Annotated in this window: 37 protein-coding genes; 20 read left to right on the forward strand and 17 right to left on the reverse strand. The window is 72.8% G+C overall.

Translation table 11 applies throughout. The annotated features are described in order from the left end of the window. Positions 1-71: 71 nt before the first annotated feature. The 5 genes from H9652_RS10085 to H9652_RS10105 form a co-directional block, all read right to left on the reverse strand. Positions 72-845, reverse strand: a complete 774-nt coding sequence (locus H9652_RS10085; protein ID WP_191796114.1) for a GNAT family N-acetyltransferase — start codon at positions 843-845, stop codon at positions 72-74. Between the two features lie 187 nt (positions 846-1,032). Continuing rightward, positions 1,033-1,617 (reverse strand): dienelactone hydrolase family protein, encoded by a 585-nt coding sequence (locus H9652_RS10090; protein ID WP_191796115.1) that lies wholly within the window; start codon positions 1,615-1,617, stop codon positions 1,033-1,035. Between the two features lie 118 nt (positions 1,618-1,735). After that, positions 1,736-2,833 carry a cell division protein ZapE gene (zapE, locus tag H9652_RS10095; protein WP_318244090.1) on the reverse strand — a complete coding sequence of 366 codons (1,098 nt, stop codon included), beginning with the start codon at positions 2,831-2,833 and terminating at the stop codon, positions 1,736-1,738. A gap of 179 nt (positions 2,834-3,012) precedes the next feature. Continuing rightward, positions 3,013-3,393, reverse strand: a complete 381-nt coding sequence (locus tag H9652_RS10100) for an SHOCT domain-containing protein (RefSeq protein ID WP_138822082.1) — start codon at positions 3,391-3,393, stop codon at positions 3,013-3,015. A gap of 129 nt (positions 3,394-3,522) precedes the next feature. Continuing rightward, positions 3,523-4,554, reverse strand: coding sequence for a LacI family DNA-binding transcriptional regulator (locus H9652_RS10105; protein WP_225228027.1), 1,032 nt, complete (start codon positions 4,552-4,554; stop codon positions 3,523-3,525). Positions 4,555-4,789: 235 nt separating this feature from the next. Between H9652_RS10105 and H9652_RS10110 the strand changes: the two genes are divergently transcribed. The 7 genes from H9652_RS10110 to H9652_RS10140 all read left to right on the forward strand — a co-directional run bounded on the left by H9652_RS10110 (position 4,790) and on the right by H9652_RS10140 (position 17,469). Continuing rightward, complete coding sequence (locus H9652_RS10110) at positions 4,790-5,728, forward strand: carbohydrate ABC transporter permease (protein ID WP_191796116.1); 939 nt, start codon at positions 4,790-4,792, stop codon at positions 5,726-5,728. A 3-nt stretch (positions 5,729-5,731) separates the two neighbouring features. Beyond that, complete coding sequence (locus H9652_RS10115; RefSeq protein WP_191796117.1) at positions 5,732-6,658, forward strand: carbohydrate ABC transporter permease; 927 nt, start codon at positions 5,732-5,734, stop codon at positions 6,656-6,658. Positions 6,659-6,745: 87 nt separating this feature from the next. Further along, a complete protein-coding gene (locus H9652_RS10120) occupies positions 6,746-8,086 on the forward strand; it encodes an ABC transporter substrate-binding protein (protein WP_191796118.1) in 1,341 nt (446 codons plus the stop codon). A 90-nt stretch (positions 8,087-8,176) separates the two neighbouring features. Further along, the gene (locus H9652_RS10125; protein ID WP_191796119.1) at positions 8,177-10,231 is read left to right on the forward strand and encodes a beta-galactosidase; all 2,055 of its coding nucleotides are present in this window, start codon (positions 8,177-8,179) and stop codon (positions 10,229-10,231) included. A 180-nt stretch (positions 10,232-10,411) separates the two neighbouring features. Next, positions 10,412-13,924, forward strand: coding sequence for an Ig-like domain-containing protein (locus H9652_RS10130; protein WP_191796120.1), 3,513 nt, complete (start codon positions 10,412-10,414; stop codon positions 13,922-13,924). Positions 13,925-14,223: 299 nt separating this feature from the next. Further along, complete coding sequence (locus tag H9652_RS10135; protein WP_191796121.1) at positions 14,224-16,389, forward strand: SpoIIE family protein phosphatase; 2,166 nt, start codon at positions 14,224-14,226, stop codon at positions 16,387-16,389. A 66-nt stretch (positions 16,390-16,455) separates the two neighbouring features. Continuing rightward, positions 16,456-17,469, forward strand: coding sequence for a sigma-70 family RNA polymerase sigma factor (locus H9652_RS10140; RefSeq protein WP_191796122.1), 1,014 nt, complete (start codon positions 16,456-16,458; stop codon positions 17,467-17,469). An 83-nt stretch (positions 17,470-17,552) separates the two neighbouring features. Here the strand turns inward: H9652_RS10140 and H9652_RS10145 are convergent, their stop codons facing one another. The 4 genes from H9652_RS10145 to H9652_RS10160 all read right to left on the reverse strand — a co-directional run bounded on the left by H9652_RS10145 (position 17,553) and on the right by H9652_RS10160 (position 19,480). Continuing rightward, the gene (locus H9652_RS10145; RefSeq protein WP_191796123.1) at positions 17,553-18,035 is read right to left on the reverse strand and encodes a DUF1269 domain-containing protein; all 483 of its coding nucleotides are present in this window, start codon (positions 18,033-18,035) and stop codon (positions 17,553-17,555) included. A gap of 75 nt (positions 18,036-18,110) precedes the next feature. Continuing rightward, positions 18,111-18,461: an SHOCT domain-containing protein gene (locus H9652_RS10150; RefSeq protein ID WP_191796124.1), complete on the reverse strand. Its 351-nt coding sequence runs from the start codon at positions 18,459-18,461 to the stop codon at positions 18,111-18,113. 82 nt (positions 18,462-18,543) lie between these two features. After that, positions 18,544-18,978, reverse strand: coding sequence for a DUF6325 family protein (locus tag H9652_RS10155; protein WP_191796125.1), 435 nt, complete (start codon positions 18,976-18,978; stop codon positions 18,544-18,546). Positions 18,979-19,060: 82 nt separating this feature from the next. Then, positions 19,061-19,480, reverse strand: a complete 420-nt coding sequence (locus tag H9652_RS10160) for a DUF7144 family membrane protein (RefSeq protein WP_191796126.1) — start codon at positions 19,478-19,480, stop codon at positions 19,061-19,063. A gap of 150 nt (positions 19,481-19,630) precedes the next feature. Between H9652_RS10160 and H9652_RS10165 the strand changes: the two genes are divergently transcribed. The 8 genes from H9652_RS10165 (at position 19,631) to H9652_RS20295 (ending at position 28,352) form a co-directional block, all read left to right on the forward strand. Continuing rightward, positions 19,631-20,857 carry a cation:proton antiporter gene (locus H9652_RS10165; RefSeq protein ID WP_191796127.1) on the forward strand — a complete coding sequence of 409 codons (1,227 nt, stop codon included), beginning with the start codon at positions 19,631-19,633 and terminating at the stop codon, positions 20,855-20,857. 100 nt (positions 20,858-20,957) lie between these two features. Continuing rightward, the gene (locus tag H9652_RS10170) at positions 20,958-22,256 is read left to right on the forward strand and encodes an AI-2E family transporter (RefSeq protein ID WP_225228028.1); all 1,299 of its coding nucleotides are present in this window, start codon (positions 20,958-20,960) and stop codon (positions 22,254-22,256) included. An 86-nt stretch (positions 22,257-22,342) separates the two neighbouring features. After that, positions 22,343-22,873, forward strand: coding sequence for a GNAT family N-acetyltransferase (locus H9652_RS10175; protein ID WP_191796128.1), 531 nt, complete (start codon positions 22,343-22,345; stop codon positions 22,871-22,873). A gap of 89 nt (positions 22,874-22,962) precedes the next feature. Next, entirely contained in the window at positions 22,963-23,394 is a 432-nt protein-coding gene (locus tag H9652_RS10180) for a universal stress protein (protein WP_191796129.1), read from the forward strand. 76 nt (positions 23,395-23,470) lie between these two features. After that, complete coding sequence (locus H9652_RS10185; protein ID WP_191796130.1) at positions 23,471-24,520, forward strand: alpha/beta hydrolase; 1,050 nt, start codon at positions 23,471-23,473, stop codon at positions 24,518-24,520. 138 nt (positions 24,521-24,658) lie between these two features. Next, complete coding sequence (locus H9652_RS10190; RefSeq protein ID WP_191796131.1) at positions 24,659-25,351, forward strand: hypothetical protein; 693 nt, start codon at positions 24,659-24,661, stop codon at positions 25,349-25,351. Positions 25,352-25,536: 185 nt separating this feature from the next. Then, positions 25,537-27,690: a sensor histidine kinase gene (locus tag H9652_RS20290; protein WP_191796132.1), complete on the forward strand. Its 2,154-nt coding sequence runs from the start codon at positions 25,537-25,539 to the stop codon at positions 27,688-27,690. Further along, positions 27,687-28,352, forward strand: coding sequence for a response regulator transcription factor (locus tag H9652_RS20295; protein WP_318244091.1), 666 nt, complete (start codon positions 27,687-27,689; stop codon positions 28,350-28,352). Before H9652_RS20290 ends, H9652_RS20295 begins: the two co-directional genes overlap by 4 nt. Positions 28,353-28,508: 156 nt before the next feature. Here H9652_RS20295 and H9652_RS10205 read toward each other — a convergent pair whose 3' ends face one another. Further along, complete coding sequence (locus tag H9652_RS10205) at positions 28,509-29,564, reverse strand: 2,3-butanediol dehydrogenase (RefSeq protein ID WP_191796133.1); 1,056 nt, start codon at positions 29,562-29,564, stop codon at positions 28,509-28,511. A gap of 269 nt (positions 29,565-29,833) precedes the next feature. On the opposite strand from H9652_RS10205, the gene H9652_RS10210 reads away from it, so the two are divergent. Further along, entirely contained in the window at positions 29,834-30,889 is a 1,056-nt protein-coding gene (locus H9652_RS10210) for a 5'-3' exonuclease (RefSeq protein WP_191796134.1), read from the forward strand. 59 nt (positions 30,890-30,948) lie between these two features. On the opposite strand, the gene H9652_RS10215 is transcribed toward H9652_RS10210, so the two are convergent. Continuing rightward, positions 30,949-31,086, reverse strand: coding sequence for a hypothetical protein (locus H9652_RS10215; RefSeq protein ID WP_191796135.1), 138 nt, complete (start codon positions 31,084-31,086; stop codon positions 30,949-30,951). A gap of 179 nt (positions 31,087-31,265) precedes the next feature. Between H9652_RS10215 and H9652_RS10220 the strand changes: the two genes are divergently transcribed. Next, the gene (locus H9652_RS10220; RefSeq protein ID WP_191796136.1) at positions 31,266-32,192 is read left to right on the forward strand and encodes a carbohydrate kinase family protein; all 927 of its coding nucleotides are present in this window, start codon (positions 31,266-31,268) and stop codon (positions 32,190-32,192) included. A gap of 86 nt (positions 32,193-32,278) precedes the next feature. Here the strand turns inward: H9652_RS10220 and H9652_RS10225 are convergent, their stop codons facing one another. The 6 genes from H9652_RS10225 to H9652_RS10250 form a co-directional block, all read right to left on the reverse strand. Further along, positions 32,279-33,019, reverse strand: a complete 741-nt coding sequence (locus H9652_RS10225) for an ABC transporter ATP-binding protein (protein WP_191796137.1) — start codon at positions 33,017-33,019, stop codon at positions 32,279-32,281. After that, on the reverse strand, positions 33,016-33,921 hold the full coding sequence (locus H9652_RS20300) for an ABC transporter permease (RefSeq protein ID WP_318244092.1): 906 nt from the start codon (positions 33,919-33,921) through the stop codon (positions 33,016-33,018). The genes H9652_RS10225 and H9652_RS20300 overlap by 4 nt, the downstream gene beginning before the upstream one ends. After that, positions 33,918-34,925 (reverse strand): ABC transporter substrate-binding protein, encoded by a 1,008-nt coding sequence (locus H9652_RS10235; protein WP_191796138.1) that lies wholly within the window; start codon positions 34,923-34,925, stop codon positions 33,918-33,920. The genes H9652_RS20300 and H9652_RS10235 overlap by 4 nt, the downstream gene beginning before the upstream one ends. Next, positions 34,922-35,428, reverse strand: coding sequence for a 4Fe-4S dicluster domain-containing protein (locus H9652_RS10240; protein ID WP_191796139.1), 507 nt, complete (start codon positions 35,426-35,428; stop codon positions 34,922-34,924). Before H9652_RS10240 ends, H9652_RS10235 begins: the two co-directional genes overlap by 4 nt. Continuing rightward, positions 35,425-37,278, reverse strand: coding sequence for an FAD-dependent oxidoreductase (locus H9652_RS10245; RefSeq protein ID WP_191796140.1), 1,854 nt, complete (start codon positions 37,276-37,278; stop codon positions 35,425-35,427). The genes H9652_RS10240 and H9652_RS10245 overlap by 4 nt, the downstream gene beginning before the upstream one ends. A gap of 327 nt (positions 37,279-37,605) precedes the next feature. Beyond that, positions 37,606-38,118: an RrF2 family transcriptional regulator gene (locus tag H9652_RS10250; RefSeq protein ID WP_191796141.1), complete on the reverse strand. Its 513-nt coding sequence runs from the start codon at positions 38,116-38,118 to the stop codon at positions 37,606-37,608. A 116-nt stretch (positions 38,119-38,234) separates the two neighbouring features. On the opposite strand from H9652_RS10250, the gene H9652_RS10255 reads away from it, so the two are divergent. The 3 genes from H9652_RS10255 to H9652_RS10265 all read left to right on the forward strand — a co-directional run bounded on the left by H9652_RS10255 (position 38,235) and on the right by H9652_RS10265 (position 40,920). Continuing rightward, positions 38,235-38,540, forward strand: a complete 306-nt coding sequence (locus H9652_RS10255) for a hypothetical protein (protein ID WP_191796142.1) — start codon at positions 38,235-38,237, stop codon at positions 38,538-38,540. 119 nt (positions 38,541-38,659) lie between these two features. Then, complete coding sequence (locus H9652_RS10260; protein ID WP_191796143.1) at positions 38,660-39,619, forward strand: zinc-binding dehydrogenase; 960 nt, start codon at positions 38,660-38,662, stop codon at positions 39,617-39,619. After that, complete coding sequence (locus H9652_RS10265; protein WP_191796144.1) at positions 39,616-40,920, forward strand: alpha/beta fold hydrolase; 1,305 nt, start codon at positions 39,616-39,618, stop codon at positions 40,918-40,920. The genes H9652_RS10260 and H9652_RS10265 overlap by 4 nt, the downstream gene beginning before the upstream one ends. The last annotated feature ends 178 nt before the right edge of the window (positions 40,921-41,098 follow it).

Genomic DNA, 41,098 nt, shown 5'->3' on the forward strand with positions numbered 1-41,098 from the left:
GCCGCCCCCCACGTCCGGCCGTGCTGGTCGCGGGTCCCAGGCTACCGGTGGAGCACCGAAGGACCCGAGGGTCAGAGGGTCGAGCCGGGCGAGACGACCTCCCACGTCCCGAGCTGCGTGAACCCGGCGCGGGCGGCGAGGGCGCGGGACGCGGCGTTGTCGACCTGGCAGCGGTACTGCGGCTCGTAGCCCTGCGACAGCGCGTAGCGGCTGATCGCCCGGACGACCCGACGGGCGTGACCCTTCCCCCGTGCGTCGGGGAGCGTCAGGACACCCGTGTCCGCCAGGCGGGAGTCCCCCCAGGGGTACATGCTCGCGGCGGCCACGAGCCGCTCGCCCTCGAACGCACCGAGCACGGCCCAGTGGTCCAGCTCGACGTACGCGTCGTCGAGGTCCTGCTCGGGGGCGCTCGCCTCGAACACGGAGAAGGCCGCGGCGTCCTGGGCGCTCAGCCGCCGCACGGTGGGCACGTCGTCCTCGGCGAGCAGGGCGGCCGTGGTGTGCTCCGTGAGGTGGAAGACGCAGTCGGCCTCGTGGAGCGCGACGCCAGCCTCCTGCAGCGCCCGACGCACCGACGCCTCGGTGACTGCCCGCGGCCCGGCCAGCTCCAGGAGACCCGCGACCTGCGGGGTCACCGCGACGAGGACGGCTCCGGGCCCGTCGGTGGGGGCGGCCGGGTCGGCAGGGCCGCCCGAGGCGACCGCGCCACGGGTCGTCAGCACCGTGACGCGACGGTCCTCGGGCAGACCCGGGTTGCTCACGACCGTGAGCGACGCGTCCCGGTGCAGGACATCACCGCCCACGAGCGGCGCGCGCCAGAAGTCGGTGATCGTCTGGGAGAACATGGGCGGGCTCCTCGGAGGTCGCGGGCAGCGACCTGCTGCGCGTTCCGCACGGTACAGGTGCCCCGGAGCGCGCTCACTCCCTTTTCACCGGCCCCCCGAGCGCCCTTCGTCCCGCGGCGGGCGAGCCGGTCGATCTGCGAGCCGCGCAACGAGACCAGGGCGTGCTCGGTCCCGGAGAGGCCCGCCCTCAGCCCCCGATCCCGTCCAGGAACCGGATGACCCGCTCGGTGAGCAGGCGCGCCGCGTGCTCGTCGTACGAGGGCAGGCTCGCGTCGGCGAACAGGTGCGCGTCCCCGGGGTAGAGGAACAGCTCGGCCTCACCGGGGGCGGCCTCGACCAGGGCCCGGGCGGCGTCGAGGTCGCCCTCGTCGACGAAGATCGGGTCCGCGTCCATGCCGTGGATCTGCACGGGGACCCCGAGCGGCCAGCCGTCGCCGAACTCCGACGTCGGGATGCACGAGTAGAAGAGCAGCGCGCCCCGCGCACCCTCGCGGGTCTGCGCGAGCATCTGCGCGGGCACCACCCCGAGCGAGAACCCCGCGAAGACCAGCTCCTCGGGCAGCCCGTCCGCGACCGTGGCGCCGCGGGACAGGATCGTGTCGAACCCGATCTGCTCGACGTACCCCATGCCGCTCTCGATGTCGGGGAACGTCCTGCCCTCGTACAGGTCCGGCAGGTGCACGACGTGCCCGGCCTCGCGCAGGGTCTCCGCGAACGCGCGGACCCCGGGCGTCAGCCCGAGCGAGTGGTGGAAGAGCAGTACCTCGGCCATGGGGGCTCCTTCGCGTCACGGGCGCCGGGGGGCGGCGCCGCCCTCCCGATCATCGCGCAGACCACACGCGCGCGCCGGGCGCGGGGGCACCGCGGGGCCCGCGCCGGGCGGCGCTGCCTCAGCGCACGACCGGCACCGGCCCCAGCCGGCGCAGCCGCGCGAGGCGGCGCGCCGGGCGCGCGACGTCGCGCGCGACGCCCTCCTCGCCGTGCCGGCGCAGCGTCTCGTCAGGGTCCTGGTGGGCCAGGACGTGCAGCGGCACGTCGCGGTCGCACAGGACGTCGACGAGGTTCGCGAACCGCTGCCCCGTGTCGGGGGCCTGCGCGCCCAGGGCCGGGACGCCGTCGAGCACCACGGACCCGAAGCGGTCGGCGAGGTGCAGGACGTCCGCGACCGCGGTGCGCCCCGCGCACCAGTGCTCGAACCCGAGCCACACCACGGCGTCCCGGACGGCGAGGACCGGGTGCTCGCGCGACCCGATGCGCACGGTCGTCGCCTCGGCGGGCTCGGGGCGCGCGAGGCCGGCGGCCGCGAGCCGCGCGTCCGTCGCGGGCCACACGAACGCACCGCCACGGAACCCGCGCACGTCCTCGCTGGGCGAGCGCCGGTGGTCGCGGTCGCCGCCGATCTCGACGACGTCGAGGCGCGCGGTCAGCAGGTCGATCGTCGGGACGAACAGGTGGTGGTAGGCCGGGCTCGGCATGAGGCCCGACGGCGGGTAGTTCGACGTCAGGACCACGTGCACCCCACGCTCGTCGAGGGCCCGGACGGCACGGGCCACGAGCATCGCGTCGCCCGCGTCGTGCACGTGGAACTCGTCGAAGCACACGAGCCGGGCCTCGCCGAGGATCGCGTCGAGCGCCGCGTCGATCGACCCGCGGTGGAAACGCTCGCCGTGCAGGCGGCGCAGGAAGTCGTGGAAGTGGACACGAACCGTCGTGGTGGTGGGGCCCACGAGCGGGGCGACCGCAGCGAGGAACACGTCCATGAGCCAGGTCTTGCCGCGCCCCACGGGGCCCCAGAGGTACAGGCCGCTCAGGTCGGGCGCCGGGCCGGCGAGCCGTCCCGCCAGGACGTCGAGGGCCAGGGCCGCGGGCTCCTGGCCGGGATCGACCGAGAATCCGCGCCGGGCGGCGTCCAGCCCGACGGCGTCGCGCACCACGGTCGGCGGGTCCGCCGGGGCGTCGATCAGGCCCCTCGGGCGTGCCTCGTCCACGCGTCCGAGGGTACGCGACGCCCGAGCCGCGAGGGCCGAGCCCGCTCGACCTCAGCAGGGGCCCAGGTGTGTGCCCGGGCCCCTGCTGACGACCGATCCGTGCGCGCCGCCCGCCGGCTCACGGGGTGAGCCGACGGGAGCGGCGAGCTCTGCCGTCGGGCCGTGGAGAAGGACCAGGCTCAGGCGAGCGCCTTGGCCTTGAGCGACGCGAACTCGTCGGGCGTGATGGTGCCCGCGTCGAGGAGAGCCTTGGCCGAGGCGATCTGGTCGGTCGCGGACTGCCCGCCCGTCGCGACCTCCCGGATGTAGGAGTCGGCCTGCGCCTTGGCCGCGCTGGCCGCCGCGAGGTGCCGCTCCGTCATGCCCCTGCCGCGGGCGATGATGTAGATCAGCGCCGTGAGGAACGGGATGAAGACCAGACCCACGATCCACAGCGCCTTCCACCAACCGCTGAGCGTGTGGTCGCGGAACAGGTCGGTCAGGATCTGGAAGAGCACCATCAGGTACGCGATGAAGACGAACCACCAGATCAGAAGCCAGAAGAAGTCCCAGAATTCCATGGTGAAGCCCCGTTCGACGATCTCCGGCGCTCGCGAGCGCGAGGCGCTGAGGTCAGGTTAGTGACGGGCGTCACGATGCGCGCGGCGAAACGGGCGGGTTCCGGGGGAAGCGCCCCTGATGCGCGATCCTCACACGCGCGGCGGGGCGGTGCTGCTGCGGACCGTCAAGGTCGTGGGGACGAGCGTCGTGCCGGGCTCGGGGGCGCCGTCGTCAGAGCGGACCTGCCGCAGGACCCCGTCGACGCACCGGCGCCCGACCTGCGTGAAGTCCTGGTGGACCGTGGTCAGGGGCGGGCTGTAGGAGCCCGCGTCGGGCACGTCGTCGAACCCGACGACACTCACGTCCCCCGGCACGTCGCGGCCCCTCTCGCGCAGCGCCCGCAGGATGCCGAGCGCCATCTGGTCGTTCGCGGCGAAGACGGCCGTGCACCCCGGCTCGTCCGCGAGCAGGAGCCCGGCCCGGTAGCCGGACTCGGCGCTCCAGTCGCCCCGGATGAGCGGGGGCGTGTCCCGTCCGGCGTCCGCGAGCGCCCCCTGCCAGGCGTCCACGCGTCGCTGCGACGCGAACGAGTCCTCGGGGCCGGCGACGTGCCACACGGTGCGGTGCCCCAGGCCCAGGAGGTGGTCGACGGCGCTGCGCGCCCCGGCCGCCTGGTCGGTGTCGACCACGACGTACTCGGAGCCCGCGTCGGAGTCGACGACCACGACCGGGATGCCCGGCGGGAGGGCGATGTGCGAGCGGCCCAGGAGGTGCACCTCCATGACGATGATGACGGCGTCGACCGCCAGCTCCCCGAGCCGCGAGAACGCCCCCTCGACACCGCCGGGGGTGGGGACCGCGACCGGGATGAGGGTGATCGCGTACCCCTCCTCGGCAGCCGCGACCGAGATCGCGTCGAGCGTGCGCATGTTGCCGGTCGTCGAGAGGGTGAACATGATGACGCCGATGGTCCGGAACTCGCCCCACTTGAGGGCGCGGGCGGCGCCGTTGGGCCGGTAGCCGAGCTGCTTCATGGCGTCGAGGACCTGCTGACGTGTCTCCTCCACGACGCCCGCGTGACCGTTCGAGACGCGCGAGACGGTCTGCGCGGAGACTCCCGCGAGCTTCGCGACGTCGGCCATCGAGGCGCGGCGTACCCGCTTCGGGGTGTTCGTCGTCATCGGGCTGCTTCCTCCAGAGATCCGCACCCTCCGGCCCGACGCTCGCCCGAAGCTTCTCCGCCTGCGGACTTGACGCGCCCGCAGAACGGGTGTGACGATCAGGCTAGTCGATGTTTACGCAAACATCCATCGAGGTTCGTTCGGATGTTTGCGTAAACCTCCTCGGAACAGAGTTGATCCGCACCAGGACGTCGAACAACAACGTTCGACCCGCCGAGACCAGCAAGGACTCGTCATGACAGTGATGTCACCACCGACGGCCACACCCACCGGTGCGCCCGCCGGCGCCCGACCACCCCGCCCCCGCCGCACCGGGCGGTCGTGGAAGGGCTGGGGCTTCATCGGCCCCTTCATGCTCGTCTTCGCGCTGGTGTTCCTCGCGCCGATCGCCTACTCGATCTACCTGAGCCTGTTCCGCAAGCAGATGATCGGCGGGAACTCGTTCGTCGGGCTCGAGAACTACCAGCAGGCGTTCTCCGACCCGCAGTTCTGGTCGGCCGTGGGACGCGTCGCCCTGTTCCTCGTCGTCCAGGTCCCGATCATGCTCGTCATCGCACTGATCGTGGCCCTCGCGGTCGACTCCGGACGGCTCTACGGGAGCAACTTCTTCCGTATCTCGATCTTCCTGCCCTACGCCGTGCCCGCCGTCGTCGCGACGCTCATGTGGGGGTTCATGTACGGCACGCGGTTCGGGCTGGTCGGCAACATCAACGACGCGTTCGGCATCGACCTGCCCAACCCGCTGTCGCCCGACCTCGTCCTCGCGTCGATCGGCAACATCGTCACGTGGGAGTTCGTGGGCTACAACATGCTCATCTTCTACGCCGCGCTGCGCGTCATCCCTCGCGACCTGTACGAGGCCGCCGAGCTCGACGGCGCGAGCCAGCTCCGCGTCATCACCGCGATCAAGATCCCCGCGATCCGCGGCTCGCTCGTCGTCGCGACGATCTTCTCGATCATCGGCAGCTTCCAGCTCTTCAACGAGCCGAGCATCCTCAAGAGCCTCGCGCCCAACGCGATCACGACCTACTTCACCCCGAACCTCTACGCCTACAACCTGTCGTTCTCCGGGCAGCAGTTCAACTACTCCGCGACCGTCGCGATCATCATGGGCGTCCTCACCATGATCGTGGCGTACGTCGTCCAGCTGCGTGGCATGAAGAAGGAGAGCTGAACGATGTCCGCCTCCCCCGTGACCCTTCGCCCCGCGAGCCGTCGCTCGCCCTCCGCGCTCCGGCCCGACCGGCGCGGCAGCGTCGAGAAGCCGCGCCGCAACGTCCTGCTGACCGTCCTCGTCGGGATCGTGCTGGTCTACAGCCTCGTCCCGCTCGTCTGGCTCGTCATCAACGCGACCAAGACCCAGTCGAGCCTCCTGAGCTCGTTCGGCCTCTGGTTCAGCGGCGACTTCAGCCTGTTCAGCAACATCGCCGACACCCTCACCTACGACGACGGCATCTTCGTCCGCTGGCTCGGGAACACCCTGCTGTACGTGGTGCTCGGCGCGGGCGGGGCGACCTTCCTCGCCGTGCTCGGCGGCTACGCGCTCGCCAAGTTCGACTTCCCCGGCAAGCGCGCGATCTTCGCCGTCGTGATCGGCGCCGTGGCCGTCCCGGGCACCGCCCTCGCGGTCCCGACGTTCCTGCTGTTCAGCCAGATGGGGCTGACCAACACCCCGTGGTCGGTCATCATCCCCTCGCTCATCTCGCCCTTCGGGCTCTACCTGATGTGGACCTTCGCGGCCGACGCGATCCCCACCGAGATGCTCGAGGCCGCCCGCATGGACGGAGCCGGGGAGTACCGGACGTTCTTCAGCGTCTCCCTGCCCCTGCTCGGCCCCGGCATCGTCACCGTGCTGCTCTTCACCATGGTCGCGACCTGGAACAACTACTTCCTGCCCCTGATCATGCTCAAGGACCCGAGCTGGTACCCCCTGACGCTCGGCCTGAACGCCTGGAACGCGCAGGCCGCCACCGCAGGTGGTGAGGCGATCTTCCACCTGGTCATCACTGGCGCGCTCCTGACGATCCTGCCGCTCATCGTGGCCTTCCTCTTCCTCCAGCGCTTCTGGCAGACCGGCCTGGCCGCCGGCAGCGTCAAGGCCTGACGAGCCCGGCACGAACACCCCGCACCACCCGGCCCCGGGTCCCCGGGACGGCCCCTTCGTCTCACGACGACGTGAAAGGAACACCTCATGAAGACCCCCTCCGGGCGCGCGGCGCTGCGCGCCACCGCCCTCACCGCGACCCTGGCGCTCGCCCTCACCGCCTGCAGCTCGGGCGACTCGGGCGGCGGCTCGACCGACGCCTCGCCCGACGCGGTCAAGGCAGCCCTCGAGGAGGGCGGCAAGATCACGGTGTGGGCCTGGGAGCCCACGCTCGAGGCGGTCGTCGACGGCTTCGAGGACAAGTACCCCAACGTCGACGTCGAGCTCGTCAACGCGGGGACGGGCAACGACCAGTACACCGCCCTCCAGAACGCCGTCTCGGCCGGCTCGGGCGTGCCCGACGTCGCCCAGATCGAGTACTACGCCCTGCCGCAGTTCGCCCTGTCGGAGGCCGTGGCCGACCTGAGCGCGTACGGCGCCTCCGACCTCGACGGGACGTTCACGCCCGGCCCGTGGTCCGCCGTGCACTCCGGCGACGGGATCTACGGCCTCCCCATGGACTCGGGCCCCATGGCCCTGTTCTACAACAAGGAGATCTTCGACAAGCACGGCGTCGCGGTCCCCACGACGTGGGACGAGTACCTCGCTGCAGCCCGCACCCTGCACGCCGCGGACCCGAACCTCTACATCGCCAACGACACGGGTGACGCCGGCTTCACGACCAGCCTGATCTGGCAGGCCGGCGGCCAGCCGTACCAGGTCGACGGCTCGGACGTCACGATCGACTTCACGGACGAGGGCTCGACGGCGTTCGCCACCACGTGGGACCAGCTGGTCTCCGAGGACCTCGTCGCGCCCATCAGCTCGTGGAGCGACGAGTGGTACCAGGGCCTCGGCAACGGGACCATCGCGACCCTCGCGATCGGCGCCTGGATGCCCGCCAACCTCGAGTCGGGCGTGCCCGACGGCGCGGGCAAGTGGGCGGTCGCCCCCCTGCCGCAGTGGAAGGCCGGCGAGGACGCGAGCTCCGAGAACGGTGGCAGCTCGCTCGCCGTCCCGGCCGCGAGCAAGCAGCAGGCTCTCGCCTACGCGTTCCTCGACTACGCGAACGTCGGTGAGGGCGTGCAGACGCGCGTCGACGGCGGCGCGTTCCCCGCGACGTCGGCCGAGCTGGCCTCGGACGAGTTCCTCGGCACCGAGTTCCCGTACTTCGGCGGCCAGAAGGTCAACGAGGTCTTCGCGGAGTCCGCGGAGAACGTGCGCGAGGGCTGGTCGTACCTGCCGTTCCAGGTCTACGCGAACAGCATCTTCAACGACACGGTCGGCAAGGCGTACGTCTCGGACGAGACCATCGCGGGCGGCCTCGCGGCCTGGCAGGACGCGTCGGTCAAGTACGGCAACGAGCAGGGCTTCTCGGTCAACAAGTAGTCCCGCACGGGTGCCGGCCGACCATCCGGCCGGCACCCGCCCCCGGGGCGGCGCTGCCCGCCCCCACGCACCAGAACGAAGGAAGTCACCATGTCATCGACCCCCACGCCGCACCGTTGGTTGCGGTGGCCCGAGGACCGCGCGACGCCGCGCCTCGGCTTCGGAGCGGACTACAACCCGGAGCAGTGGCCCCGCGAGGTGTGGGCCGAGGACGTGCGGCTCATGCGGGCCGCAGGGGTCAACATCGTCTCGGTCGCGATCTTCTCGTGGGCCCGGCTCCAGCCGACGGCCGACTCCTGGGACTTCGCCTGGCTCGACGAGATCATGGACCTGCTGCACGCGAACGGCATCGCGGTGGACCTCGCGACCGCGACCGCCTCCCCTCCCCCGTGGCTCACGACCGCCCACCCCGAGATCCTGCCCGTGACCGCGACGGGCGAGACCCTGTGGCCGGGCGCACGCCAGCACTGGCGCCCCACCTCCCCCGTGTTCCGCGAGCACGCGCTGCGGCTCGTGCGCACCATGGCCGAGCGCTACGGCGACCACCCGGCGCTGGCCGCGTGGCACGTGTCGAACGAGCTGGGCTGCCACAACGTCTACGACTACAGCGACGACGCGGCCGACGCCTTCCGCCGGTGGCTGCGCGACCGCTACAGCACGCTCGACGAGCTGAACCACGCGTGGGGCACGGCGTTCTGGTCGCAGCGATACAGCGCGTGGGACCAGGTCCTGCCGCCGCGCCTCGCGGCCTCACACCCCAACCCCACGCAGCAGCTCGACTTCAAGCGCTTCTCGTCCGACGCGCTCAGGTCGTACCTGCGCGCCGAGCGCGACGTCCTGCGCGACCTGACCCCGGACGTCCCCGTGACCACGAACTTCATGGTCATGGGCGAGACCAAGGGCATGGACTACGTCGGCTGGGCCGACGAGATCGACTTCGTGTCCAACGACCACTACGTCCTGCCGGGTGTCCAGGCGCACGACGAGCTGTCGTTCTCCGCGAACCTGACGGGCCACATCGCGGGCGGTCTGCCCTGGTTCCTCATGGAGCACTCGACGAGCGCCGTGAACTGGCAGCCGATCAACGTCGCCAAGAAGCCGGGCGAGCTGGTCCGGGACTCCCTGACCCACGTCGCGCACGGCGCCGACGCGGTCTGCTTCTTCCAGTGGCGCCAGTCCCGCGCGGGCGCCGAGAAGTACCACTCGGGCATGGTCCCGCACGCCGGTGAGGACAGCCAGGTGCACCGCACGGTGCGCGAGCTCGGGGCGACGCTGGGCGCGCTCGCGGAGATCGCGGGCTCGGAGCAGGTCCCCGCGCGTGCCGCGATCCTGTTCGACTGGGAGTCCTGGTGGACGAGCGAGCTCGACTCGCACCCCAACAACTCCCTGCGGTACCGCCAGGAGGCCCTCGACTGGTACTCGGCGTTCCTCGCCGCGGGAGTGCGCGCCGACGTCGTCCCGGCCCGTGCGGACCTCTCCGGGTACGACGTCGTCGTCGCCCCCGTGCTGCACGTCGTCCCCGGCGCGCTCGCCGAGCGGCTCCAGGCGTTCGTCGAGGGTGGCGGTCACCTGGTCACGACGTACTTCTCGGGGATCGTCGACGAGCACGACCACATCCACCTGGGCGGCTACCCCGGCGCGTTCACGGACCTCCTGGGCATCCGGGTCGAGGAGTTCGCGCCGCTGCTCGAGGGCGAGACGGTCCTGCTCGACGACGGCAACGAGGGTTCGCTGTGGTCGGAGCCGATCACGGTCACCGACCCGTCGGTCGAGGTCCTCGCCTGGTACAAGACCGGCGAGCACGGTGGGCACCCCGCCATCACGCGCCGGCCCGTCGGGTCGGGCTCGGCGACCTACGTCTCGACGCGCCTCGGCACGGGCCTCGAACCGCTCGTGCGCTCGCTCCTCGACGACGCGCACGTCCCGGGCGACCTGCCCGCCACGGTCCGCGGCAAGGTCGAGCTCGCGGTCCGCGGGACCGACGAGCACGAGTTCTGGTTCCTCATCAACCGCACGGCCGAGCAGGTGGACGTCGACGGCGTCACGGGGGACGTTCTCGTCGGCCGACGCTCGGGCGGAGCACCGGACGCGACGGTCGTCCTGCCGCCCCGCGGCGTCGCGGTCCTGCGCCGGCCGAAGGGCTGACGACAGGTACCCCGTCCGGTCCGGGACCGCCCACCCGACGAGAACCGCACCCCGCACCACAGAACCAGCACCACCGTCACTCCCGCGTCCACGGACCGGCACCTGCCCGCGCGGCACGTGCCGGCCCGTGGCGTGCACGTCGCCAGATCCGCAGAGTAGCGAGAGAGAGGCAGTTCAAGGATGAACGCAGGAGCATCGAGAAGGTGGGTCGCGGCACTGAGCGTCGCCGCCGTGACCCTGAGCTGTGGTGCGCTGAGCGCCGTGGCTCAGGCCGCGCCGTCGGGCGGTGCGCTCGCCGCGAGCGCGGCCATTGCCACTGCCGGTGGACCCGGCGTGACCGTGCGGCCCGACCCGAGCTACGCCGGCAAGGCGTTCGAGGGCTGGGGGACGAGCCTGGTCTGGTTCGCGAACGCCACGGGCGACTACCCCGACGAGGTGCGCGACAGGCTCGCGGACATGGTGTTCGGCGACGAGGGCCTCAACCTCAACATCGCGCGCTACAACGTGGGCGGCGGGCACGCGCCCGACGTCACGGACTACCTGCGCGCGGGCGGCGCGGTCGAAGGCTGGTGGAACGCGCCCGAGGGCACCACCCGGACCGACGTCGACTGGTGGGACCCCGAGGACCCGGCCGACTGGAACGAGGACGCCGACGCGACCCAGCGCTGGTGGGTCGACCGCATCAAGGACGACGTCGACACGTGGGAGACGTTCAGCAACTCCCCGCCCTACTTCATGACGCCCAACGGCTACGTCTCGGGCAGCTTCAACGCGACCGACGACCAGCTCAAGACCGAGAGCATCGACGACTTCGCGGCGTACATGGTCGGCGTGACGGAGCGGCTCGAGAAGGCGCACGGGATCGAGGTCGGCACGATCGACCCGTTCAACGAGCCCAACACCAACTACTGGCGGACCACGCTCGACTCCTCGGGCAAGCCGACGGGCGGGCGCCAGGAGGGCGCCCACATGGGTCCGGCGCTCCAGCAGAAGGTCATCAGGGCGCTCGACGCCGCGCTCGAGGGGGCCGACACCTCGGCCGGGATCGCCGCCATGGACGAGACGAACCCCGGGACGTTCACGAACAACTGGAACACGTACCCGGCTGACGTCAAGGCCAAGGTCGACCAGCTCAACGTCCACACCTACGGCACGGGCCAGCGCACCGCGGTGCGCGACATCGCCAAGGGCGAGGGCAAGCGCCTGTGGATGAGCGAGGTCGGCGGGTCCTGGAGCAGCACCGGGCAGGACTTCGAGAGCATGGAGTCAGGACTCGGCAGCGCGCAGCACATCGCCGACGACCTGCGCGAGCTCGAGCCTTCGGCGTGGGTGTTCTGGCAGCCCGTCGAGGACTACACCAACATGGCACCGGGCGGCGAGAGCGCCGAGGGCATGAACTGGGGCGAGATCCAGATCCCCTTCGACTGCACCGCCGACGACACGCTCGAGTCGTGCCCCATCTACACCAACACCAAATACCTGACGACGCAGAACTTCACGCACTTCATCGCGCCCGGTGACCGCCTGGTCGGCGTCGACGACACGAACAGCACAGCCGCCGTGACGGCCTCGGGCGACGCCGCGACCGTGGTCCACGTCAACAGCACGACGTCGGAGCGCGCCGTCACGCTCGACCTGTCGGGCTTCGGCAGCATCGAGGCGGGCGCGACCGTGACACCGTTCGTCACGAGCACCGCAGGCGCTCTCGTCGAGGGTTCTCCGGTCGCTGTCGAGTCGGGAGCCGCCACGCTCACGGTCCCGGCCGAGTCCGTCACGACCTTCGTGGTCGACGGCGTCTCGGGGGTCGCGGACGATGCCGCCCTGGTCCAGGAGGGGCACGTGTACCGCCTCCAGGGCGTCCAGTCCGGCAAGTCCCTCGCCCCCGCGGCGAGCGGCCCGGGCGTCGTGATCCGCACGGACGACGCGGCCGCCCCGACCCAGGTGTGGGACCTCACGCCGCTCGGCGCCCCCGAGGGATCCGGGACGCACACGACCCGCTACGCGGTCGCGTCCGCGGCGAACGGAAAGCAGCTCGGCGTGGTCGCCGACGGGACGGCCGTCCTGGTCGAGCCGACGGAGCAGCCCGCCACGACCGCACAGTGGATCCTGTCCACGACCGGTGACCGGACGTACACGCTCGTCAACGCCGAGAGCGGGCGCGTGCTCGAGGTCGGCGGCCAGTCCTCGACCGACGGCGCCCCGGTCTCCACCTACACCGCCAACTCGGGCCAGAACCAGCGCTGGCGCCTGACCGACGAGACCGTGCTCGGCACTACCCCTGTCGAGGCGTTCACCGTGCCAGGGACCGTCCCGACCCTGCCGACCACCGTGGTGCCCGTCTACCGCGACGGTGCCCGCGGCACGCTGCCCGTGACGTGGGACCTCCCCGCCGGGTCGGCCTGGGCCACAGCCGGCACCGTGGAGGTCCAGGGGACGGTCTCGACCCCCGGGGGGACCGTGGCCGCCACGGCCGAGGTCGTCGTCGACACCCTGACCACGACGCTGCCTGCCCGTGCCAAGGCCTACGCGGGCGGAACGCCCGTCCTGCCCGCTACGGTCACCGCGGCCACCGCGGGCGGCCGGCAGGTCGAGCGCCCCGTGACCTGGGAGACCGCCCCTGCGGGTGCGTTCGCCGAGGTCGGCGTCGTCGAGCTCGGCGGGACCGCCGACGCGGGGCTGGGTGAGGTCCTGCCCGCGACGGTCCGCGTCCAGGTCACGGCGGCCGTCGACGACGGGGCGACGTCCGCTCCGGGGACGACCGCCTCGGCGACCTTCACCGAGCCGGGCTACTCGGCCACCGGGATCGTCAACGGCATCACGACCGACAAGGCGTGGTCCAACTGGAAGTCCTCGGGGAAGAACACCACCGACACCCTCACGGTCACGCTGCCCGCGGACCGCGACGTCACGCACGTCGTCACGACCTTCTACCGTGACGGCTCGACCGCGAGCTGGTCTCAGAGCCTGCGGGTCCAGGCCCTGGTCGACGGCACCTGGAAGGACGTGAGCGCATCGGTCGCGGTCACCGACGACGCGAGCCGCGCCCCCGTGGTCGACGTCCCCGTGGACGTGCGCACCTCGTCCGTGCGGGTCGTCATGACCGCGCGCCCCGACACCCACATGGTCGTGAGCGAGGTGCAGGTGCTCGCCAAGGCCCCGGGCACGTCCGCCGACGCGACGCTGTCGGGCCTGACGGTCGACGGCGAGGCCGTCGCCGGGTTCGACCCCGCGACGACCTCCTACCAGGTACCGGCCGAGGCCGGCGTGACGCCCGTCGTGACCGGGGTGGCGACCGACCCCTATGCGACGGTCGCCGTGACGCAGCCGGGTACGGTCCCGGGGACCGCCTCGGTCGACGTGACCGCCGAGGACGGGACCGTGTCGACGACGACGATCGAGTTCGTGACCGAGGCCGACCTGGGGGTCGAGTCGACCGTGCGCACGCAGTGCACGGGGCGCACCGCGACCCTCGTCGTGCGGGCCGTCAACACTGGCGGCACCGTGCTGGACGTCGCGGTCACGACACCGCTGGGCACGAAGACCTTCCGGGACGTCGCGCCCGGGAAGTCGGCGAGCCAGACGTTCTCGGCCCGCGCCCAGACCCTGGCCGCCGGCACCGTCACCGTCACCGCTACCCGCGAGGGCGGCGCGACCTCCACCCAGCAGATCGCCTACCAGCCCGCCACCTGCTGACCCGTCCCGCCCACCGTCACCCACAGCAGACGGCGCGCCCGCCTGCCGGGGAGGGCGCGCCGTCGTCGGACCTGCCGCCCGCCGACGGTGACGCCCCCACCTGCCGAGGGCGACCGCCCCGACCGCGGACGGTGACATACCTGCGTGCCGACGGTGACGCGGTGGTCGCCCTCGGCGGGCCGTCGCGTCGCCCGCGGCGGTCCTTGCCGTCACCCTCGGCGGGCCTTCCGTACTCACGAGGAGTGATTCACCCCACGCTTCCCGATGACGGACGCGAGCCCGCAGGCCATACTGATGCGGTGACCGAGGCCCAGGCGATCTTCGAGCTGGTCGAGGCAGGTCTCGGGACCCCGACCGCCGACGAGTCCTTCGACCGCTTCGCCCGCCTGGCCATGCGCCAGCTCGGCGTCCCGACCGCGGCGGTGTCCCTCGTCCTGTCCGACGAGCAGGTCTATCCCGGGGCCCACGGCATGCCCGAGGACATCCAGCTGAGCCGTCGCATGCCGCTCACCCACTCGTTCTGCCAGCACGTGACGAACGACCGCGAGCCGCTCGTCGTACCGGACACCCGCAAGGACGCCCGGGTCTGGGACAACCCGTCCATCCCGGAGTTCGGGGTCCTCGCGTACGCCGGGTTCCCGATCTTCGACCAGCGTGGCCGCGTCGTCGGGACGCTGTGCGCGATGGACGACGAGCCCCACGACTGGACCGACACCGACCTCGCGACCCTCGCCGACCTGACGGCGGCGTGCACGTCCGAGCTCCAGCTGCGCATCGCGCACGAGCGGGCCACGAGGATGCAGAACCTCGCCATCCAGGCGACCCGGCGCAACCGCCTGCTGCTCATGCTCAGCGAGGCCTTCGCCGACGCGACCTCGGTCCAGGACGTGGGCGAGACCCTCGCCTACGTGGCGTCCTCGGCGATCGGGGCGCGGTACGCCGGGCTCGCGGTCGTCGACCCGTCGCGCAAGAGCCTCACGTACACGAGCATGGACCACCTGGAGCCCGCGCTCTCGCCGTCGTACCGGTACGCGCGGGTCGACGACCCGGACCGTGTCCTGTCGTTCGTCGCCCGCACCCAGGAGGCCCTGTTCTTCCGGGACGAGACCGAGATCCTCTCGGCGTTCCCGAACATCTCCGAGTCGCTCGACGAGAGCGTCGGCGCCCGCGCGCTGCTGCCCGTGCTCTCCGGCACGAACCTGCTCGCCGTCATCTTCCTCGGGTGGGAGCAGGGCAAGACCGCCGACGACGAGTCCCTGTCCCGCGCGGGCCTCGCGGGGTTCGTCGCGCACGCCCTCGAACGCGTCAAGCTGCTCGAGGAGCGACGCGACGCGGCCACGACGCTGCAGGCCGCGATGCTCACGGCCCTGCCCGACATCCCGCACCTCGAGCTGGCCTCGACGTACTCGCCCGCGACCCTCACGGACCAGGTCGGCGGCGACTGGTACGACGCGGTCGTGTACGACGAGGACGCGTCGGTCCTCATGATCGGCGACGTGACGGGTCACGACATGCGGGCCGCGGCCGAGATGGGGCAGCTCCGGTCGATGCTCCGCACGTTCGCCTGGAGCCACGACGAGTCGCCCTCGGCACTGCTCCGCCTCCTCGACCGCGCGAACACCGGTCTCTCGCTCCATGCGAGCGGGACCGCGGTCGTCGTCCGGCTCGACCGGCGCGGCGACTTCTACGACCTGTCGTGGTCGAACGCGGGCCACCCGCCACCCCTGATCCTGCGGTCCGACGGGAAGGTCGAGCTCCTCGACACCCGGCCCGACATGATGCTCGGGTTCGTCCCCAACGCCGCGCGCAGCGACCACGTGACCCACCTCGGCCCGGGGGACACCCTCCTGCTCTACACGGACGGGCTCATCGAACGACGCGGGGTCCCCCAGAGCGCGCGCCTGTCCGGGCTCGCCCAGGCCCTCGCGACGCTGCGGCACGGCTCGACGCTCGCGCTCCCGAACGCCCTGGTCCAGCGCCTGGTCGGCAGCGACCAGCGCGACGACATCGCCGTCCTCGCGGTCCGTGTCCGGGCCGCTGTCGACTCCCACCCGACGCCCGCGTGCCCCACCCGGATGACCCGCGACGTCGAGCACACGACCGCGGCGATCTCGCCGGCCCGGCGCTGGGTCGACGACATCCTGGAGAGCTGCGGGATCAACCGCGACCAGCGGCGGACCATCATGCTGCTCGCGAGCGAGACCCTGACCAACGCGGTCCAGCACGCGCAGGGACCGCTCGAGGCGGTCGTCGAGGTGTGGCCCGCGACCGTCCGGATCGGTGTCCGGGACGCCTCCCCCGACGAGCCGACCCTCCACGACCCCGAGCCGCACGAGACCGGGGGGCGGGGCATCCAGTTCCTCGACCGGTTCGCGGACCGGTGGTTCGTCGAGCAGAAGACGTCGGACGGTCCGGGCAAGACCGTGTGGTTCGAGCTCGCCCGGGAAGAGGCCCTCTCCCGCTGACTGTGTGGGCGGCGCGCGCTACGGTGTGAAGTGGCGCACATCGCCGCGCGCCCACGAGAGGACACCATGACCGAACGCACAGCGACCGTCGCGGACGAGGACCTCGGGGAGCTGCTCGACCAGTACCGGTCACAGCTCACGGGCTACTGCTACCGCCTGCTCGGCTCCTCCTTCGAGGCCGACGACGCGGTCCAGGACACCATGGTGCGCGCCTGGCGCTCCTACGACCGCTTCGAAGGGCGCTCCGCGCTGCGCTCCTGGCTCTACCGCATCGCGACGAACGTCTGCTTCGACCACATCGCCCAGCGCAAGCGCCGCGAGCGCCCCATGGGTCTCGGGGCAGCGCAGACGGCCGAGGAGAGGAACCTCGGCGAGCAGCTCTCGGAGGAGACGTGGGTCGAGCCCGTGCCCGACGACCGCGTGCTGCCGCGGGACGGCGACCCGGCCGACGTCGCGATCGGGCGCGAGTCCATCCGCCTCGCGTTCGTCGCGGCCCTGCAGTACCTGCCGCCCAAGCAGCGCGCCGTCCTCATCCTGCGCGAGGTCCTGCGCTGGCAGGCCAGCGAGGTCGCCGAGCTCCTGGAGACGTCGGTGCCGTCGGTCAACAGCGCGCTCCAGCGGGCGCGGGCCACCTTGTCGGCCCAGGCGCACTACGGGTCGGCTCCCGGGGCGGACGGCGCCAACCTGCCGACCGCGCCCGTGGACGAGGACAAGAACGAGCTCCTGGAGAAGTACCTCGACGCGTTCGAGCGCTACGACATGCCCGCACTGGTCGCGCTGCTCCACGACGAGGCCACGCTCTCGATGCCGCCGTACGCGTTGTGGATGCGGGGCCCTGTCCAGATCGAGCGGTGGATGGTCGGGCCGGGCGCGGAGTGCCGGGGCTCGCGCATGGTGCCGGTACGGGCCAACGGGACGTTCGGCTTCGGCCAGTACCGGATCTCGCCCACCGGCGGGTACGACGCCTGGGCGCTCCAGGTGATCGACACCGCGGACGGCAAGGTGACCGGCATCAACGCGTTCCTCGACGTCGAGGCCTGGTACCCGCTCTTCGGGCTGCCGCTCCACCTCGACGTGTAGGACGCAGGTGAGGGTGGAGCCGGGAGTCCGGCCCCACCCTCACCTGCTGCGGGTCTGCTGGTCTGCGGGTCTGCTGGTCGCGATCAGTCGAAGGTCTCGAGGAGCACGCGGCGCTCCTCCTGGGTGAGGTTCGTGGCGATGAGGTCGCCGTGCAGACCGTGGAACCGCTCGCCCACGCGGTCCAGGTTGCCGTCCTCGGTCACGGCGAACAGCGCCGAGGTGCCCTCGGTGACCTGAGCCCTGATGCGGTCGAGCTGGTTCTTGTTCAGTCCCACGGCCTCCATGGACTTGTGGATCGCGCCCAGGGCTGCGCCGGCGGCGACACCGATCACGGGCACGAAGAAGAGGGCGCCGAACAGCAGCCCCCAGAACGCGCCCCAGCCGGTCCCACGCCACTCGTCCTCGTGCGTGTGGTGCGTCGTGGGCTTCTTCGCCCCCTCGGGCCAGGTCACGATCGCGCGGTCGACGATCTTGATCAGGCCTTCGGACGCAGCGTCCTTCAGGACGTCGGACGCGGTCTCGGCGCCTCCGGGTGTGTCGAACGACCAGACGGTGAAGGTAGCCATCGTTGTCCTCTCGAGTGGATCAGGTGGTGCGGGGTGAGCCGCGCGGCAGGGGCGGCGGGTGCCGCGGGCGCGGCGTCAGCCGAGCAGCTTGGCCTTGGCGGCGGCGAACTCGGCGTCGCTGAGGACCCCGCTCGCGTGGAGCTGGCCGAGCTGTTCGATCTGCGCCAGGAGGTCGTTCCCGCCCGCGGCGGCAGGTGCGGCTGGCGCAGCCTGGGCCGCCTGGGCCGCCGCGGCCTGCTGGGCGTAGAGCTGCTGCTGCTGGGCCTGTTGCTGCGCCTCGTACTGCTGCTGCTCCGCCTGCTGCTCGGCCTTGCCCTGCTGGTGCCGGTTCACGGCTCCGGCCGTGGCGGACGCCGTCCCGGCGATGACGGCCGTGCGGGCCATCGTCCCCAGCAGACCTGGGCGTCCTACGCGTCGTAGTGGCATGGTGTGCTCCGTTCCTCGTGCGGTGATGTCCGAGTGCGATCGTCCTCGTGCGGTGAGGGGCTCGCCCCGTCAGCGGTGGTCCTCAGCCGACCTCGATCTCGGCGAGCTCGACGATCTCGTTGACGACGTCGGCGGGGATGCGTTCCTGCGCGATCACCGCTGCCCCGGCGTCGTGCACGGCGCCGACGAACTGCCGCGCCCAGGAGTGCTCGACGATCAGGACGAGCGCGGACGTCCCCGGTTCGAGGTTCGACGCGACGTCGTCGATGTCCTCCTGCCCGGCGAGGCCCGAGCTGCCGAGCTGGGTCTCGGTGATGTCGAGCTCGTCGCCGAGGTCCTCGACCTCGATCACGTCGATCTCTCCACCGTCCCCCTTACGGATCACCGTGAGGTCGAGGAGCCTGACGACGTCGGACCCGAGGAGGTCCGCGATCGCGATCTTCACCGCGTCGGGGACCCGCTCGGAGGGGAAGGCGATCGCGACGAACTCGACCGGACCGAACTGTGTCGTGGCCATGGGTGGTGCTCCGTTCGTGGTTGCGGGTGCGGGAAACGTGGGGGCCGGCTCGGGAGAGGGACGAGCGACGGTCAGGCGGTCGTCACGGCAGCGACGACGCCGACGCCCGCTGCGCCTCGTCACCGTGGACCACGAGCGCCCACAGCACGAAGATCCCCAGGACGATCGTGACGACCGACCACCACGGGCTCGCGGGGAGCGCGACGAACTGGGTCAGCACGTTGAGCACGACGAGCACGATCGCGACGAGCCGTGCCCATCCGCGCCCGGCGAGGAGGGCGAAGCCCACGATCACGAGGAGCGCCCCGACGACCAGGTGGACCCACCCCCAGGTCGACACGTCGAGCACCACGATCCCCTGTTCCCCCAGCCCGACGAGCTTCTCGGGCGAGAACGCGGCGACCATGCCGCTGATCGCGTTGAACAGCCCGAGCGTGACCAGGACGATGCCCGCGAACCACACCCAGCCGACCCATCCCGTGACCTGTGACGACCGTGCCATGGTGCCTCCTCGCACACGTAGAACGGGTGACGTCGTCCTGGCCGTGACCGGCCCGGCGTCACCCCGGAAGTCTCGCTCCCCTGATCGTGGCACCGGACTCCCGCGTCGGCATCCGCTGCGTGAGCGGCCGTCCACCACCACTATGGGTCCATGGAGCTGGGGTTCACGGGCGGGATCGCGCTGGTCGTCGTGCTCGGGGTCGTGGGGCAGGTCGCCGCGAAGGCGCTCAAGGTGCCCTCGATCCTGCTGCTGCTCGTGCTGGGGCTGCTGGCCGGTCCCGTGTCCGGGCTCGTCGACCCGGACGTCCTGCTGGGCGACGACCTGTTCCCGCTCGTGTCCATGGCGGTCGGCCTCCTGCTGTTCGAGGAGTCGCTCAAGCTCGACATGAAACGGCTCCAGGGCGGGGCTCGGCGTCCGGTCGCGCTGCTCGTGACCCTGGGTGCGGTCCTGACGGGGGTCGGGGCGACGCTCATCTGCTGGTGGGTGCTCGACCTGCCGCTGTCCCGGGCCGCGGTCATCGGGGCCATCCTCATCGTGTCGGGTCCGACCGTCGTCGGGCCGCTGCTCGCCGTGATCCGGCCCAAGCAGCCGCTCGAGTCGGTGCTCGCGTTCGAGGGGATCTTCATCGACCCGATCGGCGCGACGGTCGCGCTCGCGATGGCCAACGTCGCGCTCCACGCGGCCCCCGAGCACCTGGGCGCGACCGCGCTCTCCGGGGTGCTCACGGGGGCCGTCGCCGCGGCGGTCTACGTCGCGGCGGTCAAGTGGGGCAGGGTGCCGGCCGCGACCGAGGTGTCGCTCGCGTTCGCCACGGCGCTCGCGACGTACGCCGTGGCCGAGGCGTTCCACGAGGAGGCGGGCCTGTTCGCGACGACGACGCTGGGCATCGTGCTCGCGAACCAGCGCTGGGCGCGCATCGAACCGTTGCACGAGTTCGGCAGCCACGTCGGCCTGCTGCTCATCGGGACGCTCTTCATCCTGCTCTCGGCGCGGGTCGACCTCGACGCCCTCGTGGCGTACGCCCTGCCGACGCTCGCGATCGTCGCGCTCCTCGTCCTGGTCCTGCGCCCGTTCGTCGCGTCGGTCGCGACGACGGGCAGCGTGCTGTCGAGCCGAGAACGGGTCATGGTCGGCTGGATGGCGCCGCGCGGGATCGTCGCGGCGTCGACCGCGTCGGTCTTCGCGCTGCGTTTCGAGGACGACGGTCAGCCGTTCGAGCAGCTCGTCCCGGTGGTCTTCGGCGTGATCCTCCTGACCGCGGTCGTGTACGGGCTCACGGGTCCGTGGGTCGCGGCGCGCCTGGGCGTGCGGTCGCCCGGACCGGAGGACCTGGACGACGACGGGGTCCCGGTCGCGGAGGAGCGCGCGTCCGGGTGACGCGGGAGGACCGCGCACGTCGCGCCGTGCACGGGCCGGACCTTCCCGCCCGACGGCGTGGGCGCACCACGCGTGCGCGTGCGTTCGCTACGTTCGCCCCATGACGAGCGACGCGAGCACCACTCCGGAGCCGGCCCCCGGGGCGTCGGCCGCCCCGGTCACCGACCCCGACCGGCCCCGAGACTTCCTGGCGCTCTCCGCCGACGACCCGCGCAAGCCTCCCCGGTGGTTGCCGCGCGCGCTCTTCATGACCGTCGTCGCGGTCTTCGTCGGGATCTTCGCCTGGTACGCGATCGGCACCCTCGAGAGCCTCGGCGTCAACATCCTCATCGCGTTCTTCATCGCCCTCGCGCTCGAGCCGATCGTGGTGTGGCTGGTCCGGCACGGGTGGCGGCGCGGTGCGGCCGCGGCGACGGCGCTGCTGGGTGGGCTGGTGGTGGTCGTGGGCATCTTCGCGCTCTTCGGCAACCTGTTCGTGCAGCAGCTCGTCCAGCTCGTCCAGTCGATCCCCGCCCTCTACACCGACATCCAGGAGTTCGTCTCGACGAGGTTCGACGTCGACATCCCGAGCTCCGACGAGCTCCTCAAGCAGGGCTTCAACGAGTTCGGCGAGGACGTCGCGTCGGGTGCGCTGGTCGTCGGGACGACGATCGTCGGCGTGATCTTCGCGTTCCTGACGATCATGCTCGTGACGTACTACCTGCTCGCGGCGGGGCCCAAGTTCCGGGTCGCGATCTGCCGCTGGCTCACGCCGAACCGTCAGCAGGAGGTCCTGCGCCTGTGGGAGATCACGCAGGTCAAGGTCTCCGACTTCATCAACTCGCGCATCGTCCTCGCTGCGCTGTCGAGCGTGTTCACGTTCGTCTTCCTGCTGATCCTCGGAACCGACTACGCCCTGCCGTTGTCGGTGTTCGTGGGCGTCGTGTCGCAGTTCGTGCCGACGATCGGTACGTACATCGGTGGCGCGCTGCCCGTGATCGTGGCGCTCACGTCGCAGGGGCTGCCGCAGGCCCTCGCGGTCCTCATCTTCATCGTCGCGTACCAGCAGCTCGAGAACCTGTACTTCTCGCCCAAGGTCTCGGCGCGGGCCCTGGAGATGAACCCTGCGGTGTCGTTCGTGGTCGTGCTCGCGTTCGGGGCGGTGTTCGGCGCGCTCGGGGCGTTCCTGTCGCTCCCGATCGCCGCGACCATCCAGGCCGTCGCGAACACGTACATCCAGCGGCACGAGCTCGTCGACTCCCACATGCTGCACGACCCCGGCCACGGCAAGGGCGACGACCCGGACGAGGACCCGGACGAGAAGGACGGCGGACTGACGCGACGCCGTCGGGCGAACCGCAAGGCCGGGCGCGACGCCGCGCGCACCGTCGACGAGCGGCACGCCGAGGGCATCGAGTAGCGCCAGCACGACGTCGGCCCGGAGCGGCCGCGCTCGTCGTGCAGACGACATCACCCCCGCGTGACCGGCAGCGCTAGTGTGCCCGGATGACCGACGCACCTACCGCGACCGTCCGTCCCGCGACCCGCGACGACCTGCCCGCGGTCGCGGAGATCGCGGCGCACCACGTCCTGCACACGGTCTCGACGTTCCAGACCGAGCCGCTGCCGCTCGCGGGCTGGGAGGAGCGGTGGGAGTCGCTGCGGGCGGCGGGTCGCCCGTTCCTGGTCGTCACCGTGCCGGGCGCCCCGGGCCTGCCCGACGACGTCGCCGGGTTCGCGTACGTGGGTGCATGGCGCGAGCGGCCCGCCTACGCGGCGACGGGCGAGGACACCATCTACCTCGCCCCCGGCAGCGAGGGCCGCGGCCTCGGCCGGTCGCTCCTGACCGCCCTCCTGACCGCGGCCGCGGAGGCAGGGGTGCGCGAGCTCGTCGCGGTCGTGAGCGACGCCGACTCCCCCGCGTCCGTGGTGCTCCACGAGAAGCTGGGCTTCCGACAGGTCGGGCGCCTCGAACGCGTGGGGTTCAAGCACGGCCGGTGGCTCGACACCGTGCTGCTCCAGCGCTCGCTGGGCTGACTCCCCGGCGGGACTCGCCGCCCGGGGTGCGCGGCGCCGTCGGGCGGCTCCCCCCGACGCATCCCGCACGCCCGTGGCACGATGGACAGATGATCCGACCCCTGCTCGTCGGAGTGCACCCGGGCCAGCACCCGGACATCGTGCAGCGCGCCGCCGGTTTCGCGCACGCCCTGGGGACGACGGTCGTGTGCGTGTGGGTGGACGTCGGGCCGGTACCCGACGACGGCCGCGCGGAGCAGCAGCTCAAGGCCGAGCTCGACGGAGCACTGCACGGGACGGGTGTCGGCTGGACCCTCGTCGTCGCGGGCGACGGCGACGTGGCACGCCAGCTCGACGAGGCCGCGGTGAGCCACGACGCCGCGATCGTCGTGGTCGGCGCGCACCGTGCCGGGGCCGACGGGTGGCGCAACGAGGCCCTGGGTGGCTCGGTCGCCGGCCGGCTGTCGCACCTGCAGCACCGGCCCGTCGTCGTGCTGCCCGTGCTGCCCGCGCCCACCGAGGGCGAGCCGGACGAGGACTGACGACCCCCGCCGGCGGCCGCGCGACACCCTCCACGGCGACGCACCCTCGCCCCGCCGGCGTCGCTAGGCTCCGGGCATGGGTTCTCCGAGCGCGACCTCGACAGCCTCCCGTACCGCGCACCGTCGCTGGCCGCGCGCCCTCGGCTGGGTCGGCGCGTCGCTCGGGGTCGTCGCGCTCGGGACGTTCGTCGCGTCTCAGGTCAGCCCGTGGCCCTCGGCGCTGCTCATCCGGTACGCGTTCGACAAGGGCGGTACCGAGACCAACGAGAAGCTCGCGGCGCTCGTGCCGTCCGACGTCGTGAGCACGACCGACGTCCCCTACCGCGCCGATGATCCCGACGCCCGGCTCGACGTCCACAGGCCCGCGAGCGCCGTCGGCCCGCTTCCCACCGTCGTGTGGACGCACGGCGGTGGGTGGGTCTCCGGGAGCAAGGAGCAGGTCGCGAACTACGCGAAGATCGTGGCGAGCCACGGGTACACGGTCGTCGCGATCGACTACTCGGTCGCGCCCGGCGCGACCTACCCGACACCGCTGGTCGAGCTCAACGACGCGCTCGCCCACGTGACCGCGCACGCCGAGGAGCTGGGTGTGGACCCCGGGCGGATCGTGCTGGCGGGCGACTCGGCGGGGTCGCAGATCAGCGCACAGGTCGCCGCCGCGGTCACGAGCCCGGACTACGCCGAGGCGCTGGGCATCGCCCCCTCGATCGGCCCCGACCAGCTCGCGGCCGTGGTCCTGCACTGCGGCGCCTACGACATGGCGCTCGTGGACACCTCGGCCGGCGGCGCGGAGTCGTGGTTCCTCGAGACCGTCCTGTGGTCGTACTCGGGGACCAAGGCCTTCGCGGACGACCCGAGGTTCGCCCCGGCCTCGGTCACGCACCACGTGACCGAGGGCTTCCCGCCCGCTTTCCTCACGGGCGGGAACGCCGACCCGCTCACTCCCCAGGGCAAGGCCTTGTCCGCGCGGCTAGGGGCGGTCGGTGTCGAGGTCGAGGCGCTCTTCCAGCCCGACGGCGAGGAGCCGGGGCTGGGCCACGAGTACCAGTTCGACCTCTCGACCGCCGCCGGTCAGGTCGCCCTGGACCGAAGCCTGGAGTTCCTCGCGAAGCACACGACGGGCTGATCTGCCCGGGAGAACCGCCCAGCCTCCCGGGACATCCGCCCCTGCCGCCCGGGACGCGTCCCGCCCCACGCTCGTCGTGTCAACTACCCACGGCCGCCGCCCGCCCGGGCCCGGCCCCACGACACGCAGGGGTCCACCATGACCGCACGACCGACAACCTCCGTCACGCCCGGCACCGACCTCGCCCATGGGCATCCGGCCCGCGCCTCCCGCGCCTGGGCGTGGACCGGCGTCGCGGCCGGCGTCCTGGGCATCGTCTCGATCCAGGCCTCGATGGCGCTCGGCGCGAACTGGGAGCAGACCGCGGGTGACGCCGACGCGGTCGTCGCCGACCTCGCGGGCAAGACGTCCACGCTCCTCGTCTTCCACACCGCGACCGTCCTGGTCGCGATCCTCGTCCTGATCTTCGCGGCAGGGCTCAAGCGTCGCCTCGACGTCCAGGCCCCGGCGGGCAGCCTCCTGCCGACGGTCGCGGGCTCGGGCCTCGTCCTGACGTCGGTCGCGGCGCTCATGGGCTCGGGGCTCGACACCCAGTTCATGTTCGGGTTCGCCGAGCTCGACAAGATCGTCCCCGAGTCGGGCGCGTTCTACGCCGACTGGATCGCGACCATCCCGTGGCTGTGGGTGGGTGCGGGACTGACCGCGGTCGCGGTGGCCGTGGCCTCGCTGCGGCACGGTGCCGCACCGCGCTGGATCGGGGTCGTGAGCCTGCTCCTGGGCGGCCTCACGCTGCTCGTGGGCATCTCGCCACTGCAGTACATGGCGGGGTTCGTGGGCCCGCTGTGGCTCACGGTCGCGGCGCTCGGCTTCGCGCTGGGCGACCGGCGCTGACCCGCCCGACGGCGCAGCCCACCACCGTGGACCTGTCACCGCCCCCACGGCCCGCCCCGGGCCACGCGACCGGTCCCGCCCCGCTCTCCGGGGGCGGGGCCGGTCGTGGCCGTGCCGTCCGAGGTGGGGGTGGAATCGCTCCCGACCCCTGTCGCCCGGGTGGTCGCGCCCCCTACCGTGGCGCTGTGGGCGCTGTCGCAGGGGACGAGCCACCGGACCCGTCCGGCGGACGGGGCGTGCCCGCGGGCGCTCGCGCGGGAGCTGCGGCGGCCGCTCCGGCGCCTCCGGCCGGCCGGTCCTGGCGGCGGTCGGCGTTCGGCCGAGCCGCCCTCGGGACCGGCGGCCTGCCCCGGACGGCTCTCGCCGTCGCCGTCGCCTCGTGGTTCCTCGGCGTCTCGGCGCTGGTCCTGCAGCTCACGTCGGGCGTGGACGTGCTGCTCGGCGACCTGCTGTTCGTCGTCGTGGACGCCATGGTGGCGCTCGTCTACGGCTCGGTGGGCGCGATCATCCTGTCGCGGCGGCGGCACGTCGTCGGGTGGCTGGTCTCGCTCGCGGGCATCGGCGGCGGTCTCGCCGCGCTGGGCGGGGGCTGGCGCAGCTTCGCGAGCACGCACCCCGGCCTGCCACCGCTCGAACCGCTCGCCGCGGCGTACGGTCTCGCGTGGGTGCCGGGGACCATCGGGCTGTTCGTGCTCGTGCCGTGGTTCGTGCGCGACCACCCGTTGTCCGTGGGCGCGTGGCTCGGGGTCGCGGGCGGTGCCGCCTCGATCCTGTTCTTCCTGCTCGCCCCCGTCGACGACCCGCGTCCGGCCATCCTCGGCGTCGTCGTCATGGGGCTCGTGACCGCGTCCGCGACGTGGTGGCGCCACCGGCACGGTCCGCCCGAGGAACGCCGCGGCCTCGGGCTGCTGGCCCTCGGCACGGCGATCATGGCGCTGTCGTTCCTCCCGCTGCTCGGGACGTGGAACTCTCCCGACGTGATCCTCGCGCTGCCCCTGACGCACCTCGCGTGCCAGGCGCTGTTCCCCGCGGCGCTGCTCGTCTCGGTCCTGCGCAACCGGCTGTGGGGGCTCGACCTCGCGCTGAGCCGCGCGACGATCGGCGCCCTCCTGACGCTCGCCCTGGTCGCGGTCTACGTCACGCTCGTGGTCATGGTGACGGCGCTCGTCGGCAGCCGGCCGCTCGCCCAGGTGCTCGCGGCCGTCGGGGTCGTCCTCGCGGTCCAGCCCGCGCGCACGTGGCTGCAGCGGCGCGTGCGCTCCCTGGTCTACGGCGAGACCGCAGACCCCGGTCGGGCCGTGCTGCGCATGGGCCGCCAGCTCGGCGTCGCGGCGACGGCCGATGAGCTGCTGCACGGCCTCGTCGCCTCGACCGGCGAGTCGCTCAAGCTCGAGTCGGTCACGCTCACGAGCGGCGGGCCTCCCCCGCCCGCTCCGGCCGACGGCGCACCGACCGCGGCCGGCGGGTCTCCCCCGACCGTCGAGGCGACCTGGGGTCGCCCGACGAGCACGCACGTCACGCACGTGCCCGTCGAGCACGGCGGCAGGGTCCTCGGGGACCTCGCCGTCACTCCCCGCGCGGGCGAGCGGCTCGACGGCCGGACCCGGGACGCGCTCGCCCAGCTCGTGCCCGTGGTCGCCGCGGGCCTCGCGCTCGCGAGCGGCGCGCGCGACCTCGAACAGGCCAAGGACGCCGTGACCCGGGCGCGCCTCGCCGAACGGCGACTCGTCCGCCGCGAGCTGCACGACGGTGTCGGGCCGTGGTTGAGCGGGCTGCGGCTCGGGCTGCAAGGTGCACGCAACACCCTCGCGACCGACCCGACCGCAGCGGCCGCCGTGCTCGAGGCGCTCCAGCGGGAGGTCGAGCAGCGGGTCGGGGACGTGCGCACCCTCTCGCGCAGCCTGCTCCCGCCCGCCCTCGACGAGGCCGGGCTCGAGGCCGCGCTGCACGACCTCGCCGACCACCACGACGCGGGCGGCTTCGCGGTCGAGCTGCTGTGCGGGCCGTGGGACGACCTCGACACGCGCGTCGCCGCCGCGGCCTACGCGATCGCGAGCGAGGCCGTCATCAACGCGTCCCGGCACAGCGGGGCCGCGGGCTGCCGCGTCGAGGTCTCCGCCCACCCTCCGAGCCTGCCCGGGACTCTCGACGGGTGGACGCACCTGGTCGTGACGTGCGACGACGAGGGCTTCGGCGTCGGGCAGGACGCGCGCGCCGGCGTCGGGACGCGGGCCATGCGGGAGCGCGCGGAGGAGCTCGGTGGGACGCTGGACATCACCTCGCTCGCACCGCGCGGCACGCGCGTGCGGGCCGTCCTCCCCCGGAAGGTCGTGCTGTGAGCCTCATCCGCGTGGCCCTCGTCGATGACCACCCCGTGTTCCGCATCGGGATGGCGGCGCTCCTCGACTCGCTCGACGGCGTCAGCGTCGTGGCCCAGGCGGCGAGCGCCGCCGAGGCCCGCGACGTCCTGGACGCGCCCGGCGACCTGGACCTCGTCGTCATGGACCTCGACCTGGGCGACGGGTCGGGCGTCGAGCTCACACGGGACCTGGTGCGCACCCGCCCGGACGTGCCCGTGCTCGTCATGACGATGCACGAGGACGACGACTCCGTCGCGGCCTGCCTGCGCGCCGGCGCGCGCGGGTACCTCGTGAAGTCGGCGTCGCCGCACGAGGTCGAGCGGGCCGTGCGGGCCGTCGCGAACGGCGAGCTGATCCTCGCGCCGGGCGTCGCGGCGCGGGCCGTGGCGAACGTGCTGGGCGGCGCGCGGGCGGCCGTGCCGTTCCCGCAGCTCACCGACCGGGAGCGCGAGGTGCTGGCGCTCGTCGCCGCGGGGCTCGACAACACCGCGATCTCGCGGCGGCTGACCCTGAGCACCAAGACGGTGCGCAACTACGTCGCGGGCGTGCTCGCCAAGCTGTCGCTGCGCGACCGTGCGGCGGCGATCGTGGCGGCCCGGGAGGCGGGCCTGGTCCCGGACCGGGCTGCCTCGCCCCGCTGAGCGGGCGGTGGCCTCGCCCCGCTGAGTGCATGATCCGGCTGCGACTCGCCGGGCGTGTCGCAGCGCAATCATGCACTCAGCGCCCAACACGCCGGCCCGACGGCGGAGCGCACCTTCCGCGGCGGGGGTGCGCTCCGGCGTCGGGCAGGGAGCCCGTCACGGGTGGACGAGGATCTTCACCGCGGTCTCGTTGCGGCGGACCAGCGTGTCGAAGCCCTTGCTCACGAGGTCCTCGAGCGGGATCTTCGCCGTGATGAACGGCGCCAGGTCGATCTTGCCCTCCTGGACCAGCCGGATCGTCTCGGCGTGGTCGCGCACGTAGGCGATCGTGCCCCGCAGGTCGATCTCCTTGAGGACGAGCTTCTGCATGTCCACCGCGGCGGTCTTGCCCCAGATCGACACGACCACGATCACGCCCGCGGGGCGGACCGCGTCGAAGAGCTGGTCGAGGACCGCGTTGACGCTCGTGCACTCGAACGCGACGTCGACGCCCTTGCCGCCCGTGATCTCGCGGACGCGGGAGATCAGGTTGTCCTGCGTGGGGTCGACGACGTGGTCGGCGACGTGCGTCTCGCGTGCCGTGGTCTTCCGCGCCTCGGAGACCTCGGACATGATGACCGTGACGCCACGTGCCTTGAGGACCGCGGCCGTGAGCAGACCGATCGGGCCCGCGCCACCGACGAGCGCGACGTCACCAGCCTGGGCGCCCGAGCGCACGACCGCATGGTGCGCGACCGACAGGGGCTCGATGAGCGCCGCCTGGTCGAGCGGGATGTCGCCCACGGGGTGGACCCAGCGACGGTCGACGACGACCTTCTCCGAGAGTCCACCGCCACCGCCGGCCAGGCCGATGAAGCCCATCTTGACGCACAGGTGGTAGTTGCCGGCCTCGCACTGCGCACACTCGCCGCACACGACGTACGGCTCGACGACGACGGACTCGCCGACCGTCAGGTCGTCGACGCCCTCGCCCAGCGCGGTCACGGTGCCGGAGAACTCGTGCCCCATCGTCACGGGCATCTCTTCGCGGGTCAGCGGGTGCGGGCGCCCAGGTGCGGGGACGAAGATCGGCCCCTCGAGGTACTCGTGCAGGTCAGAGCCGCAGATCCCGCACCATGCGATGTCGATCGCGACCGCGCCGGGCCGCAGCTCGGGGGCCGGGACGTCCTCGATGCGGATGTCTCGTCGTCCGTGGAATCGTGCAGCCTTCATGTCCTCGCCACGCCTTCTCTCGTTGGTCGCTGGGTTCCTGACAGGCGGCGCGGAAGGTGCCGTCCGGGAGCCCTGGGCTCTTGTCACCATAGGTGCGTGACCTGCGGGAAAAGCCCGCCAAAGGTCCCGAACCGGATGTGACATGGCCCTCGTCCTGGCGTCAGATCACCGTCGCCGAGAGGTTCGCGCTGCGGCGCTCCGGCCGACGGCGGGAAGACCCGGTCACGTCGGAGCGGCCCCCGTGGGCGGCCGCCGGTACGTTGGGGACCATGACGGACCCGGCGACGCCCGCTCCCCTGCGCGACACCCAGCTCCCCGGCAGCGGCGGCCTGCTGCTCCTCGACTCCGCGTCGCAGTACTTCCGCGCCTTCTTCGGCGTCCCGGACTCAGTCAAGGCCCCGGACGGCACGCCCGTGAACGCCGTGCGGGGCTTCCTCGACACCATCGCGGTGCTCGTGGCCGAGCACCGGCCCGCGCGCCTCGTGGCCTGCTGGGACGACGACTGGCGCCCCGCGTTCCGCGTCGACGCCATCCCGTCCTACAAGGCCCACCGCGTCGCGACCGAGGTCCCCGGCACCACGGGCATCGAGGAGGTCCCCGAGGCCCTGACCGCACAGGTCCCGATCATCGTCGACGTCCTCGCCGCCCTCGGTGTCGCGCGGGTCGGCTGCCCCGGCTACGAGGCGGACGACGTGATCGGCACGCTCGTCGAGCGCGAGTCGGTCCGTCGGCGCGCCCTGCGCGAGGCGGGCGGAGAGCCCGGGGCGAGCGGCGCCGTCGGGCCTGCGTCGCCCGACACCGGGCCGGTCGAGGTCGTCACGGGCGACCGCGACCTGTTCCAGCTCGTCGACGACGACGTGCCCGTGCGCGTCCTGTACACCGCGCGCGGCCTCAAGAAGCTCGACGTCGTGGACGTCGAGCGCCTGGCCGAGCGCTACGGCGTGACGTCCGGCCAGGCGTACGCCGACATGGCCGCGCTGCGCGGCGACCCGAGCGACGGCCTGCCGGGCGTCGCGGGCATCGGCGAGAAGACCGCGGCGGGCATGCTGGCCAGGTACGGCGACCTCGCGGGCATCCTGCGCGCCCGTGACGAGGGCGACCCGGGCCTGAGCCCGACGCAGCGCCGCCGGCTCACCGAGGCCGCGGACTACCTGGCCGTCGCGCCGCTCGTGGTCCAGGTCGCGCGCGACGCACCCATCCCCCTGGTGCCCGACGACGTCCCGTCCGCGCCCGCGGACGCTGCGGCCCTCGACGAGCTCGCCTCGCGGTGGGGGCTGCGGTCGAGCGTGGACCGGGTCCTGGAGGCGTTCGCGTCGGTGCGGTGAGCGTGCGCGGCTGTGCGGCTGTGCGGCTGTGCGGCTGTGCGGCTGTGCGGCGAGGGTCGTCAGCGGCGGGGCGCTCGGTGGCGACGATGCTCGTCGCCGCGCAGGCCGCCCAGGAACGCCCGGACGACGATCACCACGAAGACCACGATCGCCACGACGACGACGAGGTTCACGACCTGCCAGGGCTTGATGTCCACTGCACTTCCCTTGGTCGGCGCCGTCCGCAGCGGGGGCTCCCGTCACGCGTCGATGCGCTGCAAGGAGGGTCCCACAAGCCGGCGGTGCCGTGCAGATCTCTGGCCTCACGGTGGTTGACACCGCTGTCATCGGTGCAGGATCGTACGGTGACGTCGCCCCCGACCGGCCTGGAGCCCTGATGCCCTCTCACGCCCCGCACGTCCTCGTCGTCGGCGAGGCGCTCGTCGACGAGGTCCGCCGTGCCGACGGCACGACCGCCGAGCACCCCGGCGGCAGCCCCGCCAACGTCGCACTGACCCTCGGCCGGCTCGGGCGGGACGTCCGGCTGGCGGCCCACCTCGGCCGCGACGAGCACGGCGACACGATCCGCGCCTGGCTCGCCGGCTCGGGCGTGGCCCTCACCCCCGGGTCCGACGGCGCCGCCGCCACGAGCGTCGCGCGCGCGGTCCTCGACGGGTCGGGGGCCGCGACGTACGACTTCGCGATCACGTGGGACCTGGCCCCCGGCACCGCGGCGACCGACTCGACGCTCGCCGTCCACACCGGATCGATCGCCGCGGTCCTCGAACCCGGTGCGACCGCGGTCCACGACCTCGTCCTCTCGGCCCGCGACCACGCGACCATCACCTACGACCCGAACGCCCGCCCCAGCCTCATGGGCACCCCCGAGGCCGCGCTCGCCCGGATCGAACCGCTCGTCGCTGCTGCGGACGTCGTCAAGGTCAGCGACGAGGACGTCGAGTGGTTGCACCCAGGCGCCGACCCCGTGGAGGTCGCCCGGACCTGGGCTGCCCGAGGGCCGGCGGTCGTCGTCGTGACGTTCGGCGGCGAGGGAGCCGTCGCGGTGTGCGCGGCGGGCGAGGTTTGGGTCGCGGCACCGCGGGTCGACGTCGTGGACACCGTGGGCGCGGGCGACACCTTCATGGGGGCGCTCGTCGACGGGCTCTGGGAGCGGAACCTCCTGGGCGGCGACCGGCGCGAGGCGCTCCGGGGGATCGAGCTGGAGGGGCTGACCGCGGTGCTCGAACGATGCGTGGCGGCCGCCGCGATCACGGTCTCGCGCGCGGGCGCGAACCCGCCGCGACGGGACGAGCTACAGGCCTGACCGCCGACGGTGACGTACCTGCCCGCCGAAGGTGACGCACCCTCGGCGGGCGTTGCCGTCACCCTCGGCGACCCAGCACGTCACCCTCACGCCGCCCCGATCGCCTCCTCGACCCCCAGCTCGAGCAGCAGCCGTCGCCGGAAGTCTCCGAACCCCGGCACCCCTCGGCGCCGCGGCCGGTCGAACGGCACCTCGAGCTCGACCCCGACCTTCCCGTCCTGGAGCACGGCCACGCGGTCGGCGAGCAGGATTGCCTCGTCGACGTCGTGCGTCACGAGCAGCACGGCGGGCTGGTGCTCGTGGCACAGCTCGGCGACGAGCGCCTGCATCTTGATGCGCGTCAAGGCGTCGAGCGCGGCGAACGGCTCGTCGAGCAGCAGCAGCCGGGGGTTGCGCACGAGCGCCCGAGCGAGCGCGACGCGCTGCGCCTCGCCCCCGGACAGCGTCGTGGGCCAGGCGGCCTCGCGCCCGCCGAGACCCACCTCCACGAGTGCCGCCGAGGCGGCAGCGCGCCGGTCGCGTGTGGCCCGCTGGCCGAGGATCACGTTGGACCCGACGCGCTTGGACGCCACGAGGCGCGGTTCCTGGAACACCACGGTCCGTTCGGCCGGAGCCTCGACGGTCCCGGTGTCGTGGGCCTCGAGCCCGGCGAGGATGCGCAGCAACGTGGTCTTGCCGCTGCCGCTGGCGCCGAGCAGCGCGACGAACTCGCCGGGCCGCAGCGTCAGCGAGAAGTCGGAGAGGATCGTCCGGTCGCCGTACGACTTCCCGACGTTCTCGACCCGCACGGTCGGCGCGGCGAGGTCCTGGACGGTCGGCGTGCTCATGGCTTTCTCCCGAGTCGCTTGTAGGGCAGCAGGAGGCGTTCGAGGAGCCTCACGACCAGGTCGACGGACAGCCCCCACACCGCGTAGATGAGGACGCACACGACGAGCACGTCCATCTGGAAGTACTGCTGCGCGGAGACCATGAGGAACCCGATGCCGCGCGGCGCGTTGGACATCTCCGCGACGATCAGCGCGAGCAGCGATACCGACAGCGACACCCGCAGCCCCACGAGGACCGACGGGATGGCCTCGGGCAGGATGACGTGCCGTACGAGCCCGAGCCCCCGCAGCCCGAACACCTTGCCGGCCTCGAGGATCTTGCGGTCGACGTTGCGCACGCCGCTGTGGGTGTTGAGGTAGAGCGGGAACAGCGCGGCGGCCGCGATGATGATGATCTTGGGTCGTTCGTCGATCCCGAACCAGAGGATGAGGAGCGGCGCGATCGCGAGGAACGGGATGGTGCGCAGCATCTGGAGCGTGGGGTCCAGGAGCTGGTCGCCCAGGCGGAACAGCCCGGCGACGACGCCGAGCGTGAGCCCCAGCAGCCCCCCGATCGCGAAGCCCACGGCCACGCGCCCGAGCGACACCGACAGGTTCTCCCACAGCACACCCGTGGAGACGAGCTCGACGAACGCGTCGCCGACCTGCCAGGGCGCGGGGAACTGCTTCTCGTCGATCCACCCCTGGGCAGAACCCAGGAACCAGAGCGCGAGGATCGCGGTGGGCACCGAGGCGCGCAGCAGCACGTCGCGTGGTGAGCGCTTCCGCCTGCCCGACGACGTCGCGCCCCTGCGCGCCCCGGCCGCACCCGTGGCGGTGGCCGGCACCGTACCGGCGGCTGTCGCTGCAGCGACCGGGGGCGTCTCCGCGCGGGCGCGCGACGTCGTCGTGCCGGTGGTCACTCGACGCCCCACGTGCTGACGTCGAACACCTTCGGGGCGGCCCCGGAGCTGACGAGGAAGTCGAGCGTCGACTGCACGGTCTTGAGCCCGTCGGGGTCGATCGCCTGGGTGCCGTACTGCCAGAGCTCGGCCTCCTTGACGACCTCGACGGGTGAGCCGGTGGCATCGAAGACCCACTGGGCGTAGGCGTCGTGGTCTGCCTCGATCTTGGCGACGCCGGCCTCGGTGACGTCCCAGACGGCGGCTGCGAGCTCGGGGTTCGCGTCGTAGGTCTCGCGCGAGGTGAGCGAGACGTTGGTCGCGAGCAGGTCGGGGTCGTCGACGCTCGCCTTGGACAGGACCGGGAAGTCGTTGGCCAGGCGCCAGATCCCGGCCGTGGTCGCGGGGACCGGGACGGCGTCGATGTCGCCGCGCTGCAGCGCGGGCAGGGCGTCGGCGAACAGGAGGTTGACGAGCTCGACGTCTTCGAGGACACCGGCCCGTTCCAGGACCGCGCGGCCGTACTTGTCGAAGTTCGAGCCGAACTGGAGCCCGACCTTCTTGCCCGCGAGCTGGTCGATCGTGGTCACGCCGCCGGTCCTGGTGAGGAACCAGATGTCGGAGGACGGCTTGGCGATGACGAGCGCCGGGACGTCGAGGCCGCTCGCCTTGGCCTGCGTGGCCGGGGTGTCACCGATGAAGCCGACCTGGATGTCGCCCGTCTGGAGGGCCTGGACCACGGGCGGCCCGTTGTTGAACCCGACGAAGCCCTCGTACTCGAAGCCGTGCTCGGCGAGGATCGCGTCGGCGATCCCGGTCTCGACGGCGTACCCGAACGGTCCGGTCGCGACGGGCGTCTTGCCCGCGACGCCGTTCCAGGGACCGCCCGTGGTCAGGGGCGTGAGCTCGGCGGCGGCTCCCGACCCGTCGCCCGACGGCGTCGCGGCCTCCGAGGTGGAGCAGGCCGCGAGCGCGGCAACGAGGGCGAACGACGCCAGGGCGGCGAGGGTGCGGTTCCGGCTCATGAGGGGGCTCCTTGGAGGGGGTTCGTGGTGCTGTCCGGTGGGGTGCGGTCGAGGGACGCGCGGTCGTCGGAAGTGCGGTCGAGGGGGGCTGTGGCCGGGGCGAGCGCGGCTGCACGGTGGTAGTCGACATCGGAGGCAAGGACCTCGCCAGGCGCCCCGTCACGGGTGGCGGCGCCTGTGGTCCGGGCGTCCCCGGTGTCGTCCTGCCGTCGCGACGTGCGCCGCCACCCGACCCGGTCCCGGTACAGGCCCAGGAGGTCGCGGTCGAGCAGGTCGGCCTCGTCGAGGAAGGGCGAGCCTGCGGGTTCGGGCGTGCGCGACGGGGACACGAAGATCGCGTCCTCGGGGCAGTACGCCTCGCACTGGAAGCAGGTCTGGCAGTCGGAGTGCCGCGCGATGGTCGGCACGCCACCGTCGGCAGCAGGCTCGAAGACGTTGGTGGGGCAGATCCGCACGCAGATGTCGCACGACGTGCAGCGCGCGGCGTTGAGGATCTCGATCACGACGCCTCCTCGGTCCAGGTCGGTGGGGTGGGAGCGGCGTACGGCGCCGCAGCGTCCCCGGTCACGGGCGGCTCCGGGTCCGGCAGCACCCACAGGTCGCGCAGCCCGCCCGTGAGCAGGCGCCGGGCCTGTCGCGGGTCGGTGTCGGGGAAGTCGGTGCGGGTGTGCATGCCGCGGGTCTCGGTGCGGTGCAGCGCCGTCCGGTCGGCCCAGCGCGCCATCGCGAGCATGCCCGCGGTCTCGCGCGTGCGGATCGCGTCGGCACTGCGCACGTCCGACGGCACGAGCTCGGTCCCCGCGCGGTCCCACAGCTCGTCGAGCGTGTCGAGCGAGCGCACGAGGCCGTGGTGGTGGCGGAAGGCCGACTTGTCGATGGGCAGCATCTCGTCACGGACCGCGGCGGTGATCTCGCGCCACGCCCCCTCCCTGGCCGGGGCCGACCGCGGGCGGTGCGCGCCGCCGTCGGGCCGGAGACCGAGCGTGCCCGTGGGTTCGAGGCGCTGCCCGCGGGACGACGGGCCGCGGTCCCGCGCCCGGGCGGCCGCGGCCCGGCCGGACCACGTGCCCGACGCCACGGCCCACGCCAGGTTGGGGCCGCCCGCGCCGGTCGCCGCACCGACCACCCGGTCACGGGCCGCGACGTCGCCCGCCGCGTACAGGCCGGGGACGCCGGTCCACGCGTCACGGTCGAGCACGTGGATGCCGCCCGTGCCGCGGACCGTGCCCTCCTGGACCCAGTCCATGGGGAAGCGCTCGGTGAACGGGTCGACGCCCAGCTTGTCGGTGACCATGAAGAAGTTCGGCATGGCGGCGCGCAGGGTCGGGCGGACCTCGGGCCCGAACTGCGTGAACTGGGCCGTGATCGTGCCGCGCAGCGACGCGCCGAGCAGCTCGGCGCGACTCTTGTGCAGGTTCTCGTACGCGATGGGTGCGCCCTCGTGGTCCCAGTAGGACGCCGTGACGAAGAAGCCGTTCTTGTCCATCGAGGTGCCGAACGGGACCATGCCGTAGAAGTTGGAGAACTCCATGCTCGACAGGTGCGCGCCCACCTCGGCGGCCATCAGATGGCCCTCGCCCGTGTTCACGTCGCCGCCCAGGGAGTGCGACTTCCAGGTGGTCCCGCCCGTCGCGAGCACGACGGCGCCGCTCGCCACGCGCCACGCGCGCCCGGTCTGGCGCTGGTAGCCCTGGGCGCCCGACACGACACCCTCACCGTCGACGAGGAGCTCGAGCGCCGGGCTGTGGTCGAGGACCGTGACCCCGTTCTTCTTGACCTTGCCGCGCAGGAAGCGCAGGTAGTCCGGGGACGAGCCCGAGAACGACCGCTCACCGGGCCGGCGCGCGAAGGGGTTCGGGGCGGGTGCGGGACCGGTGGTTCCGCCGCGGGCGCCGTTGCCTGCTGGGCGCGAGCGGCGCGTGCGCTCGTACCCCCAGCCCTCGATGAGCGCGGTGCGGTACCAGGCCTCGTCGAGGACGTCGTTGGTCCAGTCGCGGTCGGTGAGGTACCCGCCCTGCTCCTCGCGCGGCGTGATCTCCTCGTCGCGGCGCTCGGCGTCGGGCGGGACGAGCCAGTGCCCGACGCCGGCGGTCGCCGCGACGCCGCTCGTGCCGCAGTAGCCCTTGTCGACCAGGACGACGCTCGCGCCCTGCTCGGAGGCGGCGATCGCGGACCAGGTCGCTGCGGGGCCGCCGCCGATCACGAGGACGTCGGCGTGCAGGTGCAGGTGCTCGGCGGAGTCCTCGACCAGGCTCGGTCGAGGGGCGCGGCGCGGCGGGCGTCGCTGCGCTCCGGGACCCGAGGAGGCTCGGGCGACCGAAGGAGAGCGGGGGGAGGTAGAAGGCACAACCATGAGGGGTCGCTTTCAGGGGGAGCCGCGAGCTGGTCGCGGGTGCACAGGGGCGCCGGTGGGGGTCGGCGCGGGGGGCTGTCTCGTCGGGTCAGACGGGTCGACAGCAACAGCCCGGCGCGGTGGCGCGGGGCGCGCGGTGCGTCGGCTCGGTGTGCATGAGAGGGACGCTAGTTGAACTGGACCGAAACGGTCCAGATTGAGCTGACGGATGAGACAAGGTTTCGCAGTGTTAACCGCGCAGGGTCGAACCGGTTGAACATCCGACGCCGAGGGTGACGTTGCGGCTCGTCGAGGGTGACGGTCGGTCACCCTCGGCGGGCACGAGCGTCACCCTCGGCGGGCGTCCTCTCCCCCGCCCCGCAGCTCCACCTCGTCGCCGAACGGGCGCGTCACCCAGGCCTCCGAGTCCCCGACGAGGTGAGCGACGTCGTCGGGCAGCGTGCCCGACGCGAGGTGAGCGATCGTCACGTTCTCCAGGACCGACCGCATCGCGACCCGCAGCGCGACCCACGTCTGCTGGAGGGCCGCCGCGGACTCCGCGTACGACGTGTCCTCGGGCTGGACGCCCGCGATGTTCGCGAGCGGGCCGTCGATCGCGCGGATGACGTCCGCGACCGCGATCCGCGCGGGGGCCGCCGCCAGACGGAAACCCCCCTCGGCGCCCCGGCGGCTCTCGACCAGGCCCGACCTGCGCAGCTGGTTGAGGATGCCCAGGAGGAACGAACCCGGGATGTGCTGCGCCTTGCCGACGCGCTCCGCGGTCACGAACCCCTCGTCGTAGGCGACGGCGAGCTCCACGCACGCGCGGACGGCGTAGTCGATCTTGGCGGTGATGCGCATGGGCCCAGTATGCCGACGGCATGTTTCCGATCGTGCAGGAATATCGGGTGAAGCGCCCCGACGGCCAGGGCCGTGCGAGTTCGGCTCGGGCGCCCGACGTGTGCGAAGGTGCAGCGGTGACTTCGTACCGGGTGAGCCTCGTCGTCGGGATGCTGCGCCCTGGGGCGTCGCCGGAAGCCGTGCTGCCCGCGGCCGCCGCCGCGGCCCGCGAGCGGACCGAGGTCGAGTCCTACGACCTGGGGATCGTGAGCGGCGAGGCCCGCGTCACCGTGCGCTTCCTCGCCGAGGACGACGACCAGGCGGCCGAGATCGCCCGCGCGGTCCGAGCCGCGGCGGGCGCCCTGGTCGAGGTTGGCGGCGCGGTCTTCACGCGCCGCTACGGACCGAAGTGGCACCCCGTCGCCGGCGGCATCCACCGCTGACCTGCGCCTCCGTCGCTGTCCGAGGCCGTACCGGTACGGGCGTTCTCACGGGCCGGACGAGGATCGTGTCCCGCCCGGGCTCGGACGCGCACCGCGCCCGGAGACCGTAGGTTGGACACATGCTTGCCGCCTACGTGACGCACTTCGACCAGCAGGACCCGCTCGCAGGGCTGACCGTGGGAGACCTGCCCGCTCCGGAGCCCCGGGAGAACTGGTCGGTGGTGGACGTCCGGGCCGCGAGCCTCAACCACCACGACCTGTGGTCGCTGCGCGGGGTCGGTCTGCGCGCCGAGCAGCTCCCGATGATCCTCGGCACCGACGCCGCGGGCATCGCGCCCGACGGGACCGAGGTCGTCGTCCACGGCGTGATCGGCGCCGACGGGCACGGGGTGGGGCCCGCGGAGTCGCGCACGCTCCTGTCCGAGAAGTACGCGGGGACGCTCGCCGAGCAGGTCGCCGTGCCCACGAAGAACCTGATCCCCAAGCCGCCGGAGCTCACGTTCGTCGAGGCGGCGTGCCTCCCGACGGCGTGGCTCACCGCGTACCGCATGCTCTTCAGCGTCGCGGGGCTCGCCCCGGGCGACCGCGTGCTCGTCCAGGGCGCGGGGGGCGGCGTCGCGAGCGCCGCGACGCGCCTCGCGAGCGCGGCCGGCATCGAGGTGTTCGTGACGTCGCGTTCCTCGGCCAAGCGGGCACGGGCCCTGCAGCACGGCGCGTCCGCGGTCTTCGAACCCGGGGCCCGGCTCCCTGCGCGGGTCGACGCCGTGATCGAGACCGTCGGCCAGGCCACGTGGTCGCACTCGATGCGTTCGGTCCGACCGGGCGGGACGGTCGTCGTCGCGGGGGCGACCTCGGGCGACGCGAGCCCAGCAGAGCTCTCGCGCATCTTCTTCCAGGAGATCACGGTGCGCGGTGTCACGATGGGCTCGCGCGAGGATCTCGCCGCCCTGCTGCGGTTCCTCGCCCGCACCGACGTGCGCCCCACGGTCGACGAGGTCTTCCCGCTCGCCCAGGCCGCGGCCGGCCTCGCACGGCTCGACGCCGGGGAGCACTACGGGAAGATCGTGCTCACGACATGACCGAGGACGCGGAGCGGGGGCGTCCGGCGCGCGCCGGGGCCCGGGGGCGACCGCCGGCCGGGCGCGAGACCGGCCGTGCCGCCGACGTCGGACCTGACGTCGACGCGGCTGCGGCAGGCTCCGCGCTGCGTGACGGCGAGTCGCGGGCGACCGGCTCGGCGGGTTCGCACGAGTGGACGGGCTCGCCGCGCATCGCGGGGTCCCGACGTCGCCCCCGGGCCACCGCACCCCGGACCCTCACCCTCGCGTCGCTGCGGGCACCGCTCGCCGAGGCCGCGGCGCTCGTCCCGACGGGGCCTCGCGGCCCGGCACCGCGACCGCGCGTCCGACCGCAGCGCGGGCGGTGGGAGGAGGACGTCCTCGGGCCGGACTATCGGCGTCTGACCCTCCAGCTCACGCCCGACGACGAGGGCGAGGTCGTGGCGACGCTCGTCCGGTACGACCCACCGACCGAGGAGGCCCTCCGCCCTGCCCGCGCGGTGCTGTACGTCCACGGGTGGAGCGACTACTTCTTCCAGACCGAGCTCGCCGAGTACTGGCACGCGCAGGGCGCAGCGTTCTACGCGGTGGACCTGCGCAAGTACGGGCGCAGCCTCCGGCCGCACCAGACCCCCGGGTACATGGAGCACCTGCACGAGTACGACGAGGACCTCGAGACGGCGCTCGCGACGATCCACACCGAGCTCGGTACGCATGCCTCGATCATGCTGGTCGGCCACTCGACCGGCGGCCTCACCGGGGTCCTGTGGGCGAACCGCAACCCGGGACGCCTGCACGGACTGGTGCTGAACAGCCCGTGGCTGGAGCTGCAGGGTTCGTCGACGGTCAGGACGGTGTCCTCCCCGGCGATCCGCCAGCTCGCGCGCTTCCAGCCCAAGGCCCCGCTGCCGAACATCGACGCGGGGTACTACGCGCGCACGCTGCGCGACCTCGAGAGCGGCGGTTGGGAGTTCAACCCCGAGTGGCGGCCCGTGCCGTCGTTCCCCGTCCGTGCCGGCTGGCTGCGCGGGATCATCGAGGGGCACGCGACCGTGGCGGCCGGGCTGTCGGTGACCTGCCCGATCATCGTCCTGACGTCCGACCGCACCCTCATCAGCCCGCGGTGGAGCGAGGACATGCGGGCGGCGGACATCGTGCTCGACGTCGAGCTCCTCGCCCGGCGTGCACCGAACCTTGGACCCGTCGTGACGATCGCCCGCATTCCCGGGGGGATACACGACCTCACGTTGTCCGGTCCTGGCCCGCGCCGACGGTTCTATCGAGAGATCACCCGGTGGTTGGCGGGGTACGGCTGGAGCTGACGGCCTGCGGGGCGCGCCGCGTCGCCTCGCAAGCGAGGCGAGGAATGACGGTGGACCGCCGCCTTGATGGAACGACGGGCCGTGGGTGGAAATGGGGGTATGCCAAAGGCCCACCCCTGTTGGGGTGGGCCTTTGGTGAATGGTTGTCCGGCGGCGACCTACTCTCCCACCCCGTCTC

Source organism: Oerskovia rustica (assembly GCF_014836555.1).
GTDB lineage: Bacteria > Actinomycetota > Actinomycetes > Actinomycetales > Cellulomonadaceae > Oerskovia > Oerskovia rustica.

Excerpts from the sequence above, each read along its gene's own strand:
- H9652_RS10085 (WP_191796114.1), bottom strand. The coding sequence starts at position 845 with ATGTTCTCCCAGACGATCACCGACTTCTGGCGCGCGCCGCTCGTGGGC.
- H9652_RS10090 (WP_191796115.1), bottom strand. The coding sequence starts at position 1,617 with ATGGCCGAGGTACTGCTCTTCCACCACTCGCTCGGGCTGACGCCCGGG.
- H9652_RS10100 (WP_138822082.1), bottom strand. The coding sequence starts at position 3,393 with ATGGAATTCTGGGACTTCTTCTGGCTTCTGATCTGGTGGTTCGTCTTC.
- H9652_RS10105 (WP_225228027.1), bottom strand. The coding sequence starts at position 4,554 with ATGACGACGAACACCCCGAAGCGGGTACGCCGCGCCTCGATGGCCGAC.
- H9652_RS10110 (WP_191796116.1), top strand. The coding sequence starts at position 4,790 with ATGACAGTGATGTCACCACCGACGGCCACACCCACCGGTGCGCCCGCC.
- H9652_RS10115 (WP_191796117.1), top strand. The coding sequence starts at position 5,732 with ATGTCCGCCTCCCCCGTGACCCTTCGCCCCGCGAGCCGTCGCTCGCCC.
- H9652_RS10120 (WP_191796118.1), top strand. The coding sequence starts at position 6,746 with ATGAAGACCCCCTCCGGGCGCGCGGCGCTGCGCGCCACCGCCCTCACC.
- H9652_RS10125 (WP_191796119.1), top strand. The coding sequence starts at position 8,177 with ATGTCATCGACCCCCACGCCGCACCGTTGGTTGCGGTGGCCCGAGGAC.
- H9652_RS10130 (WP_191796120.1), top strand. The coding sequence starts at position 10,412 with ATGAACGCAGGAGCATCGAGAAGGTGGGTCGCGGCACTGAGCGTCGCC.
- H9652_RS10140 (WP_191796122.1), top strand. The coding sequence starts at position 16,456 with ATGACCGAACGCACAGCGACCGTCGCGGACGAGGACCTCGGGGAGCTG.
- H9652_RS10145 (WP_191796123.1), bottom strand. The coding sequence starts at position 18,035 with ATGGCTACCTTCACCGTCTGGTCGTTCGACACACCCGGAGGCGCCGAG.
- H9652_RS10150 (WP_191796124.1), bottom strand. The coding sequence starts at position 18,461 with ATGCCACTACGACGCGTAGGACGCCCAGGTCTGCTGGGGACGATGGCC.
- H9652_RS10155 (WP_191796125.1), bottom strand. The coding sequence starts at position 18,978 with ATGGCCACGACACAGTTCGGTCCGGTCGAGTTCGTCGCGATCGCCTTC.
- H9652_RS10160 (WP_191796126.1), bottom strand. The coding sequence starts at position 19,480 with ATGGCACGGTCGTCACAGGTCACGGGATGGGTCGGCTGGGTGTGGTTC.
- H9652_RS10165 (WP_191796127.1), top strand. The coding sequence starts at position 19,631 with ATGGAGCTGGGGTTCACGGGCGGGATCGCGCTGGTCGTCGTGCTCGGG.
- H9652_RS10170 (WP_225228028.1), top strand. The coding sequence starts at position 20,958 with ATGACGAGCGACGCGAGCACCACTCCGGAGCCGGCCCCCGGGGCGTCG.
- H9652_RS10175 (WP_191796128.1), top strand. The coding sequence starts at position 22,343 with ATGACCGACGCACCTACCGCGACCGTCCGTCCCGCGACCCGCGACGAC.
- H9652_RS10180 (WP_191796129.1), top strand. The coding sequence starts at position 22,963 with ATGATCCGACCCCTGCTCGTCGGAGTGCACCCGGGCCAGCACCCGGAC.
- H9652_RS10185 (WP_191796130.1), top strand. The coding sequence starts at position 23,471 with ATGGGTTCTCCGAGCGCGACCTCGACAGCCTCCCGTACCGCGCACCGT.
- H9652_RS10190 (WP_191796131.1), top strand. The coding sequence starts at position 24,659 with ATGACCGCACGACCGACAACCTCCGTCACGCCCGGCACCGACCTCGCC.
- H9652_RS10205 (WP_191796133.1), bottom strand. The coding sequence starts at position 29,564 with ATGAAGGCTGCACGATTCCACGGACGACGAGACATCCGCATCGAGGAC.
- H9652_RS10210 (WP_191796134.1), top strand. The coding sequence starts at position 29,834 with ATGACGGACCCGGCGACGCCCGCTCCCCTGCGCGACACCCAGCTCCCC.
- H9652_RS10220 (WP_191796136.1), top strand. The coding sequence starts at position 31,266 with ATGCCCTCTCACGCCCCGCACGTCCTCGTCGTCGGCGAGGCGCTCGTC.
- H9652_RS10225 (WP_191796137.1), bottom strand. The coding sequence starts at position 33,019 with ATGAGCACGCCGACCGTCCAGGACCTCGCCGCGCCGACCGTGCGGGTC.
- H9652_RS10235 (WP_191796138.1), bottom strand. The coding sequence starts at position 34,925 with ATGAGCCGGAACCGCACCCTCGCCGCCCTGGCGTCGTTCGCCCTCGTT.
- H9652_RS10245 (WP_191796140.1), bottom strand. The coding sequence starts at position 37,278 with ATGGTTGTGCCTTCTACCTCCCCCCGCTCTCCTTCGGTCGCCCGAGCC.
- H9652_RS10250 (WP_191796141.1), bottom strand. The coding sequence starts at position 38,118 with ATGCGCATCACCGCCAAGATCGACTACGCCGTCCGCGCGTGCGTGGAG.
- H9652_RS10260 (WP_191796143.1), top strand. The coding sequence starts at position 38,660 with ATGCTTGCCGCCTACGTGACGCACTTCGACCAGCAGGACCCGCTCGCA.
- H9652_RS10265 (WP_191796144.1), top strand. The coding sequence starts at position 39,616 with ATGACCGAGGACGCGGAGCGGGGGCGTCCGGCGCGCGCCGGGGCCCGG.